64 protein-coding genes and 2 pseudogenes (2 of these 66 only partly in view) are annotated in these 57,671 nt (G+C 36.1%); 44 read left to right on the forward strand and 22 right to left on the reverse strand.

Translation table 11 applies throughout. From position 1 onward, the window contains the following. Positions 1-159, forward strand: the 3' portion of a protein-coding gene (locus OU989_RS09390; RefSeq protein WP_274796877.1) for a DnaD domain protein. It extends 666 nt beyond the left edge of the window; the window shows 159 of its 825 coding nt (coding positions 667-825); the start codon falls outside the window, past its left edge; it ends in the stop codon at positions 157-159. Here the strand turns inward: OU989_RS09390 and OU989_RS09395 are convergent. Further along, positions 126-1,064, reverse strand: a complete 939-nt coding sequence (locus OU989_RS09395; RefSeq protein WP_274796879.1) for an aminoglycoside phosphotransferase family protein — start codon at positions 1,062-1,064, stop codon at positions 126-128. The genes OU989_RS09390 and OU989_RS09395 overlap by 34 nt on opposite strands. Positions 1,065-1,373: 309 nt before the next feature. Here OU989_RS09395 and OU989_RS09400 point away from each other — a divergent pair, with 309 nt between their 5' ends. Both OU989_RS09400 and OU989_RS09405 read left to right on the forward strand, forming a co-directional pair. Continuing rightward, positions 1,374-2,153, forward strand: coding sequence for an N-acetylmuramoyl-L-alanine amidase (locus OU989_RS09400; RefSeq protein ID WP_274796880.1), 780 nt, complete (start codon positions 1,374-1,376; stop codon positions 2,151-2,153). Positions 2,154-2,267: 114 nt separating this feature from the next. After that, the gene (locus OU989_RS09405; protein ID WP_274796881.1) at positions 2,268-2,552 is read left to right on the forward strand and encodes a hypothetical protein; all 285 of its coding nucleotides are present in this window, start codon (positions 2,268-2,270) and stop codon (positions 2,550-2,552) included. Positions 2,553-2,595: 43 nt separating this feature from the next. On the opposite strand, the gene OU989_RS09410 is transcribed toward OU989_RS09405, so the two are convergent. The 3 genes from OU989_RS09410 to OU989_RS09420 form a co-directional block, all read right to left on the reverse strand. Further along, a complete protein-coding gene (locus OU989_RS09410) occupies positions 2,596-3,204 on the reverse strand; it encodes a copper amine oxidase N-terminal domain-containing protein (protein ID WP_274796882.1) in 609 nt (202 codons plus the stop codon). A 216-nt stretch (positions 3,205-3,420) separates the two neighbouring features. Beyond that, positions 3,421-4,128 carry a DNA alkylation repair protein gene (locus tag OU989_RS09415; RefSeq protein ID WP_274796883.1) on the reverse strand — a complete coding sequence of 236 codons (708 nt, stop codon included), beginning with the start codon at positions 4,126-4,128 and terminating at the stop codon, positions 3,421-3,423. Between the two features lie 94 nt (positions 4,129-4,222). Next, positions 4,223-4,843 carry a hypothetical protein gene (locus OU989_RS09420; RefSeq protein WP_274796884.1) on the reverse strand — a complete coding sequence of 207 codons (621 nt, stop codon included), beginning with the start codon at positions 4,841-4,843 and terminating at the stop codon, positions 4,223-4,225. Between the two features lie 212 nt (positions 4,844-5,055). Between OU989_RS09420 and OU989_RS09425 the strand changes: the two genes are divergently transcribed. From OU989_RS09425 to OU989_RS09435, 3 genes are all read left to right on the forward strand, one after another. Continuing rightward, on the forward strand, positions 5,056-5,439 hold the full coding sequence (locus tag OU989_RS09425) for a KGG domain-containing protein (protein WP_396631739.1): 384 nt from the start codon (positions 5,056-5,058) through the stop codon (positions 5,437-5,439). Between the two features lie 192 nt (positions 5,440-5,631). Continuing rightward, entirely contained in the window at positions 5,632-6,180 is a 549-nt protein-coding gene (locus OU989_RS09430; RefSeq protein ID WP_274796885.1) for an integrase, read from the forward strand. 80 nt (positions 6,181-6,260) lie between these two features. Continuing rightward, positions 6,261-6,428 (forward strand): hypothetical protein, encoded by a 168-nt coding sequence (locus tag OU989_RS09435; protein WP_274797402.1) that lies wholly within the window; start codon positions 6,261-6,263, stop codon positions 6,426-6,428. A gap of 1,987 nt (positions 6,429-8,415) precedes the next feature. On the opposite strand, the gene OU989_RS09440 is transcribed toward OU989_RS09435, so the two are convergent. Further along, the gene (locus OU989_RS09440; RefSeq protein ID WP_274796886.1) at positions 8,416-8,646 is read right to left on the reverse strand and encodes a hypothetical protein; all 231 of its coding nucleotides are present in this window, start codon (positions 8,644-8,646) and stop codon (positions 8,416-8,418) included. Between the two features lie 411 nt (positions 8,647-9,057). Between OU989_RS09440 and OU989_RS09445 the strand changes: the two genes are divergently transcribed. From OU989_RS09445 to OU989_RS09460, 4 genes are all read left to right on the forward strand, one after another. Further along, positions 9,058-9,507 (forward strand): NUDIX hydrolase, encoded by a 450-nt coding sequence (locus OU989_RS09445; RefSeq protein WP_274796887.1) that lies wholly within the window; start codon positions 9,058-9,060, stop codon positions 9,505-9,507. Positions 9,508-9,542: 35 nt separating this feature from the next. Further along, complete coding sequence (locus OU989_RS09450; protein WP_274796888.1) at positions 9,543-10,580, forward strand: threonine aldolase family protein; 1,038 nt, start codon at positions 9,543-9,545, stop codon at positions 10,578-10,580. A 90-nt stretch (positions 10,581-10,670) separates the two neighbouring features. After that, complete coding sequence (locus OU989_RS09455; RefSeq protein ID WP_274796889.1) at positions 10,671-11,222, forward strand: DUF1697 domain-containing protein; 552 nt, start codon at positions 10,671-10,673, stop codon at positions 11,220-11,222. Positions 11,223-11,250: 28 nt separating this feature from the next. After that, positions 11,251-11,460, forward strand: a complete 210-nt coding sequence (locus OU989_RS09460) for a hypothetical protein (protein WP_274796890.1) — start codon at positions 11,251-11,253, stop codon at positions 11,458-11,460. 189 nt (positions 11,461-11,649) lie between these two features. Here OU989_RS09460 and OU989_RS09465 read toward each other — a convergent pair whose 3' ends face one another. The 4 genes from OU989_RS09465 to OU989_RS09480 all read right to left on the reverse strand — a co-directional run bounded on the left by OU989_RS09465 (position 11,650) and on the right by OU989_RS09480 (position 14,528). Then, entirely contained in the window at positions 11,650-12,492 is an 843-nt protein-coding gene (locus OU989_RS09465; RefSeq protein ID WP_274796891.1) for a hypothetical protein, read from the reverse strand. Positions 12,493-12,650: 158 nt separating this feature from the next. Continuing rightward, positions 12,651-12,941 carry a hypothetical protein gene (locus OU989_RS09470; protein ID WP_274796892.1) on the reverse strand — a complete coding sequence of 97 codons (291 nt, stop codon included), beginning with the start codon at positions 12,939-12,941 and terminating at the stop codon, positions 12,651-12,653. A gap of 993 nt (positions 12,942-13,934) precedes the next feature. Further along, entirely contained in the window at positions 13,935-14,288 is a 354-nt protein-coding gene (locus OU989_RS09475; RefSeq protein ID WP_274796893.1) for a hypothetical protein, read from the reverse strand. Positions 14,289-14,336: 48 nt separating this feature from the next. Then, a complete protein-coding gene (locus OU989_RS09480; RefSeq protein ID WP_274796894.1) occupies positions 14,337-14,528 on the reverse strand; it encodes a hypothetical protein in 192 nt (63 codons plus the stop codon). A 137-nt stretch (positions 14,529-14,665) separates the two neighbouring features. Here OU989_RS09480 and OU989_RS09485 point away from each other — a divergent pair, with 137 nt between their 5' ends. Next, positions 14,666-15,466, forward strand: coding sequence for an SDR family NAD(P)-dependent oxidoreductase (locus OU989_RS09485; protein WP_274796895.1), 801 nt, complete (start codon positions 14,666-14,668; stop codon positions 15,464-15,466). A gap of 45 nt (positions 15,467-15,511) precedes the next feature. On the opposite strand, the gene OU989_RS09490 is transcribed toward OU989_RS09485, so the two are convergent. From OU989_RS09490 to OU989_RS09515, 6 genes are all read right to left on the reverse strand, one after another. Next, positions 15,512-16,015 carry a DinB family protein gene (locus tag OU989_RS09490; protein WP_274796896.1) on the reverse strand — a complete coding sequence of 168 codons (504 nt, stop codon included), beginning with the start codon at positions 16,013-16,015 and terminating at the stop codon, positions 15,512-15,514. A 41-nt stretch (positions 16,016-16,056) separates the two neighbouring features. Beyond that, positions 16,057-16,254, reverse strand: coding sequence for a hypothetical protein (locus tag OU989_RS09495; protein ID WP_274796897.1), 198 nt, complete (start codon positions 16,252-16,254; stop codon positions 16,057-16,059). A 121-nt stretch (positions 16,255-16,375) separates the two neighbouring features. Then, positions 16,376-17,248: a DMT family transporter gene (locus OU989_RS09500; RefSeq protein ID WP_274796898.1), complete on the reverse strand. Its 873-nt coding sequence runs from the start codon at positions 17,246-17,248 to the stop codon at positions 16,376-16,378. Between the two features lie 209 nt (positions 17,249-17,457). Beyond that, positions 17,458-17,907: a DinB family protein gene (locus OU989_RS09505; protein ID WP_274796899.1), complete on the reverse strand. Its 450-nt coding sequence runs from the start codon at positions 17,905-17,907 to the stop codon at positions 17,458-17,460. A 59-nt stretch (positions 17,908-17,966) separates the two neighbouring features. Further along, positions 17,967-18,512: a DUF7010 family protein gene (locus tag OU989_RS09510; RefSeq protein WP_274796900.1), complete on the reverse strand. Its 546-nt coding sequence runs from the start codon at positions 18,510-18,512 to the stop codon at positions 17,967-17,969. A 169-nt stretch (positions 18,513-18,681) separates the two neighbouring features. Beyond that, a complete protein-coding gene (locus OU989_RS09515; RefSeq protein WP_274796901.1) occupies positions 18,682-19,143 on the reverse strand; it encodes a DinB family protein in 462 nt (153 codons plus the stop codon). A 150-nt stretch (positions 19,144-19,293) separates the two neighbouring features. Here OU989_RS09515 and OU989_RS09520 point away from each other — a divergent pair, with 150 nt between their 5' ends. Continuing rightward, entirely contained in the window at positions 19,294-20,157 is an 864-nt protein-coding gene (locus tag OU989_RS09520; RefSeq protein WP_274796902.1) for a PhzF family phenazine biosynthesis protein, read from the forward strand. Between the two features lie 108 nt (positions 20,158-20,265). Here the strand turns inward: OU989_RS09520 and OU989_RS09525 are convergent, their stop codons facing one another. Further along, on the reverse strand, positions 20,266-21,705 hold the full coding sequence (locus OU989_RS09525; protein WP_274796903.1) for an aminotransferase-like domain-containing protein: 1,440 nt from the start codon (positions 21,703-21,705) through the stop codon (positions 20,266-20,268). A 112-nt stretch (positions 21,706-21,817) separates the two neighbouring features. Between OU989_RS09525 and OU989_RS09530 the strand changes: the two genes are divergently transcribed. The 8 genes and pseudogenes from OU989_RS09530 to OU989_RS09565 all read left to right on the forward strand — a co-directional run. Beyond that, positions 21,818-22,744 carry a DMT family transporter gene (locus OU989_RS09530; protein ID WP_274796904.1) on the forward strand — a complete coding sequence of 309 codons (927 nt, stop codon included), beginning with the start codon at positions 21,818-21,820 and terminating at the stop codon, positions 22,742-22,744. A 470-nt stretch (positions 22,745-23,214) separates the two neighbouring features. Beyond that, positions 23,215-24,072 carry a hypothetical protein gene (locus OU989_RS09535; RefSeq protein WP_274796905.1) on the forward strand — a complete coding sequence of 286 codons (858 nt, stop codon included), beginning with the start codon at positions 23,215-23,217 and terminating at the stop codon, positions 24,070-24,072. A gap of 1,554 nt (positions 24,073-25,626) precedes the next feature. Further along, entirely contained in the window at positions 25,627-26,136 is a 510-nt protein-coding gene (locus OU989_RS09540; RefSeq protein WP_274796906.1) for an RNA polymerase sigma factor, read from the forward strand. Then, positions 26,126-26,737: a zf-HC2 domain-containing protein gene (locus tag OU989_RS09545; RefSeq protein ID WP_274796907.1), complete on the forward strand. Its 612-nt coding sequence runs from the start codon at positions 26,126-26,128 to the stop codon at positions 26,735-26,737. The genes OU989_RS09540 and OU989_RS09545 overlap by 11 nt, the downstream gene beginning before the upstream one ends. 891 nt (positions 26,738-27,628) lie before the next feature. Continuing rightward, positions 27,629-27,814 (forward strand): hypothetical protein, encoded by a 186-nt coding sequence (locus tag OU989_RS09550; protein WP_274796908.1) that lies wholly within the window; start codon positions 27,629-27,631, stop codon positions 27,812-27,814. 635 nt (positions 27,815-28,449) lie between these two features. Further along, on the forward strand, positions 28,450-32,574 hold the full coding sequence (locus tag OU989_RS09555) for a chitobiase/beta-hexosaminidase C-terminal domain-containing protein (RefSeq protein WP_274796909.1): 4,125 nt from the start codon (positions 28,450-28,452) through the stop codon (positions 32,572-32,574). A 297-nt stretch (positions 32,575-32,871) separates the two neighbouring features. Then, on the forward strand, positions 32,872-33,831 hold the full coding sequence (locus OU989_RS09560; protein ID WP_274796910.1) for a phosphotransferase enzyme family protein: 960 nt from the start codon (positions 32,872-32,874) through the stop codon (positions 33,829-33,831). Positions 33,832-33,877: 46 nt separating this feature from the next. After that, positions 33,878-34,027: pseudogene (locus OU989_RS09565) on the forward strand (cupin); the annotation flags it as partial. Between the two features lie 349 nt (positions 34,028-34,376). Here OU989_RS09565 and OU989_RS09570 read toward each other — a convergent pair. The 4 genes from OU989_RS09570 to OU989_RS09585 all read right to left on the reverse strand — a co-directional run bounded on the left by OU989_RS09570 (position 34,377) and on the right by OU989_RS09585 (position 37,779). After that, positions 34,377-34,814, reverse strand: a complete 438-nt coding sequence (locus tag OU989_RS09570) for a general stress protein (RefSeq protein ID WP_274796911.1) — start codon at positions 34,812-34,814, stop codon at positions 34,377-34,379. Positions 34,815-35,076: 262 nt separating this feature from the next. Beyond that, positions 35,077-36,309 (reverse strand): MFS transporter, encoded by a 1,233-nt coding sequence (locus OU989_RS09575; RefSeq protein ID WP_274796912.1) that lies wholly within the window; start codon positions 36,307-36,309, stop codon positions 35,077-35,079. Positions 36,310-36,382: 73 nt separating this feature from the next. Further along, complete coding sequence (locus OU989_RS09580; RefSeq protein WP_274796913.1) at positions 36,383-37,012, reverse strand: LysE family translocator; 630 nt, start codon at positions 37,010-37,012, stop codon at positions 36,383-36,385. Positions 37,013-37,527: 515 nt separating this feature from the next. Continuing rightward, a complete protein-coding gene (locus tag OU989_RS09585) occupies positions 37,528-37,779 on the reverse strand; it encodes a GlsB/YeaQ/YmgE family stress response membrane protein (protein WP_274796914.1) in 252 nt (83 codons plus the stop codon). A 353-nt stretch (positions 37,780-38,132) separates the two neighbouring features. On the opposite strand from OU989_RS09585, the gene OU989_RS09590 reads away from it, so the two are divergent. The 8 genes and pseudogenes from OU989_RS09590 to OU989_RS09625 form a co-directional block, all read left to right on the forward strand. Then, positions 38,133-38,591: a GNAT family N-acetyltransferase gene (locus OU989_RS09590; RefSeq protein ID WP_274796915.1), complete on the forward strand. Its 459-nt coding sequence runs from the start codon at positions 38,133-38,135 to the stop codon at positions 38,589-38,591. Between the two features lie 333 nt (positions 38,592-38,924). Next, a complete protein-coding gene (locus tag OU989_RS09595) occupies positions 38,925-39,689 on the forward strand; it encodes a class I SAM-dependent methyltransferase (RefSeq protein WP_274796916.1) in 765 nt (254 codons plus the stop codon). Between the two features lie 100 nt (positions 39,690-39,789). Then, positions 39,790-40,332 carry a GNAT family N-acetyltransferase gene (locus tag OU989_RS09600; RefSeq protein WP_274796917.1) on the forward strand — a complete coding sequence of 181 codons (543 nt, stop codon included), beginning with the start codon at positions 39,790-39,792 and terminating at the stop codon, positions 40,330-40,332. A 510-nt stretch (positions 40,333-40,842) separates the two neighbouring features. Next, a complete protein-coding gene (gene trhO, locus OU989_RS09605) occupies positions 40,843-41,790 on the forward strand; it encodes an oxygen-dependent tRNA uridine(34) hydroxylase TrhO (protein WP_274796918.1) in 948 nt (315 codons plus the stop codon). A 337-nt stretch (positions 41,791-42,127) separates the two neighbouring features. After that, a complete protein-coding gene (locus OU989_RS09610) occupies positions 42,128-43,021 on the forward strand; it encodes an SDR family oxidoreductase (RefSeq protein WP_274796919.1) in 894 nt (297 codons plus the stop codon). A 235-nt stretch (positions 43,022-43,256) separates the two neighbouring features. Next, positions 43,257-43,595 (forward strand): cupin domain-containing protein, encoded by a 339-nt coding sequence (locus tag OU989_RS09615; RefSeq protein WP_274796920.1) that lies wholly within the window; start codon positions 43,257-43,259, stop codon positions 43,593-43,595. A gap of 169 nt (positions 43,596-43,764) precedes the next feature. Next, the gene (locus OU989_RS09620; RefSeq protein WP_274796921.1) at positions 43,765-44,262 is read left to right on the forward strand and encodes a P-loop nucleotide/nucleoside kinase family protein; all 498 of its coding nucleotides are present in this window, start codon (positions 43,765-43,767) and stop codon (positions 44,260-44,262) included. A 5-nt stretch (positions 44,263-44,267) separates the two neighbouring features. Beyond that, a pseudogene (locus OU989_RS09625) lies at positions 44,268-44,372 on the forward strand (GNAT family N-acetyltransferase); the annotation flags it as partial. 86 nt (positions 44,373-44,458) lie between these two features. On the opposite strand, the gene OU989_RS09630 reads toward OU989_RS09625, so the two are convergent. Next, entirely contained in the window at positions 44,459-44,854 is a 396-nt protein-coding gene (locus OU989_RS09630; protein ID WP_274796922.1) for a DUF3224 domain-containing protein, read from the reverse strand. A gap of 371 nt (positions 44,855-45,225) precedes the next feature. Between OU989_RS09630 and OU989_RS09635 the strand changes: the two genes are divergently transcribed. After that, positions 45,226-45,792, forward strand: a complete 567-nt coding sequence (locus OU989_RS09635; protein ID WP_274796923.1) for a GNAT family N-acetyltransferase — start codon at positions 45,226-45,228, stop codon at positions 45,790-45,792. 153 nt (positions 45,793-45,945) lie between these two features. Here the strand turns inward: OU989_RS09635 and OU989_RS09640 are convergent, their stop codons facing one another. Further along, positions 45,946-46,416, reverse strand: coding sequence for a DUF2975 domain-containing protein (locus OU989_RS09640; RefSeq protein WP_274796924.1), 471 nt, complete (start codon positions 46,414-46,416; stop codon positions 45,946-45,948). A 325-nt stretch (positions 46,417-46,741) separates the two neighbouring features. Here OU989_RS09640 and OU989_RS09645 point away from each other — a divergent pair, with 325 nt between their 5' ends. The 15 genes from OU989_RS09645 to OU989_RS09715 all read left to right on the forward strand — a co-directional run. Next, positions 46,742-47,044: an ArsR/SmtB family transcription factor gene (locus tag OU989_RS09645; protein ID WP_274796925.1), complete on the forward strand. Its 303-nt coding sequence runs from the start codon at positions 46,742-46,744 to the stop codon at positions 47,042-47,044. Positions 47,045-47,196: 152 nt separating this feature from the next. Further along, positions 47,197-48,372 carry an MFS transporter gene (locus OU989_RS09650; RefSeq protein WP_274796926.1) on the forward strand — a complete coding sequence of 392 codons (1,176 nt, stop codon included), beginning with the start codon at positions 47,197-47,199 and terminating at the stop codon, positions 48,370-48,372. A 256-nt stretch (positions 48,373-48,628) separates the two neighbouring features. After that, positions 48,629-49,228, forward strand: coding sequence for a nitroreductase family protein (locus OU989_RS09655; RefSeq protein WP_274796927.1), 600 nt, complete (start codon positions 48,629-48,631; stop codon positions 49,226-49,228). Between the two features lie 530 nt (positions 49,229-49,758). Next, entirely contained in the window at positions 49,759-50,616 is an 858-nt protein-coding gene (locus OU989_RS09660; protein WP_274796928.1) for a RhaT/GlcU family sugar-proton symporter, read from the forward strand. 15 nt (positions 50,617-50,631) lie between these two features. After that, positions 50,632-51,417 carry a glucose 1-dehydrogenase gene (gene gdh / locus OU989_RS09665; RefSeq protein ID WP_274796929.1) on the forward strand — a complete coding sequence of 262 codons (786 nt, stop codon included), beginning with the start codon at positions 50,632-50,634 and terminating at the stop codon, positions 51,415-51,417. 165 nt (positions 51,418-51,582) lie between these two features. Continuing rightward, complete coding sequence (locus OU989_RS09670) at positions 51,583-51,780, forward strand: hypothetical protein (RefSeq protein ID WP_274796930.1); 198 nt, start codon at positions 51,583-51,585, stop codon at positions 51,778-51,780. Positions 51,781-51,800: 20 nt separating this feature from the next. Further along, entirely contained in the window at positions 51,801-52,499 is a 699-nt protein-coding gene (locus OU989_RS09675; protein ID WP_274797309.1) for a serine hydrolase domain-containing protein, read from the forward strand. A 433-nt stretch (positions 52,500-52,932) separates the two neighbouring features. Next, the gene (locus tag OU989_RS09680) at positions 52,933-53,361 is read left to right on the forward strand and encodes a hypothetical protein (RefSeq protein ID WP_274796931.1); all 429 of its coding nucleotides are present in this window, start codon (positions 52,933-52,935) and stop codon (positions 53,359-53,361) included. A 192-nt stretch (positions 53,362-53,553) separates the two neighbouring features. Then, entirely contained in the window at positions 53,554-54,009 is a 456-nt protein-coding gene (locus OU989_RS09685) for a hypothetical protein (RefSeq protein WP_274796932.1), read from the forward strand. 339 nt (positions 54,010-54,348) lie between these two features. Then, positions 54,349-54,570 carry a phosphoglycerate mutase gene (locus tag OU989_RS09690; protein ID WP_274796933.1) on the forward strand — a complete coding sequence of 74 codons (222 nt, stop codon included), beginning with the start codon at positions 54,349-54,351 and terminating at the stop codon, positions 54,568-54,570. A gap of 153 nt (positions 54,571-54,723) precedes the next feature. Further along, positions 54,724-54,957, forward strand: a complete 234-nt coding sequence (locus OU989_RS09695) for a hypothetical protein (RefSeq protein ID WP_274796934.1) — start codon at positions 54,724-54,726, stop codon at positions 54,955-54,957. A 189-nt stretch (positions 54,958-55,146) separates the two neighbouring features. Further along, a complete protein-coding gene (locus tag OU989_RS09700) occupies positions 55,147-55,827 on the forward strand; it encodes a TraR/DksA C4-type zinc finger protein (protein ID WP_274796935.1) in 681 nt (226 codons plus the stop codon). Positions 55,828-56,108: 281 nt separating this feature from the next. Beyond that, a complete protein-coding gene (locus OU989_RS09705) occupies positions 56,109-57,014 on the forward strand; it encodes an NAD(P)/FAD-dependent oxidoreductase (RefSeq protein ID WP_274796936.1) in 906 nt (301 codons plus the stop codon). 362 nt (positions 57,015-57,376) lie between these two features. Further along, positions 57,377-57,580 (forward strand): helix-turn-helix transcriptional regulator, encoded by a 204-nt coding sequence (locus OU989_RS09710; protein WP_274796937.1) that lies wholly within the window; start codon positions 57,377-57,379, stop codon positions 57,578-57,580. Beyond that, positions 57,580-57,671 carry the start of a hypothetical protein gene (locus tag OU989_RS09715; protein ID WP_274796938.1) on the forward strand. The gene runs 403 nt beyond the window's last position, so only the first 92 of its 495 coding nucleotides appear in the window; the start codon lies at positions 57,580-57,582; its stop codon lies off the right edge, out of view. The genes OU989_RS09710 and OU989_RS09715 overlap by 1 nt, the downstream gene beginning before the upstream one ends.

Genomic DNA, 57,671 nt, shown 5'->3' on the forward strand with positions numbered 1-57,671 from the left:
AAGCAACAGGTGCAGCCGAAGAAAGCTAAAAGACGTCGAGAAATCATTCCAAAGTGGTTTCATCAGCGTCATGAAGAAGACCCTCCAAGTAATCAGCAGCCAGCTATTGATTTTGAAGCAGAACGTCAAAAAATATTAGCATTATTAGGGAGCGGATAATCATCCGTATACCATATTGGCTTCGTCCATGAAAAGTGATCATGATCCTGTAAAATTAGCTGAATTCTCTCTAAGGCGTCGTCAAAGGATGGTGGGTCATATTGACGTGTCCACACAATGGTTGAAAAAACAGTCATTGCAGCATATAAGGCATAGAGTTGCCAAAAAGTCTCGTCTGGAGCAGAGGGGAAGTAGCCATTGATTTGCCCTATACAAAAGGGGATGCTATGTCGTCTACTAAATAAGGCGAGGTTATAAAAATCATGATAGGGATCGCCCACATCAAAGCCATTAAAATCGATAATCCCATTGAACGTCTGGTCTTTACAAATGATGTGACCAAGATGGAAATCATCATGAAGTAGAGTAATGGGACGGTGCTTTAAAAGTGGCAAATGGGCATCAATAAAGCTCACAAGTTTAGTTTCCTGTGGAAGATGATAGGAGTCCTGTTGGTATGCCTTAAAATAAGTAAAGAATTTCTTTCGCTGTGATGCCTCCCAATTCATGTTTTGAGGGGGATTCACTCGATGAATAGCGCTTAATTGTTTCCCAGCAGCTAGCCCAAGCTGATATTGCTCGGAGTCAGAGAGTTGATGGATAGTCTCATCTGCAGGGGAGCCTTCCAAAAAACTGACGACCATTGCGGATAAATTGGCCTCACGAAGCACCGTATAGTCAATCGCTTTATGCGTATGAACACCTTGTTTTGCTAGGTCTTGTAGCAATGTAAATTCCTTTTGGCGTTTTTCGTGATGCACAAGGTCTGATAATCGTACGAAATAACGCGTTTCCCCAACGGTTATGAGATATTTGTCATCAGGTGAATAGCCTTTGTTGACTTTTGTCATGTGCGTAAAACCGTGTAAGCTTGGTAATTGATTCATAATATCTACTAAACGCATATTTTTCTCCCTCTCTTTCAATATTTTAGAAGATACAAAATACTACAGGAGACATTGCTTTGTCAATATCTTGGAGAGAAGGAAGGGGTAAAAAATTCATATTGAAAACATAGTAAAAGAGCACAACTAACTAGAAATCACATAAGTGCGAGCATTTACTAATAATAAGGGAATGTCTTTGCTTTCAAGGGTCCTTCCCTCTCTAGCAGTAAGCCCCATGAGCACGATCCTCTTAGCAACAAACATTTCCCTAGAACTGTAAATAAAAAGTATGATTTGTAAAAAATTGATAGGAAAGGACGGTGCACTATGAGTTATGTTATTGAGAAACAAATGATGTCAGGGTTACCTAATCAGGCGCTTGTGGCAGTAAAATACGTTGTGGCACATGAATCAGGGAATAGCAGTAATACAGGGCCATACGCATTGGAAAATGAGATTGCCTATATGAATAAAAATAAAGCCAATGCCTTCGTATCTCACTGGGTAGGCGGTGGTGGACGAATCGTACAAGTAGCCCCAGTGAATCGGGTACAATATGGCTGCGGTCCGAAAGGCAATCCGTATAGCTATGCCCAGGTCGAGCTGGCGCGGACGTCTGACAAGGAACAATTTAAAAAGGATTATGCGGCATATATATGGCTGTTACGTAAACTAGCCATCGAGGCAGGTATTCCTACTGTATTAGATGGAAGTGGTAATGGCATTAAGTCCCATCGTTGGATTGCCGACAATTTGGGTGGAACCACACATTCAGATCCTTTTGACTATTTAAAAAGCATGGGGATTACAGAAGCACAGTTCCAGCAAGACATTAAAAATGGACTTGAGGAGGGATTAACCGTGTCACAATATAATGAGCTGAAACAGGAAATCGAAGCGCTAAAAAGCTTGTTGGCTGAAAAAGCAAGTTTACAATCAAGCAGGGATGTAGGCGCAGCCCATAAAGAGGCGTGGGAATGGGCTGTTAATGAGGGCATCATCCGTGGGGATGGCAGTAAGAATATGAACCCAGCCGGCGTCCTCACGCGTGAGCAAATGGCGACCATGCTCAAGCGGTATTACGATAAATTTATAGCAACCAATTAACTTGGGGATACTGAAGGATAAAGCTCATTAGCAATCAAGAGCTTTATCCTTTTTCTTAGAATAGAGGTATTCTCAAACTTTTGTCGAATGTAGTAGAAGAGAGGAGGGGTTTGGATGATAACAAAAATAAGAAAAGTGAAATTTGAACAAGAAAGGAAAAATCCATTATATCAAGTAATTATGGAGTGTCCGGATGGAAAACAATTATATGTAAAGTTTGATTATACCTATAAAACGAAAAATTTTTGGCCACTAGAAGTAAATTATAATAAAAAGAACTACGGAGCGAAATTAGCATGGTATACCAATAAAGTCGAGAAAATGACAGTCGCTTTATTTTTAGAGACGATTGCTAAAAAAATCAACAAGAAATACGACTTTGACTTAAAGCAACAATAAAAAAGCAGCACCCTAACAAGAGTACTGCTGAAAAGCCTGTTCTTTATTTTGTTGAGATATAAACAATCAATGCTGCCTCATCAAATGTTACGTTTGCGCCAAGAGCCTGACTAACAAATCGTAAAGGCACCATTGTTGTTCCTTGATAAATTTCAGCAGGATGGCTAAGCGTGATTGTTGATGAAGTACCATTTGCATCAACATAAGCTTTTTTATTCCCCACACCAATCACAATTTTTTTACTGTCCTTTACTGCCGTCACTTTTTTTGTGGCACTATCATAGGAAACCGTTGCCCCAAGCGATTCAAAAATAGCCTTCATTGGCACGAGGGTTGTACCATTTTTCATATAAGCACCTGGCGTATAATTTTGTTTTTCATTATTCAAATAAACCGCCACTTTTGTCAATGCAGGAGCAACAGTTACTACAGGTGTCTGCGTATAGTTGCTTTGTCCGCCTGAAGAAGATCCACCTTGATTGCTGCCATTGCCATTATGATAATGGTAGCCTGAACAAAGACCCTTTGCCTTTGATTTTTCTGAACAGTTGTGACCGCCATTACTATCTAGACGTCCAGGATGAGCGTCCGCTATAGAGGTTGTAGCGAAAAACAATGTCAGCATCGCTAAAAATAATACTAATTTTTTCATATAAATCCTCCTAAAATTGAAATACATGGTTATTATACTATTAAAAAGTAAATTTTGACATGTTTTTATAGGATTTTAGATTGAGAACAATGTTAAATGAATACAAAAGTGGCACTAACAGACAATGGAATGCGTGTCTTGTTAGTGCCTTTTTTATACCTAAGTTTATCCAAAAAAGAGCATCAACCCTTTTTTAGATCAATGCCCTGCAACGAATTAACATCTTACATATTTACGTTTAAATCCCACTCGTCCTCGTTCTACTTCCTTTTGGATATTTTCATATGCGTGGAGTGTCGTGCTTTTTTTGTTATCTCGCTTCATTTCTACTGGACCAATAGCCTGTGCCGTTTCAACAGCCAGGTCGTGAAGTGGCACATAGGAAATGGCCACAGTGTAGAGAAAATTATTCATCGCAGATTTAGTCCGTTCTGGCGCATTATGAATGGTCGTTTTCACCACTTCGAGCATGTTGGCCAACTTGCTCTCTGAAAATTCGTTATCCTTGCGATTTCCTAATAACCAGCAATAGCAGCTCCAACCCGCTGACATTTTCAGCTCCTCACCGCTCGCAATCCATGCATCCGCCACTTCTTGGGCAATCGGCGCTTCCGCTAAAGTGACCGCTACGACATAATCAGACAGCATATAAAAATAAGCGGAATCCATCCAGCGATCAAAATCTTCTGCAGTCATTGCCTTTGGATCGGCAATAACCCCAGCAAAATACATCGCATCATAATTGCCTGTAGCATAGAGCTCCTCCGCTAAAGCCTGATCAATTTTTATTTTCTTCGCGATAGGCTTCATAGCACCTGTTGCTACGCCAAACAGTGGCTCATGCGCACCATTCGACATATACATTTTTTTCGTACGTTCCTTGCCTAGAGCCTCTAGCTCCTGCATCACCATTTCTGCATCCATACTAGCACTTCCTTCTTCGCTTTTTTCTACGTCATTCTTATTATCCTATAGTGGATGTCCTTTTGTCATGGTCGATGCTGTTTCACGAAGCGTGTTAAAGTCTATTCCAAATAAACATAAATTGTGCGGCATCAGACTCGAGGGCAATTTGGTGATAGTCAGTAGAATCATCATCTATAATCAAGCGACCTTTTTGCACATTTAAAATGGCATGTTTCACTGATTCTGGATGTTCCGTTGAGTAGTGGGAATCCTTTAGGAGGGTCAGGGCAGATCGACATTTATGTTTATCAATTCGCTCATTTTTTCCTTTGAAATATAGCTTTATTAGATAGGGGGTATCATCGATAATTAAACCGAGTTCAGGATTTGATCTTACTGTTAATTCCTCACAATACCAATTAGCCTTACCAGGTTCAAACCATTTTACATCTTTATTTTTAAAGAATTTCACATAGGCTTTTACAGCTTCTTGATAATTTTTCTGTCGGGCTGGGAGGGCATTGTCCACAATGTCGAGTAAATAGGAGTCATTCAAGCGCTGTTCATGGTATTTTTTTAAACCGTCGCGTAAGGCCTTCCAATAATCTTTAATCGGATGATAATCTCCCTGATATTTTATATCTTTCACAAACTTCGTCTTAGCTGCACTTCCTTTCATCGTAAAGTCTGTAAATTGAGTTAAACCAATTGATGGCTTTGTTATAATCGTCACGCTCACATCACCCTTCTTTCATCTTCCATAGATTAGTATTATATTGGCAAGCGTAAAATTATATGATTTTATCGAGATTTTGAACGGGGTAGAAAGAGTTCTATTAAGATAGAAAAATAAGTTTTTTAAGAAAATATGTTTAGATGTGTTTGAGCTGGGAATATAAATAGCGAGCTAGTCAAAGCTCAAAAAAATATTTAGGAGGAATAGAAATGGCTAACAAGCAAAACAATCGCAACAGAAACAACAATGAAAACATGACTGTCGAAGAAGCGGGACGTAAAGGCGGAGAAGCTACCTCCAGAAATCATGATCGTGATTTTTATGAAGAGATTGGACGTAAAGGCGGAGAAGCTACGTCTAAAAATCACGGTCAAGAATTTTATCAGGAAATTGGACGCAAGGGTGGGGAAGCTACGGCTGAAAACCACGGCGAAGAATTTTATGAAGAAATTGGACGCAAAGGCGGAGAAGCTACCTCAAAAAATCACGACGACGATTTTTATGAGGAAATAGGCCGTAAAGGTGGAGAAGCTCGCAGTAAGCAGCGTAGTGATAACTCCAACGGTAACCGTCGTAATAACGATAACAACTAAATTATTCACGTATAATATAACCCTTCACACCAAAGGCGTTTGTAGTTGATTAACTACAAACGCTTTTTTATTGTGCATTTCCTCTAAAGCGCAGGATAAATTTGTTGAATTTCTCCTAATTGTAGTATATATTTAATCCGCTTCTATTATAGTATCAATAGCTTGTGTTTTAGAGGAAATGAGGATAGAAACATGACAAAAGAAAAAGAACTATATGATGTAATCTACGCCGTCATACAGGCTGTTGGCATGACGGTGACGATAAAACAAGACCATTCGGGTATTAATATGAGTTACAATTTCATTGGGGATTATGTAGGATTTGATGCAAAACGATTAATAGAAGCGAGAAATGAGCTAAAGCTGCCAATTTCACTTGAGGTGTATGTAAAAACAATGACCTTACATGAACTAGGGCATGCGATGGATCGTGAGGCATTACAAGCATCACTACCACGCACAATTGAAATTTTTACGATGAAAAAACAATATTCCTTAAAGGAGATTTATCGTCAGGAGCATCTATTAACGATGATGCTTGAAGAACACGAAATGAATATTCAATTTGAGCAAACAGCATGGGATAACGCAAGAGCTCTTAACCATATACACCAGTTCGTATCGGAAACAGAGTTTGACAATATAATGCAGCATAGCCTTGCAACATATAAGACATTATATGAGCAAGATGTGCAAGCCTATCACCATCTTTTGAACCAGCAGGTTGTTCAATTAGCATAGCTAGAAATCATTATTTCATACCTTGCTGGGAATAGATCATACCAAATAGGGCAATGTAATACTACTTGGAGGTGATTATTTTGACAAAAGGTAAGCAATATAAACGCCAGTCAGAATTGGCGGAATTAGCGACAGATTTAAGTCCAGATGATTTAGATGTGCGTGAAGATAATCCTTTAACACAGGAACAAAAGAAAAATTCGAACGAAAGTAATCGTTCAAACAAAGCACGCAAATCTCAATCATAACCTCTACACCACAATCACTTTGATTGTGGTGTTATTTTAATTTGGTAATTTTTGGACCAATGTCGAGGATACTTCGCTTTGAGGGGCGTATCCTGTAGCTTACAGTGTTCTATCTGTCACTTAGCGCGTGCTATCCGCTACTTTTCTGATTCTATCCGTCTAATTGAGCAATCTATCCACCAGAATAAAACGTATCCTCCACTTTGATTGCTCTATCCGTCACTAAGCGCGAGCTATCCGCTACTTTTCTGATTTTATCCGTCAAATTGAGCAATCTATCCACCAGAATAAAACGTATCCTCCACTTTGATTGCTTTATCCGTTACAATGAGCGAGCTATCCACTACTTTTCTGATTTTATCCGTTACATTGAGCAATCTATCCACCAACATAAAGCGTATCCTCCATTATTGGTCAACAGGTAGAGAGAGGCAACAGATATATTTACAAATATCATCAATGCCTACTTTAAACAGAGGAATATATGTTAGAATTTATATAACTAATGAGAGGAGTTGGAAAAATTGTCTTTATTTATTGTATTTTTAGGGATCATCGTTATTGTTGGTATCGTCAGTAATGTAAGTAAACAACACAATAAATCGAACGATCAATCACATCATATTCACTCAACAAACGATTTTCTAACCCATAATACACAGATTTCCTCACAAGACAGCCATCATTGTGCTGATTCAAGTTCACCGACCAGTGATTCGTCCTGTGGCTCATCCGCTGACTGAGTAGAAAATGGAAGATAATTCTTTAAAAGTGTTGGATACTAGCTCGAAATAGTGACTGGAGTGATCAAGTTGGAGTGGAATGCGCTCCAAAGTGAGTTCAAGGTGATCCAAAGTAGTTAGGCCCCGCTCCAAAGCGAGGTCAAAGTGATCCAAAAGAGAGTGAACCCGCTCCAAAGTGAGTTCAAGGTGATCCAAAAGGGGTCTGACCCGCTCCAAAGCGAAGTCAAGGTGATCCAAAGTAGTTAGGCCCCGCTCCAAAGCGAAGTCAAGGTGAACCAAAAGAGTTAGAACCCACTCCAAAGTGGGGTCAAGGTGAACCAAAAGAGTTAGGCCCCGCTCCAAAGCGAAGTCAAGGTGATCCAAAGTAGTTAGGCCCCGCTCCAAAGCGAAGTCAAGGTGATCCAAAGTAGTTAGGCCCCGCTCCAAAGCGAAGTCAAGGTGAACCAAAAGAGTTAGGACCCGCTCCAAAGCGAAGTCAAGGTGATCCAAAGTAGTTAGGACCCCCTCCAAAGTTGGGTCAAGTGATCCAAAAGAGAGTGAACCCGCTCCAAAGTGAGAGCAAGGTGATCCAAAAAAGTGTGGACCCGCTCCATAGTTGGGTCAAAGTGATCCAAAAGAGAGTGAACCCGCTCAAAAGAGTGACCAAAGTGATCCAAAAGAGTATGAAGCCGCTCCAAAGCGAAGTCAAGGTGATCCAAAAGAATGGGAACTCGCTCAAAGGAGTGACCAAAGTGATCAAATAAAGTGTCAAACCGCTCCAAAGCGTCATCTAAAGTGATCCCAAAAAGTTACCCACCGCTCCAAAGCGAGGTCAACTGTTAAAAGCATATATTTCAGAATGCCCAAGACCTCCGTAGAACCTCCATTATCAATAAAGCTGGAACCTAATATACAGGTCTCCAGCTTTGGTTATATGTACGACTTATTTTAATTGTCTTGTTTTTGCATCTAGCATGTACTTAGCCAGATTGACATTAGGGGGAATTATACTTGCAGTCACTTGCCATTCAACGAGGGTTTTCTTAACTGTGTTAATCCTTTGTTTTCAGGAGCAGGTAATAAATATCTGGGACTGGTTTCTCTACAATTTCTATTTATTGCGCTGATTCATCGGTGATATGTTTGGCAATAAAGTAATGAATGGCTACGCATGGCTTGTAAAATGACAATTTACTTGGCTGAAACAAAAGAAAACCGCTATGAGCAACATACTTCCTATGATATAGCGGCGCTTTTTCATAGAACTAAAAGAGTTGCAAGAGAATATAATTGATGATCCACCCTCCAATAAAACCAATTACCCCGGCGAACATTAACACACGTCCATGTGTTGTTGCTTCATAGTCTCTTTTCAGAACAACACCCATACAACATGCGACAATTCCTAAAAATAGGGGGAAAAAGCCAAGAGCTAGCACAGCCGATAGCCAGCCAATGGTTATTAGTATTTTTTTGCCGTTCTTGTCGTTATTCATATCGCACCTCCATTTCCTATCATATCCATTATATATAATTTGTGGTCTTCGTATGTATGAAAAATATGTGTCCAGACATAGCGAAGTGGGTAATGGATTGTGCCAAAAATACCCCGGATAAAGATGGATAATTACAATCACCAATCATAAGCTGGCATTCTATCTACCATTTGAAAAACGGCATCCCTTTTTCCTACAAATGGTTAACTAATTATTCTCACTAATAGGACAATAACGTCAAGTCCTACGATAATCGATGGAATCCGTTTGATGGAAAAATTTGTGGTTTGTGATACAAGACTACATTATGTGGGGGCTATAAGTTGTTTTAAAGATAAACAAATAGCGCAAAGGGAACAAAATACCGTAATATAATAATAGGAACTGAAAAAATAGATTTAGAGGGGAACTATGGGCTACATCATGGATTTACGTCGGGAGGTCGGCACGAAGCCACTGATCATGGTAGGCGCAAGTGTCCTCATTTTCAATGAAAACATCGAGCTACTTCTACAGCATCGTAAGGATAATGCGTGCTGGGGACTAATTGGTGGTTCGATGGAATTGGGAGAAACACTTGAAGAGGTGGCCATCCGGGAAATGTATGAAGAGAGTGGACTCATTCCTACTGACTTAGAGCTCTTAAACGTATTTTCTGGTCAGGAATTTTATTATCAATATCCACATGGGGATGAAGTTTTTAATGTCATTGCGGCATATGAATGTCGTAGCTTTTCAGGTGAATTAAAGTATGATGAAGAAGAAGCAATAGCGATAGCATTTTTTCCACTGGATCAGCTGCCTAAGAAGATGAGCCCGCCAGATCAACAAGTCATAAATGATTATCTTCATAAAAAATAAGCAATAGATAGAGAGAATTTGGAGGGACTAAAAATATGATACGATTTGAAAACGATTATGCGGAAGGCGCACATCCAAAAATTTTAGAGCAATTAGTAGCAACGAATGAAGAGCAATCACCAGGCTATGGGATGGATGAGCATTCGGAAAAAGCACGTGCCTATATTAAAAAAGCCATTGCAGACGAGCAGGCAGACATCCACTTTTTAGTTGGAGGAACGCAAACGAATACTACTGTGATCGCCTCTATCCTGCGTCCACATCAAGGGGTAATTGCAGCAACAACGGGTCATATTGCGGTACATGAAACAGGGGCAATCGAAGCGACTGGTCATAAAGTTTTGACATTGCCAAGTGATGATGGCAAGTTAACGGCTACACAGGTGAAAGCATGCATCGAAGGACATTGGCAAGACAGCACACATGAGCATATGGTGCAGCCAGGCATCGTGTACATATCACATCCTACGGAAAATGGCACGACATATAGTAAAGCAGAATTAACGGCTTTAAGCGACGTTTGTCGAGAGTATGGTCTGCCGTTGTTCTTAGATGGAGCCCGTTTAGGCTATGGACTTGTGGCGCAAGATAGCGATTTATCTTTAGCAGAGATCGCCAAGCTTTGTGATGTATTTTATATTGGTGGCACGAAAATGGGGGCATTGTTTGGCGAAGCCGTGGTGATTGTCAATCCCGCATACCAAAAGGATTTCCGCTACATGATCAAACAAAGGGGAGGGCTGCTTGCCAAAGGTCGCTTATTAGGCATTCAGTTTGAAACTTTATTTGAAGATCAACTTTATATGGATATTTCCCATCATGCTGTTGACATGGCGATGCTAATTCGCCAGGCATTTATCGACAAAGGTTTTGACCTGCGCTATGATTCAAAAACTAATCAGCAATTTCCGATTTTACCGAACAGCTTGCTCGCAACACTAGGCGAAAGTTACTCCTTCTCCATTTGGGAAGCATTCGATGATCAACACACCGTTGTTCGCTTTTGCACAAGCTGGGCTACTAAAAAGGAGAATGTGGATCGTTTGATCGAGGACATTCAACAATTAGCCTAATCATCCACTGCACCTATTTGTTGGGTGCAGTTTTTTCCTAATATTCCCTCATGATTGCTATAATAGTAATGAAAGGAAAGGTGGTCATCCATGACGCAGTATGTAGCACTTTTAAGAGGCATTAATGTAGGTGGGCACAATAAATTGAAAATGGCTGAATTAAGAGAAGCTCTTATACCACTAGGCCTGCAAAATATACGGACTTATATTCAAAGTGGCAATATATTATTTGAATCAAGTGAATCGGAGGTACGCTTACAGCAGCAAATTCAAGAAACCATCCAAACAGCTTTCAATATCTCAAGTATCGTGATGATTAGAACTGCCGAAGAACTGCTAGCCATCGTAAAAAACTGTCCGTTTTCACCGCAAGACATAGCGGATGCAAGTGCTACAGCAACAGGGGAAAGTCTCCATGTCGCCTTACTGCCAATGGCACCTATGGAAGAGAATGGTGCTAAATTAGTAGCATATGAAAGTGAAAAAGAGCGTTGTATCATCAATGGCAGAGATGTCTATCTGTTATTTTACGATAGCATCCGTAATGCCAAGCTTAGTCAACAGCTGCCTAAACTGGAAGTACCAGCAACTGTTCGCAATTGGAAAACGATGATGAAGCTCGCTGCTATGGTGGATCAGTAAGAATAATAAACAGTATTGGAGGGATAGAATGAGACGAGATCAATTAAGTTATTTCATTTATCCAATTATCTATTTCATTGTAAGAACGTTTAATCAATGGAGAAAAGATCAATCTATCACGTGGGCAGAAAATACGGTGACACTGATTGGAACAATGGTCATCATGTATGCTTTTATTTGGTTGTGGAATTGGTCAAAAAAGCCGTATCAATGGGGAAAGAACAAAAAGGAAACATAATACAGGAGAGCAAATTTCTACGCCCCTTGAAATGTTGCTCTTTGTAGCTGCTCAAAAAGTTACTTATCATTAATACATAAAAAAACTGCAGTGAAATGAATCACTGCAGCATAGAATTGGTTGATACCCTTTGAGGTTTTCATTAGTATTATAGCAAACTTCTTTTTTTCTGTATAGAAAACATTCCCTTTACATCATTTTTTGTAATGTTTGCATCATTATCTTATGGAAGTTTTCTTTATCCCACAATAGGAAGGTTCGCTGTTCACCCAATTCGTCTACTAATTGTTTTACAAGACAATAACCTAAATAATAGGCTAGCCGAGTTGCTTGAAAATGCTGACCGCCATTGATGGAGAACCACTCTTTCCACACATAGGCTGCGTCATGTGTAGTTAAATCTATGAAAAATTGTTGAGCAATGGTCGATTGGTTCGTTTCAGCAAACTCCAGCCATTTTGGATCTTCTTCAAATGCAAAGTATTCATCTAATCTTGCCTGTACAACTTTTGTCGATAGATAAGTAGCGACCCCCTCCTGTAAAAGCCACGTAATAGGATGTACCCAATCAATTTTATCCCATTCAATCCCGTGCTTGTCGCTATACAAACAGTGTGCTACATGACCAAATTCATGACCGATAATAATGTTTAGATGTCGCTCATGCTTAGGCATTTTCTCTAAGCAAAAAGCAACATCAGGGTTATATTGACGGTAAGTAAAAGCATTACTTCCATATAAGCCAACAAGTAAATGTACATCACTAGTAAAATGAATTGTATACATTTTTTCATATTGGGCTGCGATGGTCGGAATGAACTTGTAAAGCATATGTCTTAATCGCAATAAATCAAGCAAAATGACCGCATGTTTTTCTATTGCAGCCTGCTTTTTTTTCTCAACATGATGGCAATGATAGTGAAAATACTCCTCATAATGCTTTTTATTAGAAGCATAGTAATCTGTCAAATATTTCGCAGTAGGTTGATAGTGTTGCACAAATTCAGTTACCGTATCGAAAATAATCATCATATGCTCCTGACCTAATTAAATTTTTCTGGCTTGGTCACTTTGATGGATGTGACTTCTCCACATTTTTTACAAAACATTAAAATGAGCTGAAAAAGATGCTCTATATGTTGTCGCTGCTTTGCTCAATTAGAAAATTTAAAACAGTCGTTAAGTGTACATTATGGTTTTTGACACGCGAAATTATATCCTCCAATTTTTCTAGCTTCTGTTGCATTAGTTTGTCCATTTAAACCTGCGTCATCTCTTGAATCAATTATTGGGTTTCCACCCTGATCAAAACATCGATTCATGTAGTTCATTTTTTCTTTATGTGTAAGATATCGATCCCAGAAAAAATATCCAATGAAAGAAACCAAACCAATTCCTGCAAGCCATGCTACAACGGCGTATGGTGTTATTTCTCCATCTTCATTTTCTTTATAGATGATGTCGCCATCGTAATTTTCCATGTCTATCCCTAATGTTAAAAGTGTATTATTAACCTCTTTAGAAGTTAGTGACTCTAGAGATTCATAATAATTTAATTCTTCATCTGTGAAATGATATTTTTCTTTAGCTGTCTCTTCATCAAACTCTAGTTTCTTTGTATTAAAATTATATAATACTGATTCGGCTAAAGCACTTTTTACTTGCTAGTTCATTGGCATGCCCAAAATTCGGTAAAACTGTAGATACAATCAAAGTAAGTATCAAACTGCAAATAAAAACATTTAACTTTTTCATTACAACGATTCTCTTATTATGTATTTTGTTAAAATAATACATTTATGTGATATAATATGTATTATTTACATCATTATACATAATAACCATAGAAATGTATAATATAATAAAGAATGTGAGGTGTGCCTAATTGTATTTCTCAAATATCCAATTTTTAATGTTGATATTTGCTTTTATTATTGTAGTTTTCAGTGCTATTAAGGTTTATCAAATAAGAAAGGAATATTTGATTAAGCAGAGGGAACTAGAGGCTGAATTCGAAAGAATCGAATTGGAGAGACAAAAAATAAAGGCAAATAAAAGCGAACCTGAGAAAGCCAATAAATAAAATAACTTGCTTGTTTATACGCTATTTTATACATGCTTAAGCTAGTAATTTAACTAAGTGCTGTTAAATCAACAATGTATAAAAATAACCTGTAATCTAACTGAAAAGGCAGTAACACGAAGGGTTGGCCCTTTGTCGTTACTGCCTTTTTAAAATGTTATGTAAAGTTAAAATGTATGAACGTGAATAAAACTTTTTTTGCAATGTTCTTAAAAAGTCCGAATAAAAACCAGTTACAATCCGTTTTAAACGATTGTGCGAAGCGTAAGGGTACTCACATTTTAACACCTACAGTCTTAGTGGAGTACGTAGGTGCGAGTGGTAACAATATTACTTACTCAACACAAACAAAATATTCGTACCATTCATTTTGAAAAACAAGCAAAAGGTATTAATCCTTTTGCTTGTTTTTTTTATTGTGTTTGATTGTTAAATGTAATGAGAAACTTATCCCAACGATCATCATTACAGAAAAAACAACCGTGAACGTTTCTTTATAATAGATGGATGTAACAGCCATGACAATCGAACTAATGATAAGGGCTACACGTAATAATAGATCTGTTTTTTTACTTGGATTAAAAAAATCTTGAAGAATTGCAAATAAATAAGCTAATCCGAAAAATATAATGTACTCATAAACCAACACAGGCTTCACAGAATCGGGAATTCCTAAATACAGTAATTGAAATACGACAAGAAGCAATGCTACATATTTTAAATATTTATAGGAGTTTTTTGACAAATTATCACCCTTTTTTATAATAGATTAACATTATGAAACAAGTGTTAGTTATTTGTATAGGAGTTGATTTTTTGGTTTAAAATCGTCTATTAAAATCTTTTTTAGAAGATGAAATGTAAGTAAGCCTGTAGCCATTATAGAGCCGATTGGGCGAACATTTCCTTCACTCGTTATACTGCCAACTTGTCCCGTTGCAAATATGTCATTGCCGTATACTTGGCAAATTTGTTTATTTTCCATCTTATCACCTCGTTATGTAAATTTTAACATAAAAGTCATCTGGTTCGCTTAAAACTTCAAGGATATTAGTTTAAAAATAAATAGTTTAATGTTAAACTATTTTACGTTACTAATGAGAGTAAATGGAGGAATGAAAGATGGATCGAGTAAAAAATAAAGTCGCCTTAGTGACAGGGGGTGCGTCTGGAATTGGTTTATCAGCAGCTACACTATTAGCTAAGGAGGGCGCAAAAGTGGTCATTGCTGATTTCAATCTAGAGGGTGCTAAAGAAGCAGCTGATGCTCTAGTAAAAGAAGGGTTTGAGGCGTCAGCGATTTTCCTTGATGCTGGGGATGCTTCATCGATAGAAGGAGCGGTGAATTTTACTGTTGAACAATATGAAACTTTAACAGTCCTATTTAACAATGTCGGTCTAACCAATTTAAAGAAAGATTTAGATGTGGTGAATATTGATTTAGATGAATGGGACCGCTTAGTCAATGTGAACTTAAAATCAATCTTACTTGGCAGTCGTTTTGCGATTCCGTATATGCAAAAAGCGGGTGGGGGCTCAATTATTAATACCGCTTCCATGGCAGCATTCGCAAGTGATCAAATACGTACAGCCTATGGCGCTACAAAAGCAGGTGTAGTGAATATGACGAAAAACATTGCCACACAATATGGCAAAGATCATATTCGTTGTAATGCGGTTGCACCAGGTCTTATTTTAACACCAGCTGCCAAAAATAATATGCCAGAAGAAATGCTAGCGATCTATTCCAAATTTAATGCGCTCCCATATCATGGGGAGGCCGATGATATCGGTCATGCAGTTGTATTTTTAGCTTCGGATGAATCAAAGTTCATGACGGGCCAAACATTACAAATCGAAGGTGGGCATTATCTCGCTAATCCAACAATAGCCGATACAAATAACTGGTTAGCCACGTTATAAGCTAGCTAAAAGAGGTTGTCTCCTAATGGACAACCTCTTTTTCAACTACATTTGCGGAGCTTCCAATCCATACTGTGCCCATTCCTCTTTTGCTGGACCGTAAATGCCTGGAACCGTTAAACCAGCCTGGCGCATTAAAACGGTCATTTGTCCACGGTGATGGCTTTGGTGCTGTAACAAAAATAACAGCAGGGAGCCGTTGGGCATTTGCTGGCCGATAAATTCAATCTTTTCCTTCATTGTCTCATCAGTCCATTGTGTTTGGATCGCGTCTACGAAGGCTTGACTGGCTTGAAGATAGCGATCTGCAATTAATTGTGCAGAAGTTGGAACAGGAAAATCTTGCGCAGGTGCTTCAAATGATAAATTCGTATTCGAAGTAATTATCCGAATAGCAGCGACGGTATGCCATGCTATACGTCCTAACGTCCAATTATCAGCAGTAATGACTTGATTAAGTGATTCATCCGTAAGTTGATTGAGTAGTTTGTGTGTAGCAGCCGCTTCAAAAGACCATGATTGTAAAAAATCCTCTACTGTTTGAAACATTAAAATACCTCCCAAAATATAGTAGTCTCATTTCTATTTTGCTATGTGTCCAAAAGAAAAACAAGATAATATATTGCATAAAAAGGTAGTGCAATTGAAAGCATGATATACATCGTCCATTCACCGACGGTTAGTTTTCTTTGCCATCTCGTTAATTTAAGCTGTCGACGATAGATCATACTAGCCAATAAAATTGTTATTAAAGAAAGATCCTTTACATTACCTAAAAAGGTTATCACAGTATCAGCTCCTTTAGGCTGTTGCAATATATGTGATGAGTTAAGTGAACATACCAATCTGTGACAGTTTTCATTGAACAAAAAAGTGCGTCTCTATCTAACATAGAAACGCACTAACCATTTATTCATCTCGAATAACAATAAATACTCCATTAAATATAAAGAGGGAGCCTAACCAGAAGGACAGCCCAATAGTTTCTCCTAATAACAACCAGCCTAAAAAAGTGCCGACTATGGGTTGAAAGAAGAAAAATAAGCCGCCGCTAGAAGCATTCATTAACTGAAGCCCTTTATTCCACAATAAAAATCCACCAGCTGTTGACACAATGCCCAGATAAAGCAAGCCCCCTGTAATCGTTGGCTGCAATACAGTTGTTAAATCTAACTCTTGTAACCTAGGAAGGACAAAAGGTGTTAATAGAATAACAGCAATCATCGATGAATAGGTTGTCACAACCATTTGAGAATACTCGCTCGGTACTTTTTTCACTAACACAGACATCAATGCCCAGGTTAAGGCAGCAATTAGTAAGTAGAGTCCACCTAATTGCTGCGTGACGTCGATTTGCCCATTGCCCACGATAATCCCGACACCAATCGTTGCGAGGACAATGGATATACATTTTTTGAGCGTTATACGTTCCTTCAACATCAAACGTGCAAAGACAACCATAAAAGCAGGAGTTGTCGCTGTAATAATCGCGCCCATCTGAGCAGTAGATAGCAAGGTACCCATTTCTTGCGTAACAATTGAAACGGTATTGCCAATGAGGCCCACCAGAAAAATGACTAGCCAATCTTTTTTAGCAATTTTCCACGATTGCTTCATCATGATGCCAATCATGCCTAGTGCCACCACCGCAATTAAATAACGAATCCAAACAAGCTCCAATGGTGGCACAACATCCACCACTACTTTAACTACTACATACATGGCGCCCCATATACTCGCTGCTAGCGATAAAAAGCTAGCGCCGATCACTTTATTTCTCATGTTTTTTCCTCCGTTTTCATAGATCCCTATGCCCTTAACGGAGAAAAAGTTCTTCTACCGTTAAGGAAGAAGAAGTCCTGGTACGTCCTGTTCAAATAATGGAGCAAACATCATATCAATTACACCATCCTATTTTTCATTTTTTACTTAGTATAATGGAATACGTCTTGTTTTCATAGTGTTCGGGAAAATGCACCTTTATAACTTTATTAAAATAATGGCTTTGGAAATCCATTCAGGTGAGCAATAATTGAGATTTGTCCAACATGGTATGCCTCATGTGTGTAAACATGATGAAACAACCACTGAAATGTTGGGACTGAAGGTGGCGTCCAGCCATCAGAAAACCTTGGTACTTCTACTAATGCATTAAGTTCTGATTGGTCCAATGTATGGAGAATGTCATCCGTATAATTTCTAATTTGAATATAGCTATCTAGTAGTTCTTTAGGCGAGCAATCCTCATGAAGATGTAATATACAACTCTTCTTAAGGCCAATTTCATTTACCCAATAGTCCTCGCTACTTGCTATATGAGAAATAATCCAAGCTAGATTATTGGGATAGCCATCTGATGTCTTAAACCAAAATGCCTCATCAAGTTTAGTTAGGTAAGGTATTAACGTTTTTCTAAGATCATTCCGATATGGAAACGGCAAAAAAATCAATCCTTTCAAATATTGATAGTAGAATAAAAAAATCACCTACTAACAGGTGATTAATTACGACTGCCTTTAAGTTCTCTTCCAATGAATAGAACACCCATTCCATACACAATAGAAATAGCTAAAGGTACAAGAGTGAAAGCATGTTCTACAAAGAACCCACCAAAGATGAGAGCAGAAAAACAAGCTCCTAACGTAATGAATAAATAAGCTTTACTTTTATAAATCCATAAGTAAGGAAGAAAATGAGAGCCTGCAAGTAAACCAATGGTGAAGGGAAGGTAGTCAGGTATTTTCATATACACAAGAATAAAGACAGGTAAATAAAATGCTTGAGGAGCGGCAACGATCCCTCCTAAAGTCCCTAAAGGGTTACCAGGAACGTTTAAATTAACACCAAGGATTTTACTAATGAAAAACCCAATAGGAAAAATCGCACCTAAGCCAAATATCCAAATTAAACGAACAACTTCTATTGGAAAAACAAAGGGCATGAAGGTGAAAAGTAAAAAGACAAAGGCGCCAGCAAGCAAAATCGGAAATCCTTTTTTCGCTTCAACAATCATTTCATGTTGTAAATGTACAAGTGTTTTATTCATAAACGACCACCTTTCGTATCAATAAAATACCACTATAATATACCAGTATTACACTATTATTACCATAGATGATTTATGAATGGGAATTTTGTGATTACTTTATTTTTGAGCCTGGGCATTTTTCTGTCGTTTAATGAACTTAGTAGGCCATTGTGTCACAGTAAGATGGCTATTTTTTCATTTTACGTATATATACAAGTTGTCCGATATGGTATGCATTATGAGTCGCAGCATTCGAAATAATTGCCCACCATTCTGCCTTTACAGGATAGCCATTTACAATAGATAAAAGCTGCTCTTCCTCAATGAGCTCTTGCCATTGGAGTAGTATTTGTAACAGCTTTTCTTTTAATTCAGAGAAGGTCTTCTCATCTCTAATGGTAAAAGTGTCATCGTTATTCGTCTTTGCACTGGCATTAACTTGATTTTCCTTATACCGTAATTGCCATGTTTCATTCCAATAAATTAGATGTTGGACTATTTCTGCAATACTATGGCTGGACTCATCAGGTTTCCAAAATGCTTCTTGTTCAGTTAGTCCGTCAACAGCTTCATCGAATGAGATATACCAACTACGATCATTCGCATTAGCTAGCAGCTGATCTAACAATATCGTCTTCGCATTCATCATTCACTTTTCATCTCCTTTATTTTTAATATATCATTCTTCTAAAGCAGAGGAAATAAGTACTAAATTCATAGGGCTCTTATTATTTGATTGTAAAGTAATCATTCCTTCTATAAAGTTAAGGAATAAGCAATAGTACTAGTAAAGGAGAAAATGGATTTGTTATATTATGTTATTGATGCTTTTACAGATATACAGTTTGGTGGGAATCCTGCAGGTGTAGTAATTTATGAAGATTTAAACGAAGTGTTTATGCAGAAATTTGCTGCAGAAGTTCGTTTTTCAGAAACAGCATTTATTAAGAAAATAGATAATAAAAATTTTGATATCAAATTTTTTACACCGACCGCACAGGTTGACCTTTGTGGACATGCCACGATTGCATCCTTCAAAGCCCTATTGGACAGCCAACTAATTGAAGATAATAATACCTATCTTATGAAAACACGCGCAGGTACACTTTCGGTTGAAGTAAATCAATCCTTTATCAGGATGGAGCAAGCGGAACCTAAGCTAGGAAAAATATTTAATGATTATAATTGTTTATCGAACCTTTTTAATATTGATACAAATGAAATAGGAGATAAAACTTTTAATTTAGTACCTCAAGCTGCGAGCACAGGTCTTTGGGATATAATGCTGCCAATAAAAACAAAGGAAGCCCTGTATGCTTTAAATCCTGATTTTAAAGGACTTGCTGACTATGCAAAAATAAATAATATAGGTGGATTTCATGCCTTTACGCTAGACACAGAAGAAGGAATTGGAGAGAGTCGAAACTTTTGTCCACTCTATGGAATTGATGAGGAAGCTGCCACAGGTACTTCAAATGGGGCATTAACCTATTATCTTTTCAAGAACCATGTTTTAAATGATTTTAACAAAGAGTACACATTCCTGCAGGGATATAGTATGGGAAGACCTTCTACTATTATGACAAAATTAGTTAATGAAAATAATCCTAGAGTTATAGTCGGTGGGAATGCCGTTATTTTGACAAAAGGGAATCTTTACTAATCACCAAAAAAAGATGAATCAACAAAGCTACTTTATCTAGGAAACGTAGAAAGGGTCACTGGTTAAAGTGACCCAAAGTTAAATTAGAAAAGTATAAAAAGGTAGCCCCTACGATTGCTTTTCATCCAACCCCTCGTTTAGAGATTGTGCCACAGCCACAAACCTTTTTATCCCTTCACTTAATTGTTGTTCATTTACATAAGAATAGCTTAAACGTATCCAGGATGATTGTTGTTTTAATGGATCGCAAACTTGACCTGGCACAAAGGATATCGATTGTTCGATACTTTTTGTTAATAATAATTCAATTGGAAGATGATCTGGGAGCTGCACCCATAAATTAAGACCACCTTTTGGACTGACCCATTGCCAATCTGTTGTTGCTAGCTCTTTTTCCATGATTTCCTTTCGAATCTGTAGGGCAATTCGAATTTTCTGCAAGTGCTGCTGCATTCTTAGTGATGTAAAGTAATGAAGAAAAACTTTTTGATTGAGAAGTGGTGAGCCATTATCAGCTAGTGATTTGACTGTTAGTAGTGCATTCAGTAAGGATGATGGACAAATAACAGCTGCAATTCTCAAGCCAGGTGAAATATATTTACAAAAGCTACGGATATAAATGACGGTCCCACCAGTATCATATGTGTAAATCGGTGGTGGCGGGGCATGATCAAAATAGATGTCGTGATAGGCATCGTCCTCAATGATTAGAAATCGGTATTGTTCAGCTAATTCAACGAGTTTTTTACGCTGTTCAATGGGAACAGTATAACCAGTTGGATTATGGAATGTCGGGTTGAGATAAAAAAGGAGCGGTTTATATTGTTTAATATAGGTTTCAACCTGCTCTAAATCATACCCGTCTGGATGGATATCAACCGTCACAATGTGTGCGCCTTGTGCTCTAAAACTATCAATCGCTGCACTATAGCTTGGACGTTCAAATAAAACGACGTCGCCTGGTTGAATAAACGCTTGAGCGATTAAGTGAATGGCTTGCTGTGAGCCAGAGGTGATTAACAGATTTTCTGCATGGATGTGAGTTTTATATTGATTGATAAAATATTGTGCGAGTGTTTCACGTAACTCCAAATCACCTTGCACCGTAGAGTAGGTTGCAAGTACTTTTGGATAAAGGTCAAACACGTTTTTTACATATTCTGAAAAATAATGATTCGGCAAAAGATTGGGATCAATTAATGCCTGAGAAAACTGATAGGAAACGGGTGTTTGATGGATTTCAGATAAATGATTTTTTTGTATATAGGCAGAAACAATTGGATCGTCCAGGTTTAGGTACTCAAGATTTTTCTTCCCATTTGATTGGACAAAATAGCCTGCCTTATCTTTGACATACACTTTGTCATGCTGTTTCAGTAATTGATATGCCTTTAAGACGGTTAATCGATGCACATTCATTTCATAGGCTAATTGCCGTACGGAGGGAATCTTTTCATGTTCTTTCCATTCTTTACGTTCTATTCTGTGAAGGACATAATCGTATACTTTCTTAAAAAGATAGTCTTCATTTCGAATTGCTTTCCTCACATCGATTCCTCCTTTTCAAAACATTGTACCACGCCCCACTCGAATCTGTTCTATCTTATTTAATCTGTTCTATCCTCTGTCTTTTATGATAGAAAAAGAGGAGGAGTTTTCTATGGTTATGATTAATTATTTTTTCATGTGTTTGATTTTTGGAACAACATTTTTAGCGATTAAAATTGGTGTTGATGCAGGCGTGCCTCCATTTTTATCAGCTGGACTTCGTTTTTTCATTGCTGGTTTGCTACTATTTAGTTTTATGAAGTGGAGGAAAAAAACGGCAATAGGGTTATTATTTCGGAAAGAAGTGTTTTTTACAGGACTAGGTTTAACTTTTGGGACGTTCGCCACATTGTACTGGGCAGAACAGTATGTGACATCAGGGATTGCAGCGGTCTTATCTGCTACTGGACCAATGATGATTATCATTATTCAGACATTCCTATTAAAGCAAAAAGGAAATCGGCTATCCTTCATTGGTTGTATCGTCGGAGTCCTTGGTGTCATACTCTTAATCTTACCTAGTTTTTCAATTGAGATTAGTCCCTTCTGGATGATAGGTTGTTTTGCCATTATATTGGGTGAAATTTTTTACGCATCTGGCACGATTTATACGAAGCATGTCATCCAAACGTTTGAAACGACATCACCGATTGCTTTAAATGCAGCGCAAATGATGCATGGTGGGATCTTATTAATCATTTTGTCATTATTTACAGAGAACATACAGCTTCATTATCTTATAAGCCCAGCTTCTATCGGCTCACTTCTTTACTTAACGATTGTCGGTTCTATGATCGGTCATAGCATCTATTATTGGCTTGTCTCAAGAACAAATCCTGTGTTTCCTTCTACATGGCTGTACATTTCACCATTAATTGCCGTAATGCTTGGTGTTATCTTCTATCAAGAATATATTTCTTGGCTAACAGGCATCGGAACGTTAACGATTATTGTAGGAACGATTTTAGTTAATTTTGAAACATTACGGAAGCTGCATTGGAAGAAGAGAGCTGTTATTCAGGATATAAGTCGAAGTTAATCGTATGTGCAAGAGTTTTTTTAAATTTTCTTTGCCAAATGGAAGACAGAAGTTGCTGTATATTTTTGATTGAAGTTGGCATAGATGTTGCCTTTTACCTTGTCCCGTTACAGTGAGCAAAGGGCGTTCCAAGAAATCAATAGCCGAGACAAAATATTTTAGCTAAAGGAAACCGAACAAATTGCTATTAATTATGTCCCAGCCTTGTGATCCAGTTATGGCAGATACCTAAGTCTATTTTGATGAAAATAAATATGTCTTTTTGGGATTGAAATGACCAATACCTTTTAGTGGATAGTCAAAAAATTCTAATAACTCTTTTGGTTTTTGTTACCTAAATACACAAATATTTTATATTTTAGTAAAAATATTTACAATTAGGAAATTAATGCAATAATGAATATGTAATATTTGGGATTATTACCGTAATATTCAATCTAATACTCACACTATACAAAAAGGAGAATTTTATGTTGAAAAGAAAAGATTTATTCTCATTTATAATGCTATTATTTTTTGCATTTGGATTTAATAGTATAGCCAATGCAGAAGAAAATAATGAGTTATCATCAACTCAAAAAGAACATATGAGACAATTAGGTTTCTCAGAACAAATTATTGAGTCAATGACACTAGATGAATACTCTCACTATGAGAACTCTATTCCAGTAGAGCCTTTCGTTCAAACGGAAACAATATATAAAATTACATCTGATCAAGATGGCGAAGTAAAAAAAGTTGAACAATTTAATGAAGTTGATGGTTTACAAAAAATGAATTTGGAAAACTATTCGTTTCCAGCAGCTACAGCAGCAAGTTGTTCAGGTACGATTTGTACAGAAACAACAAGTTGGATGTCCATGACTACTACTGCTACAAAACTTGGCAACGGAAGAACAATGCTTCATAATAATTTTACTTGGTTAAAAAATCCTAATGTTACTCTTACTGATATGGTTGGACTAACTTATAATGATAGTGCAGTAATTGAGCCATCTACTATAAAATTTTCATATAAATGGAAAGATGGTGTAGGAGACCATTCAAGAAGTTATAAAGATATGAAGAAAAGTCCTCAAGGTTTAGCAGCTACATTTGATATTCAAGGAATAGGTACAAATGCTGGGGCAAGTAATCACCATGGCTATATTTCTGTTGAGGTATCTAAAGGAAATAAAAATGACGTAAGTGCAAATGCTTTTGGGCATTACACACATACAACATTTTCATTTAATATCACAGTAACTATAAAAACAGGTGATATTGGATTAGGTGCGACGACTGCAGAAACTAAAATGACTTCTACCGCTATCAAGTTTAATTTCTAAAAAAAAAATTACAGGTGTGATTAAATGATTGATTTTATTGTTGCTACATCGGTTTTGATGAATCCAATACTTACCCTAGTTTTATCTTTAAATGTATGTCTTTTTATAATCAAAATTTCCAAAAATGATTATCAAAGAATTAAAACAAACATAGTATGGATATGTATTTCTAGTACGTATATCATCTTTACTTTAACAATGTTGTTCGCCAACATAGGTAATATATCCTGAATATTCACCTATATTTTATAACAACTATATAGGTAGAAAATTTTACCATTATGAATAGGTTGGTCTATTTATAGTAAGTATTGGAATTTTAGGAGAGTTAATCAAGAATTGACGCTAAGTCAATTTACTCAAATAACAAGTGAAAGTATTACTTTAGAGATCACCCCTAATATATGGATATATCCTTTATTAGGAGGTGATCTCTTTTAATGATGTAATTCCGAAAAAAGGAAGTGAATAACTATAACTGTTGTATAAACGCACTCTTAACTTTCTCAAATTCATGTTGAGAAGTCTTCTTTAACTTGGGGAATTCTGAGGCTGAAATACATTATAGCACCTTCTATTGCTTGAGGATTAATTTTAATTAACTTTATAAGTTATTTCATTAACATACCCCAAAGCCAAATTAGTACTAGTATCTTTTATTTTACAAAGATTTGTGAAATAGTCTTCAAGTACCTCATTACTACACCCTAATTTTTCATGAACTATTGTGTCAGCTCTTAGAGGTGAATAAATGGATAGCAATTTTGATACGCATTTTCTTTTCACTTATTTCATTGGGAGAATATAAAATAAATCCCATTAGTGCACTTAAAAATGAAAACGCAATAATGATATAAATTGACTTTAAATCAAAAGCCATATTGGGATAATATCTTTGTCTTAAAATAGCTATAATAAAGAGTATAGATGCAAAGATAATCAAAAAATTCCAAATGATGCTTTGTACAAATTCGGAAAATTTTATATATGTATACCCCTTTACAATCCAAGCATTTTTTAAGGACAGGCACATACTGCCCTGATGTAACTGCACGTTCCCCATTAATCTAACTCATAAAGCTTATGTTTTACCTAAAAAACGTTATCCTCGCAATAAAGAAAAACCTTTCCGTCAACTGTCTCAAAATAATAGACATCTTTAAGATTAATCCGTTGAACCCTTCTATTGAAATTTTCAAATTATCACCTTCGAAATTCAAACTATTTCAGGTTAGATGTCCGTGATTTTACTAGTACCATAATGATTTGGAAATAACAACCTTCAGACCATTAGAGCATAATCAACTTTAATTCTTATTTTTTAATAAAACTTTATGTGGATATGTTATGGTGAAGCGTATTAAAAATTTTATATGAGATTATAGAAATACCCTTTTCTTCAACAATCAGGTGTATTTCTTTTATAAAAGGTTACTAAAGGGTGCTTCGGGTAGGATAAAGATATATTATAAACAATACAATTTCTTGTAACGAAAAGCATTTTAATTCTATTTATAAGTATCACAGTTAATAGTTAAGAAAAGGAGGGGGCAGGTGGAGGATTTAAGTGGAATCTATCAATCTTATGCAGATGAAGTAAAACGGTTTCTTATTTGTTTAACGTCGGATGTAGATTTAGCGGAAGAGTTAACACAAGAAACATTTTATCAAGCGGTTAAGTCAATCCATCGTTATAACGGTGATTGCAAAATATCTGTCTGGCTATGCCAGATTGCTAAACACACTTATTATAACTACTTAAAAAAGGAGAAGAACCATCATAATGCCAGTGTAGAAAATATGATGCAATTGGGTTTAGAAATCCCTTCAAACAAGGATTTACCAGAGGTTACGGTCATAAAGCGCAGTACACTGATTTCTATACATAAAGAAATTCATCGTTTACAGGAGCCATATCGGGAAATCTTTTTACTCAGAACATCGATTCAACTTAGTTTTAAAGAAATTGGTGAGATATTTGATAAAAGTGAAAACTGGGCAAGAGTGACCTATTATCGTGCGAAATTAAAACTATCAGAAAGGATTGATCCGCATGAATTGTAATATTATTAAAGATTTAATGCCATCTTATATGGATGAAATTTGTAGTGAAGAGACTGCAAAAGCTGTTGAAGAACATATAGAACACTGTGAAAAGTGTCAGCGAAACTTACAGATGATGAAGCAACCAACCAATAACATTCAAGTGATGTCAAAAGAAGTAACCGTAGCAAAAGAGCCTTTTAAACGAATTAATAAAAAACGACGTATTCAAGTGCTTATAGCAGTTATGATTACCTTTATGATGACAATAATAGGAGCATGGATCGTACAAGATGTTGGGGTTGTCAATGACATCTTTTTCCCAGATGAGTGGGGAATTGCAACTGTACCGGATGATAAGGAAGAATGGGAGGGTGTAAAGTTTAATGATCAAAACTATATCATATTTGATAGTATTTTTTGGAGAAAAGCAATCGTGAATCATGCGAATAATGAAAAGAACGTGTTAGTAAGAGTAAAAGATGATAACGACAATATAGTCATTGATGCAGTGCAAGTGCCGGCAGGAACAAGTGTGAAATTAGAGGGCTTGAAAAGACATGAAAAATATTATATTGAAATCAAAGCGCCACAAGGTAAATTTACTATTAATGCGATATGAGAAAAAACGATACTAGTCATATATATTGAATTATTTCTCAAGAAAAGGGCAGTTTGTTTGAGAAAAGTAAACGTATAATTTTATATTGAAATGGTGAAGGATTGAATTTTAAGTTTGTTTTGGCATTTATTCTATTTCAGTATAAAAAACGCTAACCGAATGATTAACGTTTTATACATGATTGAGGGAACACGCAAGTGTATTTGGTGTATACTATATTAGATTCAAAAAACGATTTCGAATAATGAAAGCCCTCAAGTTTCTAAAGTAAGAATGAACAATTGGATTATAAGGAGCCGTTTTCTAATATAGAGTTGGAGTCGGAGGAGAACAACGGAAGGAGTCGATGTCTCTTAAAGCAATTGAATATTGATTCCATCTTCCACCGAAAAACCTGTAGCCATAAGCTCTTTCGTGACCCACAGTAGTCAAGAAGAACCAGAAATTGTCACCGTTTCTAAGCCACATATACGTGAAACGAAATAAACAATTTTCAAGCCCCCTTGGATTCTGGCCATAGAAAGGCATTTCTTCCATATATCGCATATGTCAGATTCACTCCTTTTTAAAATTAGACTTATAACCAGTTTATGCCTAAGGTCAGAGCTTAGGTTGGATGTATGCCCTGCATAGTTTTTGTAGAAGGAAGCAGCCACTGCTAAATCGACAAGCTAAAATTCCTTGTTAAGTGTAACGGGCACATTTCTTTAGTATGGAAGGGTCTTTCTTCATGAAATGGGCTATATTGGAGAGGAATGGATTATTTTTAAATATACAAGTTTAAATTAATCACGGTGAACCGTATCATAAGTAAGAGAGATTGTCGTATATTCTATTATCAGATACCAGAGGATTTTGCATTTCCACAGATCAACAAAAAGGACGGATATAATGAAATATAATAAAACAACTATGCTAAAGCTTATCAATGAACATCGAACGTTGCATGATGAATTAAAAAAGCTAAAATCTGAAATGGGTTTAGAGAAAAATTTTGCAGTAAAGGCATTGTACCATTCCTATGTTGCAGAGGATGGTCCTTATATGAAAGAATACCAAGATTTAGAGCGATTATAATAAATAGATGTTGCCACTAACAAATAGATGGAAGTAACACGAACCATTTTGAGCTGATGAGTAGATGATACTCATCAGCTTTTTTACGTCTCGCATTGTGATAACAGTAAGGAGAAAATGTTATCGCTGTCTAGTCAAATGGGCCGCCACTTCGACCATGTCAGTCCCTGTGGAAAGGGTAATCCTATGCTGCCGTTTTTCCTTCTGAGAAAATATAGTTACTAGAAATGAAATTCAACAGGATAAAAGGCCTGTTAATACGATTCTCATTAACTATGTAAAAGATTTATAATGTACTATTTTACATAAAATTTAGAATATTAATAGTAAATTACAATGTATTTATTATTTATCTGTTAAAATTAATATGTTAATCAAGATTTTGGTGACCAAAATTTTGTTAATTGAATTCTTATCAAATAGGAATGAGGGAGGTAGTACTCTAAGTATGGGAATTTGGTGGAATTAAAAAATTGCGTTAACTATTTCACCGATAGTAGGAACCTAATACCCAAATTACAATCGGTAACAGGTTTATCAGTTTCGTTAGGTTTACAGGTGAGGGGAACACAATAATTGAATAACTTCACAGAAACTCTTTGATCATTAATAAAAAAATATAAGGAGCTAAACGAATGAAGAGATATAAAATTAATTTCGTTTCCAAAATTGCGTTATCATTTTTACTAGTCATTTCAATGATTTTGCCTTACTTTACAGTTGTAAAGGCTGATACGACAGAGGCTATTGGAGTGGGGGAAGCGGTCAATCAATTTGATCCAACCACAGTGAAGAGTAATGTTACTGTAGAAGGATATATCGTAGGGTTTGCCAAAAGTGAAACTTCATATTCAGTGATAGCAGATAGTGACACAAATATTGCGATTGCCGATACACCGGGTGAAACAGAAGTCACGAAAATGCTGTATATTCAATTACCAAGCTCCTATAGAGCCAATTTCGGTTTATATACTAACCCAAGTAATCTTGGGAAAAAAGTTAAAATAACAGGTTCACTAGAAAAATATTTTGGCAACCATGCAGGGCTAAAATCACCAACTTCAATTGAGTTTGTTGGGGATGATACAACTGAACCAAATCCTCCCGAGACGGCAACAATTGCCGAAGCTCGTGCAGCTGTTGGAACTGACCGCACAGTTCAAATTCAAGGGACGGTTACGACAACACCTGGTAGCTGGGGAGGCAAGGCCTTCTATGTACAGGATGAGACAGCAGGGGTATATGTCTTCTCTAGTTCTGCAGAAGCAGGGAGCTTAGCTGTCGGAGATATTGTCAAAATCACAGGGAAAACTAGTTTATATAGTGGAGAAGTTCAATTTAATTCACCGACAATTGAACGACTTTCTACAGGGACAGCACCTGCACCACAAACAGTGACTCTTCCGATTGATGACAGTTTACAAGGTGAATTAATTACAATTGAAAATGTGAAGATTAAAGATTTAGCGCCATCTGGTACGTATGGTACATTTGAATTTAAAGCGGTCGATGCTGCAAATAACGAGCTGTTAATTCGCCATGATAACCGTACAGGCTATCAGTTCTCTCAGTTTGAAGCAGATGGATTCAATAACAATGATGTCATCACCGTGACAGGGATTGCGTCAATTTTTAACGGGACATATCAATTAAAAACGTTAAGCGCGGAAAGCTTCCAATTAGTATCAAACTATGAGCCAACTCAAGTAGGGAATATTAAAGCTTTACCAGCAACAGGCGAAGTTTACGCAGGAACAAAAGTAACATTATCTACAGATACACCAAATGCAACAATCTATTACACGATAGATGGTACTGAACCAACAACAGCTAGTGAGATTTATGATGCAGCAGCGGGCATTGTTGTAAATAAAGCCATGACAATTAAAGCATTTGCTACTGCAACTGGTTTAGACGATAGTGAAGTTGCGTCCTTTAATTTTACAGTGAAAGAAGAGCCGACCGTTATTTCCATTACGGAAGCACGAAATAAAGAAATCGGACAAACTGTCATCGTATCAGGTATTGTAACAGCAAAATTAGAAACAGCTACAGCACATATTCAAGATGAAGATGGAGCGGCGATAGCCATTTATCCTGCAGATAGTCTTACTGCAAATGTCGGTGATCGGGTGACGGTGCAAGGTCAAGTAGCTGAATATAGCGGACTCAAGCAATTAATGAATATTTCGCTTGTTGGCTTGCCTGTTCCTTCGACATTACCAGAGCCACACATTATCAAGAGTAATGAGGTTGCAGAAGACAATGAATCGAGATTAGTAACAATTAAAAATGTGGCCATTACTGGTTCGGGTCAAAACTTTACAGGAACTGACGAAGTTGGTACATTTGCTATTTACGATAAAACACGAGACTCAGGTTTAGTGAGTGGAAAAACGTATGGGGAAATTACAGGGATTATTGGTCAATATACAAACCATCAACTGCTCCCGATTCGCATTATTGAAGATGTAACAAAGGTGCAGGATATCAAAGCTTCTCACGTTGGAGGCGTAACAGCTGGCACGAAAGTCTCGCTTTCTACAATGACAGAAGGTGCAACGATTTATTACACAATGGATGGCTCTACACCAACAACAGCAAGTACAAAGTATACAGAGGAAATCCTTGTTAATAAACCAATGACGATTAAAGCGATTGCGGTAAAAGAAGGTTTAACAAACAGTGCAATAGCTACATTTGTTTATGAAATTATTGATACTAAAAATGCCAAGATTAGTGATATTCAAGGAGCAAGTCATACATCACCATATGTTGATTTAACGGTAAATGATGTGGAGGGAATAGTAACATTCGTTATTAATTCATCGAGCTTCATTATGCAAGAAGTCGATTCGGCATTCGATGGCGTAAAATCAACTGCGATCAAGGTAAATAAGTCTGCACATAATGTAGCGGTAGGGGACATTATTAAAGTATCAGGAAAAGTAATGGAAGAGGGTGGCAACTCTCGATTGAAAGATACGCAAATTTCAGCAGCCAATATTACAAAAACAGGTACAGCAGTAATTCCAGAAGCGCTTGTGATAGGAGAGGACCTATTCCCACCAAATAAAATAATCGATAATGATGCCTTTAGCATTTTTGATCCACAAGAAGATGGTATTGATTTTTGGGAATCAATCGAGTATATGCGTGTATCATTCCCAGAAGCAAGAGTGATTGGACCAATATATAATAATGATTCTCCAATTGTTGTACCGAGCACAACCAATAATACATTTAATGTCAATGGCGGTTTAAATATTGCGGCCGATGATTATAACCCCGAAAAAATTATGCTTGAAGGGGTAGCAGGGAAAAACTATGATTCAGGTGATCGTTTTAATGAAGCCCTTATCGGTTTTGTAGAGAATTTTACAGATGGCTATCGACTGAACACGAATAAAGTATTCCCGGAAGTGACAAAGGCGAATATTCAACAAGAAGTGACGCATCTCGAACCAGTAGCGGACAAGTTAAATGTCGCTTCTTATAATATCGAAAACTTCTCGAATAATCCTGCCAACACATCAAATGAAAAAGTAGCCAGAATTGCATCGACATTTGTGAAAAATATGAAGTCACCAGATATTATTACATTAGTCGAGGTACAAGATAATGATGGGCAAATTGATTCAGGAAATGCTGATGCATCAGAAAGCTACATGCGATTAATTAATGCGATTAAAGCTGCTGGTGGCCCTGCTTATGATTGGATTGACGTCATGCCACTTAACAATACAGTAGGTGGTGCACCTGGTGGTAATATTCGTGTAGGTTACTTATATAACCCGACGCGTGTTTCGTTAGTGACAGGTACAAAGGGATTGGGTGACCAAGCGAATACGTGGACAGCAGATGGAAGCCTTGCTTTAAATCCTGGCTTTGTAGATCCATCAAAATTTGTAGATACACGTAAACCAATTGCAGCAGAATTTGAATTCCAGGAAGAACGAGTAGTTATTATCGGAGCTCACTTAAATTCTAAAGGTGGGGATGGCTCACTGTGGGGACCAACGCAGCCGCCGGTGTTAGAATCCGTAACGAAACGTATTCAGCTTGCTCAAGCAATCAATGATTTTATCGATGAAGGACTTGCCATAAATCCGGAATTAAATATCATTGTAGCAGGGGACATGAATGACTTTGAATTCACACCAGCTCTTGAAACATTAAAAGGTGATGTATTAACGAATATGGTAGATAAAGCTCCAGAGCAAGACCGATTTACGTACTTCTTCCAAGGGAACAATCAAGTGTTGGATCATATTTTAGTTTCGAATAATCTTGCTGATGATGCGAAAATTGACTTAATTCATATGAATGCGAACTTTACAGAAGCACAAGGGCGTGCATCGGATCATGACCCAGTCTTAGTTCAAATTGATTTGAAGGCAGGGAATGAGGAAGTCCCAACACCAATCATACCTGAAAATGTATACAACTTTGATAACTACAAAACAGGTAAGTTAATAATGAATCGCGAAAGTATTTCGCTAACGTTAGGGAAAAATACGAACATTAAAAATGGAATCGCGGTATTTAGTGAATATGCAGAATTCCACGGGGAAGGATTCGCAGACAAAACAGTAACAATTAGTCCGAAAAAAGGAAATGCTATTATTGATTTTAAAGGTACACAAATTGGAAAAATAATTATCGAAGGAAAAAATGTAAAAGAGATACGAAATTTACCTACTGAAGCGAACATCACCTATACGAAAGGGGCTTCGGAAGAGGAAATTGAGTTTAAGTAATAGCTCATTGCGGTAAGTTGGTTTATAAACATAGAGTTTAGTAGACAAAAAACCGAAAATGGAATGTTGTTTAACGTCATTAGGGAAAAATTCCTTAATGACGTTTTTATGTATTTTTGAGCATCATGTATTTAAATGAATTACCTTGAAAAACTAAGGTTTCAACTTTTAATTGACTATTACTTTAAATCATAAATTGGATAATCTATGTTATTATTTAAATGTAAGTTTTGATAAATTTTGTTATTAATTAGTTGATTTAAACTCTTACTTATTTAGACAGGAGGTAGCGATGACATGGAACAAAAATTACTAGAATTACTCAACGAAATATATCCAGTGGATTTTATAAAAGTTGAAGCAGTAACAAATGAAATGTTTCGCTGTACCGCAACACAAGGTGAATACTTTGCAAGAATAACAAACTACAAAGGTTATGATGAACAATTAGAAGAGGTTACATATACAAACTACCTACATAATGAAGGACTAGGTGTATCACCTGCAATTGTCTCAATAAAGGGTAGAGTGGTAGAAAAGATAACCTTAAACAAAAAGGAATTATTAACTGTTCTTTATGAATCCGCAGCTGGTAACCATTTACCAAGGAATGAATGGAATGCAAATGTTTTAAAAGAGTTAGGTAGACAAATAGGTAAATTACATCGCCTCTCTAGAAAATTTGAGGAGATACATCCGACTAGATATATCAATGATTGGTATGAAAATGAGGAGTATGCATTCTTGAAATACATTCCTGAGGAAGAGACTACGATTAGAGATGTGGCACAAGAAATATTAAGTACAATAAAAAACATGCCAAAAGACAGTTCGAATTATGGATTGTTACACGGTGACTTATGGTTAGAGAATATATTAGTAGATCAAGATTTAAAGCTGTCAATGGTTGATTTTCAAGATTGTGAGAAAAATTATTATATCTTTGATTTAGCTGTTCCCATATATAGTGCGATCGAGTATTCATTTGTCGGTGGTGAGAACATCATTGAATATGGAAGAGGTATTACAAAAGCAATCATCGAAGGATACCAAGAGGAAAACAATCTCCCAAAGGAAATGTTAGATAAACTTCCTCTATTTATCAAACTAAAAGAAATCTTTGAGTATAGCTTGATGCATATGTATTGGAATAAAGAAAACTTAACGGAAGAACAGATAAGAATAATGAACCATTTTAGAATGAGAATTGAAAAAGATCATTCTTTCCTTGACACAAACGGTTTGTTGATAAACTAATCTTAATCTTGCGCAATTCGGATATGGATTTTTAGGAACTGGTCGAATAATTGGGTATCACCAGGCTGTTGTACCCCAACTGCTTTTAATTGTAAAAGGTGAAGGAAAGGTTATAGGTGAAAACGAGGAGTATATTAAAGTACAATGTGGAAATGCAGTGTTTTGGGTGAAGTATGAATGGCATGAGACCAAATCCGGGTGCCAAAACAAGGAATTATAATTAAATAAAATCATGCTTTAAACGAAGGATTATGGCAAGCAGGGGACTTCCTAAATGGAAGTCCTTTTAGGGGAACTTCTTATTTTGCGTGTTATCAACAATTGAAAAGCACTCAAATACAAAAGGTCCTATACAAAACTTTACAAGCTCACTAATTTTCTTACGCCCTCGGCAGGAATCAAACCTATATTTTAAGAAACGCAATCTCATGTGCTTTCCATAATAGAGTTAATTCCCGAGGGAAGCTAATACATCTAGCGATTTACAATTATTAGCTAAAATCACTGCGTGTTATTTATGCGAACATTGAGCATTCATTTCGCCCTTACTCTTTAGGATGAAGAAATATCAGAATTTTACCATCCTCAACGTCGTTAGAATAACGTTCAGCTGCATCATCTGGGACTCCAATTTCCATAAGAGCATGTTTTAACCCGCCAGCACCAGAGTTAGCCCCTACGACTGCTCCCCCAATTGTTGTAATAATAGGACCTGCAGCCAACACAGCGCCAAATCCGGGAATCAAAACAGTGGATAATCCTGCTATCACGCCTGCTATGCCAATTGCAGCCCCAGTTGCAGCTCCAGCAAGGGCTCCATCTATATTGGAGGGTTTTACTTCCTGTGTGTTTTCAGATAATTCTTTTGCTTTTTTAGTAATAACTGAAATTTCCTCAGTTGTATAGCCTTTCTCTTTTAAATTTTCAACAACTTCAGCCGCTCTATGTTCATTATCGTATACACCAATAACTTGATTCTTCATTAAAAATTACCTCCTGTTTGCTTCAGCTGTGTTTTCTTTACCCGTTTTTTAGTATTTCTAGACACATTTCACCTTCAAGCAAATGTATACCAAAGATACTGTACAAATTTTCCATTGTTTGAACCAAGTTGTGGGCCTACTACAGCTCCTAAAGTAGTCGATTTTAATGGAAGATGCGAGCAACTAGATAATGACAATAATAATATGTCTTTGTGCTTTCAAAAAAGGACCTTCAGTCTCAATAGCTGAAGGTCCTTCTTTTTTATGCCATTTCATTTTTATTTTCAATATCTTCTACTTTGATAAATTTTAGGACAACGAACAGGAGAATGAATCCCAATACACCTGCCGTAATATAGCTGGCATTGAGATAATTTTTCATGACAAGTGACATAATAGGAGGGCCGGCTGCAACGCCTATAAATCGCGCTGAGCTGTAAAAAGAGGATACGGTTCCTCTTAACTCTTTTCTAATATTGTCAGTAATAATTGTGTCAAGTGCAGGCAAAAGTGCACCAATAGCAATCCCCACTATACTCGTTACGACTAATAAAAGTATCAGTTTTTTGCTTGTAAACCCAACGAAGACAATACTGACAGACATTGCTATCAAGGAGACAATGATTATTTTTTTAATCCTTCCCAGGTTTCCTTTAATTTTTCTACCGGATATATATGAAGCGATACAAAGTAATAAAAGGGGAATGGCCAGGACAAACCCTTTTTTAATCCCTTTTATATCATGAACTTTCTCGAGGTTTTCTGACAAAAAAAATAGCATACTAAATAATATGAGCATTACAAGGACTCCGTTAAGGAATACGGTATACAACCATTTTCCTTCCTCCTTGAAAACTTTTTTTGTATTACGTAAAAACTCTTTGAACTTCAATGGTTCATCATCATCTTTAGGAGCTTTAACGAAGAAGAAAATAAGTATAATTGAAATCAGACTAAGCGCTGAAATGGAAAAGAAGGGCAGGAACCATAAAAAAGCGGCAAATATTGAACCTAAAATGGGACTTAACACTTTCCCAAACGTGTTAGATGTTTCAATTATTCCTAATGTAGAACTTATTTTTTCGTCATCATCCTGATAAAGATCACCTACAAGAGGCAAAACGATCGGCATGGCACCAGCCGCCCCTATTCCCTGAATTATTCTGCCAACAATAATTATTGTGTACGGGTCATCCATTTTCCATGAAGCAAATCCGGCAATCAGACCACCAATTAAAGCTAAAATTAAGCTCGGTAATATGACGATTTTTCTACCGAAGCGGTCCGATAAATAGCCAGCTACTGGGATAAGAAAAATAGCTGCGACTGAATAGCTAGTTATGATCATGCTCGATTGAAATGAAGTGATCCCGACCTTATCTTCCAGTATCGGGAGCACGGGAATAAGCATCGAATTTCCCAGTGTCATGATGAGCGGAATAGAAGTCAAACTTACAATACACCAGACACTTACATTAACCTTCTCTTGGTCCATTACCACACCTCGACTAATATTCTTTTAAAGGTATGGTTTCCTTTCGTGTTCATTTTATGCGCTGTTGGTGAGATTATTGGAATAACACTTGGTAAGCCTGCTTGCCAAAGTAGATCCCGAAACCAATCATTAATAAGGCTGAGATAAAAGAGACCGTTTTCAAAAGTTTTGTAGACAATAATTTCCGAGCGACACTGGATAAAAAGGCATAAATAAAATCCACAAAAATAATGCCAATCAAGATGGCGATGCTTACCAAAATGATTTCATACCCTGTAGAGATACCAGCGTTTTTTGCAAGTATGGAGCCGTATATTCCCAGCCAGAAAAGGATGGTTAGCGGATTCAAAAAAGACATGAAAAATCCGGTCATGATGGATTGTCTCAGTCGAGTTCTTTTACCAGTTTTCGAATCCATCTCAATTTTATGTAGCGACAGTAAACTTTCGATACCGGTGTACAAAAGAACAAAACAGCCGAAAGACCATAGTATTGTTTTCAACCAAATGGAATTGACAAATTGGCCAATTCCAAAATATACGATAAACATATATATAATGTCCGTCGCTATGGCACCCAGACTAAAAAACCATGCATGAAAAAAGCCATTTTTTAAACCTGTATTTAAAAGTACAGTCTTAACAGGTCCAATTGTTGCAGCCATTGATATGCCTAAAAAGATATAGGTAAACATAGAATCCATAAATTATCCTCCAATTATCAAATGTACTTGCATTTTATTCGAAGGCAATAACTTTTAGGACAATTTAAAAGGGCGATTCTAATAGGATTTTTGTAATTGTATTCGATATTTTTTTACATAATCATTTCAGTGTCAGCTTTTTTTATGTGATAAAATAGATATGTGAAAACGAGTGTGCATTTCTTTGTAATTTTATGACAACGGAAATACCTCAATATAGTTAATTGAAACCAAAAGTAGCTTTTTGTACAAATTGCTGATAACTATAAAACTTCCTTAAAAGTAAGGTTAATACAACGAAATATAATGTAAAAGGAGCTAACGTTATTCAGTAATTTGGCGCTATTGTTGAATCAGTGAATTTACGGAGCTGAGGATTATTAAGTAAATAAGAGCAAAATAAAAGCGGCCTCCACGATTAGATTGTGGAAGGCCGCTTTTTTTATAAACACAGTCTACATTATTGTTGTTACAACGGACTCACTTGAAATAAACTAAAAGATCTTTTGAGTTTACTAAGCTTTTCGCAATGATTTCATAATTAAGCTCACTATGAAAACTAGAATAATTGCTCCAATGAGAGCAGGGAAGATATAGAAATCTGAAATTTTAGGACCCCAACTTCCAAGAAGCATACCGCCAATCCATGCACCGATTATACCTGCGATAATATTACCAATAATTCCTCCTGGGATATCTTTACCCAAAATTATACCTGCAAGCCAACCGATAATCCCGCCAATTATTAAAAACCAAATAAAACTCATACTGTCCAACTCCTATTTTTTATTTTAAATATTTCGCCATAGTGTTTTATAACCTTTATTAAACCTCTTCAAACATAAGGAGGAAAAAAATTTGTTTGAAGTTTCAAAGAAGATGGTGGACATTGTTATCTCTAATATGTTTTGTCATCAATGAAGTAAATAAAATAGTGCGTCTGTTATTATCTCCTTTTCTAATCGGGCATGTTAGCTGAAATTGAAGCAGCAGGTTAACTTAAGGAGGGATTTTTAAAAAATAAGAGAATAACTATTGAAAGACCAAATTCTGGGATATAAGAATATAGCTAGTTTCATAAAGGAATAATGAAACTAAAAACGAGAGGAGAGAGATATTGATGGAGATAATTCAATTATCAAAGAAGGATGAATTATTTAATAAGGCTATAGATGTTTTTTGGAAAGAATGGGGTGTGGAAGGTGGTCGTGCTTTTTATGAAGATTGTATGATTCATGCCTTAACTAATCCAAATGACATACCGAGTTTTTACATTGCAAAAGTAGATGATAACATTATCGGAACTTATGCATTAATTCGTAATGATCTAAATAGCCGTCAGGATTTGAGCCCATGGCTAGCATGTTTGTTTATAGATGAAAAATTCAGAGGTAATTCTCTAGGAGCTAAATTGTTGAATCATGGACTGCAGGAAGCAGCAAAAAGAGGGTACGAATATCTCTATCTTACTTCAGATCTTAAAGACTACTATGAGAAATATGGTTGGGAAAAGATTGGGGTTGCTTACGGACTTAGTGGAGGGAGAATACCTTTGTTTAAAAAGAATACTGCTCTATAACTAATACAGCGATAGCTAATGGCAATGATTGTAAGTCTTAAAGTTGCTAAATCTCCTCTCTTTTAGGTGAAAACTTTAGCTAGTCTATTTATGTCAGCAGAAGGTATCTTGATTATGGTTGAAAAACAAGGTCATATCGTGGGGCTAATGGCGAGATAGCAAGGCTTTTACAAAGAGAACTATTTTGCAGCTTTCGCGTTTTTAATTATTTAGCAATCGGGGGCTTTCCTGGAACAAGGGTAAGCCATTTTCTTTGTAGGTGCACGATAAACTAATACCATTACGATTATTAAAAGCTTATCTAAGTTCTATTGAGAAGGAGTCTTACTAAAGATGAATGAACAAAGTATCAAAAATAAAAAGGCTTGGGAATATCGAGCATATGAATTTTGGAGCAAAAGTAACGGTACTCCACAGGATTTAGCTACTCATATGGTAGAAAATCCCGGAGCATTTCTTAAAAAGCATAAACAATACTTTGAACGTATTGAAGGCAAGAAGATTGCAAATGTTTGTGGTTCAAATGGCAGAAAAGCAGTACCATTAGCATTATTGGGTGCTGGAGTAACAGTATTTGATATTTCAGCAGAAAACCAAAAATACGCCTTAGAATTAGTGGGATTTGCAAATACCTCTATTAATTATATTGTCACTGATATTTATGATATAGACTTAGAAATGTATAGCAATCATTTTGACATGATTTATTTAGAAGGTGGCATATTGCATTATTTTAATGATATTGATAAATTCATGTTTATTTTGTTTTCATTATTAAAAGATGGTGGAGAAATGATTCTAAGTGATTTTCATCCCTTAAGAAAATGTATAGTTAAAGGTCCTAACGCTGAAATCCAAAATCAAATCCAACAAGGTTATTTTGACAAGGAAATAAAAAATGGAGACTTAGCGTATAAGCATTTCTTTGATGAGCATGAACAAGAGGACTTTCCTGATGTGTCTATAAGATTATATACACTTAGCGAGATAATAAATTCTGTCATCACATCTGGTTTTAAATTAAAAAAATTTGATGAGCATCGTGGTTGGAACAATGAAAATATACCGTGGGAATTTACTATTTTGGCTTTTAAATAGCTAAATTAGTTTAATTAAGGATGCAGAAGAAAAATTGTTATTTTATTTAAATGTTATAAGACGTGTGTGGAAGTGATTGACCTTAGGAGAGGAGAAAAAGATGATTGAATTACGAAAAATAAACGGTGATAACATAGATGAAGTAATAGCACTTGAAGTTAATGAAAACCAGAAAGACTATATAGAAACGACTAACCTCAGAAGCTTTGCAGACGCTCATATGATGAACGCAGACGGAATACCAGCGACTCCATTTGCCATTTATGCCGATGAAATTGTGGTTGGATTCTTGATGTACATTTATGATACGTTAGATCATGAATCATTTGAAACTGAAGTTTTTTACGGGAAGAAGAGCTATTTTATTTGGCATATGATGATTGATAAGCATTACCAGGGGCAAGGATATGGCAAACTTGCTTTTGAAAAAATGCTGAAGGATATTGAAACTACGCCAGATGGAGAAGCAGAATATGTAACCCTCTTTTATCATACAAGTAATGTCAAAGCTAAAACATTATACGCTTCATTTGGTTTCATGGAGACTGGAATCATTCAGGATAGTTCGATGTTAGCCATTAAAAAACTAGATAGGAACATAACAGAATCCTTAGTGAATAGGATCTCTTTGAAAGAAATGTAGGCTACAACGTCTCGACTCATTATAAACCCAAATATCTATAATGAAAAACCGATTTTGTTAGAACTGACTTAATAAGAAATAAATATTGTATACCGCGATCGGGCGCTTTCAGTAAAAGAAAGTGTCTTCTTTTGAAGCTCGCTAATAGTTCAGCAATATATTATTTTCAAAGATGTTTTATCATCTGGAAGGTCTACTATACAGCAATAGCAATTTTAAAAAAGCAAAAGATCATATTTGATAAATACGGAGTGCTGAATAGAACAGAATTAATAATTAAATCCAAATAAAGAAGCTTAATTTTTTTCAACACATAAGAAATGCGTCTACAATCAAGAACAGATTCACCTTCTATTTAAAAAGGTCTGTTGGCCATTTTATGAATTTTTTGAATACCGATTTCAGTCTAATTACCGATAGCATATTAAATGATTATCCTGTATTGTTAATAGGTCGTTAAAGACACTATCAGGTATATCCTGCAAATATATGAAATGATAGGTGGAAACAATGAATTATCAAGTATTATTATATTATCATTACACGAAGATTGAAGATCCAGCAGCGTTTTCAGCAATGCACTTAGCCATGTGTAAAGAAATCGGTTTAAAAGGTCGTATTTTAGTTGCTACTGAGGGCATTAACGGTACTGTTTCAGGTACGATTGAGCAAACAGAGCAATACATGGCAAACATGCAAGCAGACCCATTATTTGAAGGCATTGTCTTTAAAATTGATGCGGCAGAAGGGCATGCATTCAAAAAAATGCACGTACGCCCACGTCCTGAGTTAGTAAACTTAGGCTTAGAAGAAGATGTAAACCCACATGAATTAACAGGTCGCTACCTGTCACCAGAACAATTCCTTGCCGAAATGCAAGATGAAAATACAGTAGTATTAGATGTGCGCAACACGTATGAATACGATGTCGGCCATTTTCGTGGCGCGATTCGACCAGATGTAAAAAACTTCCGTGATACACCGGAATGGGTCCGTGCAAACCGCGAGCTATTCGAAGGGAAAAATGTTTTAACTTATTGCACGGGTGGGATTCGTTGTGAGAAGTTTTCGGGCTGGATGAAACGGGAAGGCTTTGGCAATGTCGGTCAATTACATGGCGGTGTTACCACATACGGAAAAGACCCTGTTACAAAAGGTCAATTATGGGACGGTCAAATGTACGTATTTGATGAACGTTTAACGGTGCCAATCAATCAAGTAGAGCACGTAATTATCGGTCGTGATCACTATGACGGTGAACCTTGTGAACGTTACATTAACTGTGCAAACCCTGAATGTAACAAACAAATCATCGCATCTGAAGAAAATGAAGCTAAACATTTAGGTGGCTGTACAATCGAATGTACAAAGCATGCACGCAACCGCTACATCGTGCGTCACAATTTAACAGAAGAGCAAGTAGCGCAAGCGATTGAGGCGTTACAAGCAAAAGCGTAAAAAGCCGTATATCAATCATAAAAAAACGGCATAAAATATCTATCATAACCTCAACCAACGATATTGAAGTACTGAAAACACTCTATGTAAGTGTTCAAACTATCCATTCCAATAATGGACTAGTCTGTTCGCTTACACAGGGTGTTTTTTCTTTTGTAAGGAAAAAGTAAATGACTAATTAATAGGTGATGATGCTAATAACTTAAAGCTGTTTAAAGTAAATGATCACAGGGTATTCAAAAAAATGTAACAGGATGTAGCTAGTGCAAGCTCACAAAATGTTGAAGAAGCCTTGCGGAACTTTTTAATTATTAAACAAGATCGGAGATGATTGCTGATGGGAAACCCACATCTAACTGACCCACGTACGAAATTTTATACGGAGAAATTCCCGGATCAAGAACAGAATACGCCAGCGCTACAAAATGAAATGAGTCCTAAACCTGATTGTGGAGAAGAATCATATAAAGGATACAATCGCCTGGAAGGGCGCAATGCCTTGATTACCGGAGGCGATTCTGGAATTGGCCGTGCCGCCGCCATTGCATATGCACGCGAGGGAGCAAATGTGGCCATTCAATTCTTCCCTGGCGAAGAGGAAGATGCCAATGAAGTCAAAGAATTAATTGAAAAAGCAGGCAGAAAAGCATTACTGCTACCGTATGACTTGCGAGAAGATGGCACAGCGACAGAAATTGTGTCAAAAACAGTGGAAGCTTTTGGCGGATTAGACATACTAGTATTGAATGCTGCGCAACAAATCGCACAGCCATCCCTAAGTGACTTAACAATCAAACAAGTGCATGACACGTTCAAAGTAAACATCATCAGCATGTTTGAGACCGTCAAAGCTGCCGAAAAACATCTGGAACCAGGAAGTGCGATTGTCATGACCACATCGGTTCAATCGTTCGATCCGTCCTCATCCTTAATGGATTATGCCGCGACAAAAGGTGCCATAAGCAACTTTATGGTATCCCTGTCCTCGTATTTTGCTTCTAAGGGTGTGCGTGTTAATGGTGTTGCACCAGGACCAATTTGGACGCCGTTACAGCTGGATAATGGAAAATTGGAAGGAGAAATTCCGAAGTTTGGCCAAATTACTCCTCTCGGCCGTGCGGGACAACCAGTAGAGCTTGCGCCGGTGTATGTTCTTTTGGCCTCCGATGAAGGAAGTTATATTACCGGTCAGATTTATGGAGTGACTGGTGGCAAGCCGATAGACTTGTAATCTTACGTAAATGTCAAATAGAAAAATCTGATGCGAAAATAACCACTTTCATCACATTTAAGACACTCATGTAGAAATGGGTGTCTTTTTGTATAGGGCCATTTTATTGATTAAAAATGGGTTGAGAGATTTTGAAGAAAAGTACAATAAAGTAACAGGGCACGTTCGTTAAATATAAAAAATTTGAAAGTTGGCTATATAATAGAAATTGATATTAAGATAAGGAGTGGTTGTAATGAAGATAAGTAAGCACAATGCTGAGCATTATTTATGGGGTGATAACTGTGATGGTTGGCATCTAGTAAAAAATACAGAATTAAGCATCATCCACGAACGAATGCCAGCAAATACAACGGAAGTTGTACATTATCATAATCAAGCACGTCAATTTTTCTTTATTTTGACAGGGATAGCAACTATTCAAATTCACGATGAAATTATTACATTAAATCCTCAAGAAGGGATAGAAATACCTCCTCTTATCAAACATCAAATGCGTAATGAATCTAATCAGGATGTTGAATTTTTAGTAATATCCCAACCAAATAGTAAAGGTGACAGAGTTAATTTGTAAAATGTTCATACATAATCTTGAATAAAGGTTTCAAATAATGTGTTTATATCCTACAACAATGAAAAGACCCCATTTAGATAGTGAATATGTAAAACTGAATATGCATACTAAAAAAAGACAGTTAGTATTTGGCACAATACCAATAAAATAAGCTCGGAGGAATAAAAATATGAAACGATTGGGGACTCTCTACTTTTTCTGTGGGAAAATGGGAGCAGGAAAATCAACGAAATCAAAACAAATGGCTATAGAAAAACATGCGGTACTGTTATCTGAGGATGAATGGCTAGCATCTCTTTATCCCGATCAGATTACATCATTTGAGGACTATCTTAAATTTTCAGCGCAGCTTAAGCCGATGATGAAAAAGCATGTCCAAAATATTTTAAGTGTTGGTACTGATGTAGTGATGGATTTTCCAGGTAACACTCAAAAACAGCGAAAGTGGTTTTTGGATATAGCGTCCGAGGTCAATGCAAACCATCAACTAATTTTCCTTAATTTAAATAACGAGCAATGCTTACATCAAATAGCACAAAGGCGTATCGAACAGCCCGAAAGAGCAGCTTTTGACACGGAAGCTACGTTTATTCACGTTACTAAATTTTTTGAAGCCCCTGAAGCATCCGAGGGTTTAAATATTTTAGAGGTTAGTGGAAAAGAATAACAAAGGTTGGTTATCATCCAGAAAATCAGGAAGCACATCACTTATATGCCAGTTTAGGATTTATTGATAATGGTGATCAATTTAGAATGGAAATGGCTGTTATCAAATAAATAAACGAGATAAGGGAGAGCCTGTATTGTGTTCTCCCTTTTAAATTTATAAATACACTATTCAAGAAGCGGAAACTACTAATTTGTTAGAATGTAAAATCTAGAATCATTTTACTCGTGTCACCTGTAAACTTATAATTATAAGATCCTTTCAGGCTCTCTAAGTCACCGGTAGCTTTGATGATTGTTGCTGGAGAATCTAGATTTCCTTTATCAAATATCCCTTGCTCTAGAGCAGTAAACGTGCCCTGTTTTCCTTTATAAGTTCCTTCAAAATGCAAAAATCCGGAAATTTTAGAAGTGGCTAAATGACCATCATCTATAGAAGAGTCTATATAAAATAATAAATATTCAACAAAAGCTTTTCCTGTTAATTCACCCTCAATATCATACTCGACATGGGCAATATTTATAGGGAATTCATTTCTAGTGTTGTCCACTGGCTTTTCATCCCATTTGCTTACTGTAAATGTTACCTCCATAGTTAATCTCCCTTCATTACTAAATGGTATTTCACCTCAAGTATAAATCCAAAAAGTACCATTATCAATAATAGAATAGGATTGCTTTTATTATTTTTTCATTACTAACTTTGGGTAATATTATACGGGCTAGATTGTCGAACAATAGTTGTTGACTAAACCAATTGATTTGAATACAATTCTTTAGAAATACAGATGTGAAGAGTAGTTAAAGACTTGGAGCATCGATGGATCTAATGTTGTTATTCTTAGTGATGATGCAACGGGATTTGCCATTACAGAAATAGGATATTATCATTTTCATTACCATAATTAGAGAGAGTAATAAAATGACAGATTAATCTACAATAATTAGGAGAGGGGAAAATCGAATGAACCCTTTGTTATTAGATATTCCTTTACAATTAGAAACAGAAAGACTAATTCTTCGTGCACCACTTTTAACTGGAGACGGAGAAATTGTGAACCAAGCAATTAGATATTCCTTTTCTGAATTAAAAGAGTGGTTGTCACTTTTCCAACAAGTTCCGACCGTTGAAGAAACAGAAATCTTGTTAAAAAATGCTCATATTAATTTTTTAAAAAGAGATAGTTTTCGTTTCCTTATTTTTGATAAAGATGGAGGCAAGGACTTAATTGGAACTACGAGTCTTCATGCAATTGACTGGAACATTCCTAAAGGTGAGATTGGATACTGGATTAATACAAAATATAGTGGTAATGGATATATGACGGAAGCAGTAAAGGAGTTAGTAGACTTCGGATTAAATTATCTTAAATTTAAGAGAATTGGAATAAGATGTGAATCAACAAACGTTAAAAGTCGTTTTATACCGGAAAAACTTGGTTTTATATTAGAAGGTACTTTAAGGAATGAGGATCTAACCGCAGATGGCAGCAGGCTGACTGACATTTGTATTTATTCTAAAATAAATTAAAGGTAGCTAAAAAAAGAATTATCTAAATTGAAGTCTTAGAAAAAGGCGCTTTCCTGGAGCAAGGAAGTGCCTTTTTAAAATTAATTGAAAAGGTGCCCATTTTACATTTAAAGGTCATAATTCAGTGTTTAGTTATATACTAGCAAAATAAACCTACATTTTTTCTAGGCTATTTTTTATGGGCTTTTGAAGTACGTCTATAATGGCAGCGATGATAGCAGTTACTAACATCCCTATAAGACCAAGTGCTATCGGACCCGCTGCGTCATCACCCGTGAACATAGCCAAAACCCTTAGGTAAACTATTAAAAACAAAATGAATAAAATAGTAGTGAAAGCACATTTTTTTATAACCTTCAAGCATTGAAGGGAAACCTCAGAAAAAGCATTGTTTATATTGATAAAACTCAATAGTTTATATGCTTGATACAACGCAACAGAGAACGTGATGCATACCCCATATGCACCTATTAATAATGGATATATCGAATAATCTCCTGGACGCTCTTTTGCATCCCGTATAGCTGCTTGAGGTAACCAATATATACACACAGCAAGCACCGCAATTCCAATAAGAAAAGCAACGATCTTTAAGAAAAAAATTGAATTTAGTTTACCATTCATTTGAAGCACCTCATTGACTTAATGATAATATGATGTAATACGATATTAGTCTATTTTTTATCGTTTATCAATACATTTATTTCGATTTATAATATATTATTGCTGTTTTTCAATTGGTTATTTAATAATCATTTGGGAATCGTACTTCAGTTATTGTAAGTTTTTCATGAAGTAACTGAACAAAAGAGCGCAATTCACACTTGACGTATCGATAATTCTCGATATAATGAAATGTGCAAGTTAGTTTTATTGAGGATGAAGCCTATATGGCTTCGAAAAAGAGTGCGCACTTGACATTTCGATAATTCTCGATACAATGATTTGTATGAAACAAGTTGATATTTTTAAAGCATTATCCAATGAAGCAAGGTTGCAAATTTTAGAATGGCTCAAGGAACCGGATCTCCATTTTAAGCCCCATGAAGGGATTGATATGAACGAAACAGGGGTTTGCGTTAGTCAAATAACAGAAAAATTGAACATGACGCAATCGACAGCATCTCATTATCTTTCCATGCTCTTACAGGTTGGTCTTATAAAGGCTGACCGTATAGGAAAGTTTACTTATTATAAAAGAAATGAAGATGCCATCAATGGAATCGCTGAATTCTTGAAGCAAAAGAAATAACGAGTGAAACTGAATTCTTTGTGCGTTCTTTAAAGAGTTCAGTTTCATTTAGGCTAGCTAGAAAATTTTATATTTTTTTGAACTAACATATCGATAATTTGAGATATGTCTATATATCTATATATATAAATGATTTAAAGGAGTGACATCACTTGTCTAACACAATAAAGATCTATATTTTGGCTATCGTCAGTTTTTTAGTAGGAACTTCTGAATATATAATTTCAGGAATTTTAGATACGATAGCCGATTCACTTGGCATAACTTTAGCTGCTGCAGGTCAATTAATTACAATATTTTCGCTTGTATATGCAATATTTACACCTATTTCTATGGGAATAACGTCTAGTATGGATAGACGTAAGTTAATGATTTTTTCGCTAGGTTTGTTCGTAATAGGTAATATCTTAGCGTTCATCCTACCTGGTTACGGATTATTTGTGATGGCTCGTGTCATTATGGCACTTGGAGCAGGGATGGTCGTAGTTACTGCATTAACGATCGCTGCAAAAATTGCACCAGAAGGGAAGCAAGGCAGCTCAATTGCTACAGTGGTTATGGGCTTTACAGCTTCATTAATTATAGGGGTGCCCGTTGGCAGAATTATTTCTAGCGCATTTGGCTGGAAAGCGGTATTTGGCGGGATAGCACTACTAGGAATTATTGCAATCATTATAATAAGAGCGACGATCCCACTTATTGAGGGTGATAAATCTGTACCATTAGTTAAGCAGTTGGCACTTTTAAAGAAAAGAAAGGTGGCAATTGGATTAGCCATTACTTTTTTCTGGGTTGGTGGGTACTCAATTGCTTACACGTACCTTTCACCATACTTGTTACATGTATCAGGAATAGGGAAAAACTATCTAAGTGGCGTATTACTAATTTTCGGTATCGCAAGCTTGTTTGGTTCTAAATTTGGTGGATTTAGTACAGATCGTTGGGGAGTCCAAAAAACATTGATAGGTGGCATGCTGTTACATATTATCATGTTAGTATTATTATCTGTCGTAACAAACTCCTATATTAGTGTATTAATAGTATTAATACTATGGTCATTTGCAGCATGGACATCGGGACCAACACAACAATATAACTTGGCTACCATCGAGCCAGAATCATCTGGTATCTTATTAGGCTTAAATCAATCCGTAATGCAACTGGCAATGGCTGCTGGAGCAGGAATTGGAGGTGTTTTTGTGGAGAAAATATCACTATCTTCAGTTACTTGGATAGGTGCATTAGGAGTTACGATAGCTATTGGCGCAACGATGGCGCTTTCTCGAGCCCAGTCAAGCACGACCTCCGTAGAGTATAAAAAAGCCTAACAGTTTAGCAGAAAAATCGGTTTTTAAAATTTATCTGCTGAGTTAGGAATGCCCATTATAAAAATTAATAACATTTTTCGATGCCATGGAAAATCTAAATAAGATATTTCCATGGTTTTCTTTTCTTACATCAACTAGTTAAATACGCTAATTTTTGTTTGGGCAATATATTTTTATGAATATAAAACAAATTAGTTAGTCATAATATCTAGCGACAGATACCATGTTAAAAAATATTTTCTGGAGGAACAAAATTATGGCTAAAGATTTCTATACGACACTTAAAGAAAGACGATCTTACTACGGAATTGGTAAAGAGGTAAAAATATCGGATGAAAGAATTAAAGAAATTGTAGAATTTGCTGTGAAATATACGCCATCAGCATTCAATTCTCAATCTGCACGTTTGATTGTATTATCAGGTGAAGCACATAATAAATTATGGGACATCACAACTGAAACATTAAGAAAAGTAGTTGGAGACCAAGACTTTTCAGCAACTCAACAAAAAATGGATTCCTTTAAGGCAGGGTATGGCACCGTATTATTCTTTGAAGATGAGGCTGTAATTAAATCGCTTCAAGAGCAATTTGCTCCCTATGCTGAGAACTTTCCAATTTGGTCAAATCAAGCATCAGGTATGCACCAATTAGTAGTGTGGGCAGGATTGGAAGCAGAAGGATTAGGAGCTTCTTTACAACATTATAATCCACTAATTGATGATGAAGTAAAAAAAGAATGGTCTATACCTGAAAATTGGAAGCTTATTGCGCAAATGCCATTTGGTAATCCAACAGTCACACCTGGTGAAAAAGAATTCCGCCCACTTGAAGAACGAATTAAATTTTTTAAGTAATGAATATATATTTCTAACCAGTACCATTGCGGAACTGGTTTTTTTGTACGAAAGATACTTTAGTTTCTTAACATATAGTAGCATTCATTCAACGAACCAATAAATTTTTTATTGGTTTTCCAAATTTTGTTTTATTGACAAATCTGTGACGTGGGAATATGATTTTACTCGTAAATAATATCTCGAATTTGAGATATTGATTAATAACTATCTTGAATTCGAGATATGTTGAAAGGAGGTTTTTCTATATGAGTATCAATTGCTTAATATCAACAGGTTTGTAATGCAGATAGGTTGTTTTGGCAATGAACTCTTTGATTTGGTTCTCATTTAGTTTTAAGTCCGTTTTTATATCAATGGTATAAAAGTTTTTGTTACGTTTCATATTACTATTGTGCTTCTCTCCTTAAAATGAGAAGAACTACTAATCGTAATAAACAGCAAAGAGCTGTCATATTGCAAGCGAAACTTACAGTACTGGGCAAAATGGCCAATCAATAAAAAATATATTATAGATAGGGGAGCAAAAGATGGATATCTTCCTAGCGATTTTACCAGCTCTGTTTTGGGGAAGTATTGTGCTCTTTAATGTCAAGCTTGGTGGTGGTCCCTATAGTCAAGTACTTGGAACAACAATTGGTGCACTGCTCTTCTCCATAGGGGTTTATTTTGTAGTTAAACCAGAACTGACACCTGTAGTTTTGGGGGTCGGCATTGTTTCAGGTCTTTTTTGGGCATTAGGACAAGCAAATCAATTAAAAAGTATTGATTTAATGGGTGTATCTAAAACCATGCCGATTTCAACAGGTTTACAGTTAGTAGCCACAACTTTATTTGGCGTTATTGTGTTTCATGAATGGTCAACAACAATGTCGGTTATATTAGGTGTTCTGGCGCTTATTAGTATTATTGTTGGGATTGTTCTTACATCTCTTCCGAATCCAGAAGAGAAAAAAGAGGACAATGGTGGCAATTTGAAAAAAGGGATATTAATTCTCCTTGTTTCAACATTCGGATATTTAGTCTATGTGGTTGTAGTTCGCTTGTTTGATGTCAATGGTTGGTCTGCTTTATTGCCACAAGCAATCGGGATGGTTATAGGTGGGATTTTATTAACCTTTAAGCATAAACCATTTAACAAATATGCAATCCGTAATATTATCCCCGGCTTAATTTGGGCTGCGGGGAATATGTTTTTATTTATTTCTCAGCCACGTGTCGGAGTAGCCACGAGTTTTTCACTTTCCCAAATGGGAATCGTGATTTCAACTTTAGGTGGAATATTTATCATTGGTGAGAAAAAAACAAAACGTCAAATGATAGCTATAGTAATTGGGATTATTTTTATTGTCGCCGCTGGAATTATGTTAGGGATGGCGAAAGGATAAGAAGGAGGATTTTACATGTATTCAGATTTAGAAGGAAAAGTTATTGTTATTACAGGTGCTTCAACAGGATTAGGAAAAGCAATGGCATTACGCTTTGGTGAGGAGAAAGCAAAAGTTATCGTTAATTTCCGCTCAGATGAAAATGAGGCCAATGCTGTTGTTGAGGGAGTAAAAAAAGCAGGTGGGGATGCCATAGCTGTAAAAGGTGATGTGACAGTTGAAGAGGATGTCATCAACCTAGTACAGACTGCTGTGAATAAATTTGGAACCCTCGATGTGATGATTAATAATGCAGGTATTGAAAATCCAGTAGCTTCACATGAAATGCCGTTAAGTGACTGGAATAGAGTCATCAATACCAATTTAACGGGTGCGTTTTTAGGAAGTCGAGAAGCAATTAAATACTTCGTGGAGAACGATATTAAAGGGTCTGTTATCAATATGTCTAGTGTTCACGAAATGATCCCATGGCCTTTGTTTGTGCACTACGCAGCAAGTAAAGGTGGAATTAAGCTGATGACACAAACATTAGCCTTAGAATATGCTCCTAAAGGAATCCGTATCAACAACATCGGGCCTGGAGCGATTAATACACCAATAAATGCGGAAAAATTTGCAGATCCAGCAAAACGTGCAGATGTAGAAAGCATGGTACCGATGGGGTATATCGGAAAACCTGAAGAAATTGCAGCCGTAGCGGCATGGCTTGCTTCTTCCCAAGCTAGCTATGTAACAGGAATCACTTTATTTGCAGATGGTGGAATGACTTTATATCCTGATTTCCAAGCTGGTCGTGGGTAAGTAACAGCACCGACAATTAATCATGCATTTGTCTTTAGGCATTGGAGGCTGGCGTTTGCCACTTCCAATGCCTTTTAATTTAATTAATGTATTATTTGGAGGAAAATCCCAAGATAAATAGAATACATATGAGTAGGATGTTTGTGAAAGGGGTGGATTTGAAGTTTGAGTAAATTATCGTTAAATGAGTTAGAAAAGAAACTTAAAGGCATTAGAATTGAAGCTTTTGTTATTTATAAAGGGGATACTCGAATCTACGAGTACTTGAAGAATAAAAAGGTAGTCGAGAAGCCTTTAAAGGTAAATTCCATTACAAAGAGCATTGTTTCTATTTTAATTGGAATTATGGTAGATAAGGGTTAATTAAAAATATTCACGAATCCATTCAAAACTATTTTCCAGAGATATTAGAGTCTAATGATCCGCAAAAGAAAGAAATTACAATATTTCATTTGTTGACTATGACTTCGGGGTTACAAATAGGAAATTTCCAGGGGTCAAAAAACTGGGTTAAATACATACTAGAACAGCCAATTATACATAGACCTGGTTCAACCTTTCAGTATAATTCAGGAGACTCCCATTTACTAAGTGCAATCATACAAAAAATTTCTGGAATTTCCACTGCTTCATTTGCCGAAAAATATCTTTTTCATTCGCTGGGGATAAATAAATACACTTGGCTAAAGGATCCACAAGGAGTTAACGGGGGTGGTTTCAGTATTTCATTATATCTTGAGGATATGGTGAAGCTTGGATTGTTATTTTTAAACGAAGGGCAATTTAATTCAAGTCAGATCCTTTCATCCAACTGGCTCCATCAAGCAACAAGACCATATAATCAAGTGAAAAAAACAAATGAAGGAACTTATGGATATGGTTATCAGCTATGGACTTATGAAAATAATCATTCTAACACCCCGAATGATTATTATTATGCGAATGGTATATTTGGGCAATATATATTTATTGTTCCGAAATTAAATATTATGGCAGTGGTAAAAAGCCATCTCCAAAAAGAACAGCAATCAGCACCAAGAATCTTTTTTGAAGAGCGAGCTATTAAAAAGTTGGCAGGATGAGAGAGATAGTGGAGCAAGTCAAACTGCGATTCCTCCTTATGAGGATTGAGTAAAAAACTATGTGATATAGTGAGAAGCTTGAATAACCATAGTGGAGGTGAATGTTTTATAGATGATAGTATTTACGTTCATTAGTATTTATGTAATGCCAATTTTAGCTATTACATTTTGTCTAAACCTTGTTGCAATAATAAAGAAAATAAAAAAAGAAGTTAACTATATCTTTTGTATTCATTGTCTGGAGCATTGCTGTTACAGCGGTAGGTGAGTAATAGAGTTGCATTAACCAAAGCAATTAGCAGTTGAAAAGAAAATGCCGCAATCTTGATTGTTGACCAGTTAGTAGAAGATACATTGTAACTTTATTCCTCTAGTTTCGTTAAATTTGTTAAGAAGTGCATTCTAGTAAAATATCATAAGAGGAAGAATTAGAATGAAAACTATTTATCATTGTTTAATTATGTGGGTACCTTTTATCGTGCTGTTTGCCTTAGCTGGTGTGGGATTAGAAATTTTAGAAGGAAATAAAATCAGGACATCAGAATACATGACAGGACTTCGTGATTTTGGAATTGGTTATGTATTCCTAATGGGTTCCTATGCTTTCATTCTATATCCTCTTACATTTTGGCCATTAACATTTATTCTCAGTAAATTTATGGAAAATAAGATGTTTAAAATGGCTACCTTTACTTTATTTGGTGGGGGAATAGGGGCTTTTTCTTTAATAGTCATATATGGTTCTCGTTTTATTGTAGAATATCATTTAAATATTGTCAGCTCGATTATTTTATTTGGGATTGCAGGTTTATTCTATTCTATGGTAGAAATTTCTGTGAAGAAAAATATAAAATTTGTTTAACTAATGGGGACTTTTATTTTAATGATGATTTATCAGGCGCAGTTTCGAAGCAAAAATTGTGCCTTTTTTTATTTAGAGGAAGAGAAGAGGTGTGTGAATGGACGTGATTACTTTCAATTAATAGGAAAGGAGATATGATATACTTAGGAATATATTTACATATAGTTTATTAAATAGCAAGGAGCAGTCGAGATGCTATCGGAAAAAGTAATCAACTATTGCAAAAGTAAAAACTGGTGGTTTGAAGACATTGAAGAGGAGTATAAAGAAGCTTTAGTAAAGTTAGACATCGATTTGGGTTCTGATTTTGCTACTTTTTATTTGCATGCTGAGGATGGGCCGACTTTCTTTAGTAGACGACGTGAAATCTATCAGATTTGTTGGTTTATGATCAATACTTCTGATTATCTGTTAGGCATGAAGAGAACTCATGTCGTGTTAAACCTGCCTGAAGACTATATTCCATTGGATAATTTTGATGGGGAGTTCGGCTTTTTTTATAACAAGAATACTGACGAAGTGTTAGGCCTAGGTTTGGGCCAGCAGATGGAAGATTTTTTTGCGGGTAACTTGACTTCACAATGGAAAAGCTTTAACTCTTTCCTAGAGTGGTATTTTGAGCTGACAGATTTGTCTGTGACTCTATAGAAAAAGTCGTGAACATTTTTTTATCTATTGATTGATGCTGAGGAGAAGAATATAGTAAGAACGCCCTTTACTAATTAAGAGGGAATTTATAGGGCATCCCACCATATTAAGTCTTTTCAATCTTCAATAGCCGGGCGCTTTTCTAATAAGGAAAGCGTCTTTCTTCATGAAAAGGGCCATGGTATTCTTTAACGAATGGTCGAAATGACAGTTTGTGAAGCCTTTTTAATATCCTCTAAGGATTATTGTACTCTACCACTATTGCGTTTTTTACACACCCACTATTTGGTAGAAAAGTAAATACAACTGACATATAATTCATAGTAAGGAGTGGTACAAATGTATGGATTAGACACAAGTAAAGAAGCAATAAATATTGATTTAGCATTGATTAAATCTTGTTTGAGGCTGATTAATCAAACTGTGATTTTAAACAAACAAAGAGGAGAAACCTTTTCCGCTTCAGAAAATGAAGAGTTACATAAGTTAATTTCCAAAATTGATAAAGTGTTGAACAAAATTATGATGAATATACACTATGATATAAATATAGATTGCTGAACCAATATATTAAATTCAAATTCAGGAACACTTTAAATCAACATTTAGAAACAATTATTCCAAACTACGCTTTGGGAACATTAAGTTTCAGCATTTAATGGAATAATTATTATTTTCACAGGGTACTTTATTTTGTATAAAGGGAGTGTAAAAGTGGACCTATTACTTTGGATAACAATTGGTTTCATTTTAATTGGATTTGTTGTTCTCATTTCTATGAAAAAAGGTATGGAAAATAAGGTCGCCTTGATAAAAGTAAATATGGAAGATGAGGAAAATCCATCATCAAAAGCTAAATCGGTAATTTGGTGGATATGGAGTACTACTGCTTGGGGAATAGTAAGTATTTTTCTTGTTGTTTGTTGTTTTCATAATTACTTTGGATAATTGTTGCTTTTCATAATTGGGTGTATTGCTCTAAGAAATGTTTATTTCATATTAGAGATACAATGTGTAATTTGTAGTAGGTTTAGTACTATTTTTATTTTTTGTCTTTTCGTTTTTGTATTTAAACTTATCCTTTAGCAAATAATTAAAATCATATTCGTTCATAATAATGAAAAGGACGTGATGACGATGCTAAGTGAGAAAAAAATATCAAAGTTAAAAAATATGTTAATTGAACAAAAACACTCGCTTCAACGAAGAATGGATACAGATGATGAATATTTAGAACGAGGAAGTTTACGGGATTCTGTTGATGAATTGTCAACGATCGATAATCATCCAGCAGATTTAGGTACTGAATTATATGAACGTGAAAAAGATATGGCGTTAAAAGTCCATGACGATGATGAGTTAGCAAAAGTAAATGCCGCCTTACAAAAGATTGAGGACGGAACCTACGGCGTGTGTGAAGTTTGTCAACAAGATATCCCATATGATCGATTGGTAGCATTGCCTTATACCGCTTTTTGTATTGAACATACAGCAAAAGACGTTCCAACCGATCGACCGGTTGAAGAGCAAGTGATGCTTCCTCCAGTTGACAATTCTTTTTCTGGCCGAGATGACAAGGATGATATTCATGATTATGAAGATGTGTTTCAGGTTGTAGCAAAATATGGAACTTCCGAATCTCCGTCCGATTTTGAAGGGGATTTTGAAAATTATGATGAATTATATGAAGACCCTGAAGAAATTGCCGTTAATGATGAATGGGATTCCTACCATATCTCCGAAACAGATGAATTAACACGCCAAGTTTCCATTCAAGAAGTAGAACACGCGAGAAAATTTGATTATTTAGAGGATTAAATCAAAAAAAAGTCTAACAAAATGCGTTATTGAAGTAACAGTTACTTTAGCTTAATAAACGATATTCCACAATAGTGGCGCAATTCTCGAAGATGAATTGTGCCTTTTTCAGTCATATTAACGCATGAACTATGGATTATTTCAGTTGAGCTAAATACACCGTATCTCATATTCAATAGTAGTGTGTGTAAAGAATGGAAACCCATGATGTATGAAATAATCTAGTCCTCTAATGCAAATAACACTTCTATAGAAAACCAAATCAATACGGAGGTAAAAAAATGAATGTCCTTGATTGTATCATTATAGGTGGAGGTGCTTCTGGGTTAAGTGCTAGCTTAACTTTAGGAAGGGCAAGGAGAAACATTGCATTATTGGACGATGGAACGAATAGGAATAGAGTGACACAAGCATCACATGGATTTATTACTCGTGATGGGATAGACCCACAAGCGTTTAAAGAAAAAGCGTTGAAAGAGCTGGAGATTTACCCGTCCGTATCATATTTTACTGCAACTGTTACGGAAATCATTAAGGATATAGGTAATGAGCGATTTACTGTTAAAACAGCTACTAGTCAGGAATTTGTTTCAGAAAAAATAATACTCGCCACAGGTATTCAGGAAATATTTACCATACCCAGTATGAGAGAGTTTTATGGCAAAAGCCTATTTAGTTGTCCGTATTGTGATGGCTGGGAGCAAAAAGATAAGCCATTAGTGGTTATTGCAGAAAAAGAAGAGCATGTACTGCATTTGACTAAGTTAATTTATAATTGGTCGCAGGATTTGGTTGTCTTAACGAACGGAGTTCAATTATCTGAAGAAGGCAAAACAGAGTTACAAAAACACCATATCAAAATTATATCGGAAAAGATAAAAGACTTATTAGGTAATGACGGTTATTTACAAAAAATAGAGTTTGAAACAGGAGCAACAATAAGTAGAACGGGTGGATTTGTTGCCCCATCTTATTATCGCCCAAATCAATTTGCTGAGAAGCTAGGCTGTGACATACAAGAAGATGGGAAAGTTATAACAGATGGTGTTGGTAGAACAACCCAAAAAAACGTATATATTGCAGGGGAGACCGAAAGATCAAAACCATCCTCTTTAATGATATCAGCTGCTAAAGGTAATAAAGCTGCGGTTTCAGTAAATACGGATCTAACGATGGAACGCTTTTAATTGTCAAAAACCTCTCCTTCATTTATATAAAAGCTTAGCTAGTATAACCCATCAGCGCCAATGGGTTGCCACATCTTGCATTAGAATTCATATAAGATCGAAAGAACGGATTTTGATTTTAGAATTCGTTTTTTTCTTGTTGTTTAAAAAGGATTGAAGGGCATAGCATCGTATAATCCAGCGCATTTCTTTAGTAAGGAATGCGTTTTTTATTTCATTAATTCTTTACTCTACACGTTTTGCTTTTTGTTTTTTTAACTAAAAATTAAATTGTAAAGCTTGCTTGACATATATAAATATGTAAAGTAAACTTTACTTATCGATAAATGTACAGTTTGCTTTACATTTATAAAGGAGGCTATATGAAAAACAGAATTCGAGAATTACGAAAATTGAAGAAGATTACTCAGGAAGAATTGTCGAGACAAGTAGGTGTCTCTCGGCAATCAATCATTGCTATTGAATCAGGAAAATTCAATCCATCCTTAGAGCTTGCTTACAACATTTCTAAAGCTTTCAATAGCACAATTGAAGAAGTGTTTATATTTGAAGAGGGGGGAATGTAATGATGGAGCTTAATATCTGGGGTATGATTGGATTGTATGGGGGAGTGATAGGTGGACTCCTTGGATGGTGGTTCGGACGAAAGAAAGCTAG

Origin of the sequence: Lysinibacillus irui (assembly GCF_028877475.1) — a bacterium.
Classification (GTDB): domain Bacteria; phylum Bacillota; class Bacilli; order Bacillales_A; family Planococcaceae; genus Lysinibacillus; species Lysinibacillus irui.

What these genes read in the sequence shown, in the direction of transcription:
- OU989_RS09395 (WP_274796879.1), bottom strand. Translation starts at nt 1,064, where the DNA reads ATGCGTTTAGTAGATATTATGAATCAATTACCAAGCTTACACGGTTTT.
- OU989_RS09400 (WP_274796880.1), top strand. Translation starts at nt 1,374, where the DNA reads ATGAGTTATGTTATTGAGAAACAAATGATGTCAGGGTTACCTAATCAG.
- OU989_RS09405 (WP_274796881.1), top strand. Translation starts at nt 2,268, where the DNA reads ATGATAACAAAAATAAGAAAAGTGAAATTTGAACAAGAAAGGAAAAAT.
- OU989_RS09410 (WP_274796882.1), bottom strand. Translation starts at nt 3,204, where the DNA reads ATGAAAAAATTAGTATTATTTTTAGCGATGCTGACATTGTTTTTCGCT.
- OU989_RS09415 (WP_274796883.1), bottom strand. Translation starts at nt 4,128, where the DNA reads ATGGATGCAGAAATGGTGATGCAGGAGCTAGAGGCTCTAGGCAAGGAA.
- OU989_RS09425 (WP_396631739.1), top strand. Translation starts at nt 5,056, where the DNA reads ATGGCTAACAAGCAAAACAATCGCAACAGAAACAACAATGAAAACATG.
- OU989_RS09430 (WP_274796885.1), top strand. Translation starts at nt 5,632, where the DNA reads ATGACAAAAGAAAAAGAACTATATGATGTAATCTACGCCGTCATACAG.
- OU989_RS09440 (WP_274796886.1), bottom strand. Translation starts at nt 8,646, where the DNA reads ATGAATAACGACAAGAACGGCAAAAAAATACTAATAACCATTGGCTGG.
- OU989_RS09445 (WP_274796887.1), top strand. Translation starts at nt 9,058, where the DNA reads ATGGGCTACATCATGGATTTACGTCGGGAGGTCGGCACGAAGCCACTG.
- OU989_RS09450 (WP_274796888.1), top strand. Translation starts at nt 9,543, where the DNA reads ATGATACGATTTGAAAACGATTATGCGGAAGGCGCACATCCAAAAATT.
- OU989_RS09455 (WP_274796889.1), top strand. Translation starts at nt 10,671, where the DNA reads ATGACGCAGTATGTAGCACTTTTAAGAGGCATTAATGTAGGTGGGCAC.
- OU989_RS09460 (WP_274796890.1), top strand. Translation starts at nt 11,251, where the DNA reads ATGAGACGAGATCAATTAAGTTATTTCATTTATCCAATTATCTATTTC.
- OU989_RS09465 (WP_274796891.1), bottom strand. Translation starts at nt 12,492, where the DNA reads ATGATGATTATTTTCGATACGGTAACTGAATTTGTGCAACACTATCAA.
- OU989_RS09470 (WP_274796892.1), bottom strand. Translation starts at nt 12,941, where the DNA reads ATGGAAAATTACGATGGCGACATCATCTATAAAGAAAATGAAGATGGA.
- OU989_RS09480 (WP_274796894.1), bottom strand. Translation starts at nt 14,528, where the DNA reads ATGGAAAATAAACAAATTTGCCAAGTATACGGCAATGACATATTTGCA.
- OU989_RS09485 (WP_274796895.1), top strand. Translation starts at nt 14,666, where the DNA reads ATGGATCGAGTAAAAAATAAAGTCGCCTTAGTGACAGGGGGTGCGTCT.
- OU989_RS09490 (WP_274796896.1), bottom strand. Translation starts at nt 16,015, where the DNA reads ATGTTTCAAACAGTAGAGGATTTTTTACAATCATGGTCTTTTGAAGCG.
- OU989_RS09500 (WP_274796898.1), bottom strand. Translation starts at nt 17,248, where the DNA reads ATGAGAAATAAAGTGATCGGCGCTAGCTTTTTATCGCTAGCAGCGAGT.
- OU989_RS09510 (WP_274796900.1), bottom strand. Translation starts at nt 18,512, where the DNA reads ATGAATAAAACACTTGTACATTTACAACATGAAATGATTGTTGAAGCG.
- OU989_RS09515 (WP_274796901.1), bottom strand. Translation starts at nt 19,143, where the DNA reads ATGATGAATGCGAAGACGATATTGTTAGATCAGCTGCTAGCTAATGCG.
- OU989_RS09520 (WP_274796902.1), top strand. Translation starts at nt 19,294, where the DNA reads ATGGATTTGTTATATTATGTTATTGATGCTTTTACAGATATACAGTTT.
- OU989_RS09530 (WP_274796904.1), top strand. Translation starts at nt 21,818, where the DNA reads ATGGTTATGATTAATTATTTTTTCATGTGTTTGATTTTTGGAACAACA.
- OU989_RS09535 (WP_274796905.1), top strand. Translation starts at nt 23,215, where the DNA reads ATGTTGAAAAGAAAAGATTTATTCTCATTTATAATGCTATTATTTTTT.
- OU989_RS09545 (WP_274796907.1), top strand. Translation starts at nt 26,126, where the DNA reads ATGAATTGTAATATTATTAAAGATTTAATGCCATCTTATATGGATGAA.
- OU989_RS09550 (WP_274796908.1), top strand. Translation starts at nt 27,629, where the DNA reads ATGAAATATAATAAAACAACTATGCTAAAGCTTATCAATGAACATCGA.
- OU989_RS09555 (WP_274796909.1), top strand. Translation starts at nt 28,450, where the DNA reads ATGAAGAGATATAAAATTAATTTCGTTTCCAAAATTGCGTTATCATTT.
- OU989_RS09560 (WP_274796910.1), top strand. Translation starts at nt 32,872, where the DNA reads ATGGAACAAAAATTACTAGAATTACTCAACGAAATATATCCAGTGGAT.
- OU989_RS09570 (WP_274796911.1), bottom strand. Translation starts at nt 34,814, where the DNA reads ATGAAGAATCAAGTTATTGGTGTATACGATAATGAACATAGAGCGGCT.
- OU989_RS09575 (WP_274796912.1), bottom strand. Translation starts at nt 36,309, where the DNA reads ATGGACCAAGAGAAGGTTAATGTAAGTGTCTGGTGTATTGTAAGTTTG.
- OU989_RS09580 (WP_274796913.1), bottom strand. Translation starts at nt 37,012, where the DNA reads ATGGATTCTATGTTTACCTATATCTTTTTAGGCATATCAATGGCTGCA.
- OU989_RS09585 (WP_274796914.1), bottom strand. Translation starts at nt 37,779, where the DNA reads ATGAGTTTTATTTGGTTTTTAATAATTGGCGGGATTATCGGTTGGCTT.
- OU989_RS09590 (WP_274796915.1), top strand. Translation starts at nt 38,133, where the DNA reads ATGGAGATAATTCAATTATCAAAGAAGGATGAATTATTTAATAAGGCT.
- OU989_RS09595 (WP_274796916.1), top strand. Translation starts at nt 38,925, where the DNA reads ATGAATGAACAAAGTATCAAAAATAAAAAGGCTTGGGAATATCGAGCA.
- OU989_RS09600 (WP_274796917.1), top strand. Translation starts at nt 39,790, where the DNA reads ATGATTGAATTACGAAAAATAAACGGTGATAACATAGATGAAGTAATA.
- trhO (WP_274796918.1), top strand. Translation starts at nt 40,843, where the DNA reads ATGAATTATCAAGTATTATTATATTATCATTACACGAAGATTGAAGAT.
- OU989_RS09610 (WP_274796919.1), top strand. Translation starts at nt 42,128, where the DNA reads ATGGGAAACCCACATCTAACTGACCCACGTACGAAATTTTATACGGAG.
- OU989_RS09615 (WP_274796920.1), top strand. Translation starts at nt 43,257, where the DNA reads ATGAAGATAAGTAAGCACAATGCTGAGCATTATTTATGGGGTGATAAC.
- OU989_RS09620 (WP_274796921.1), top strand. Translation starts at nt 43,765, where the DNA reads ATGAAACGATTGGGGACTCTCTACTTTTTCTGTGGGAAAATGGGAGCA.
- OU989_RS09630 (WP_274796922.1), bottom strand. Translation starts at nt 44,854, where the DNA reads ATGGAGGTAACATTTACAGTAAGCAAATGGGATGAAAAGCCAGTGGAC.
- OU989_RS09635 (WP_274796923.1), top strand. Translation starts at nt 45,226, where the DNA reads ATGAACCCTTTGTTATTAGATATTCCTTTACAATTAGAAACAGAAAGA.
- OU989_RS09640 (WP_274796924.1), bottom strand. Translation starts at nt 46,416, where the DNA reads ATGAATGGTAAACTAAATTCAATTTTTTTCTTAAAGATCGTTGCTTTT.
- OU989_RS09645 (WP_274796925.1), top strand. Translation starts at nt 46,742, where the DNA reads ATGAAACAAGTTGATATTTTTAAAGCATTATCCAATGAAGCAAGGTTG.
- OU989_RS09655 (WP_274796927.1), top strand. Translation starts at nt 48,629, where the DNA reads ATGGCTAAAGATTTCTATACGACACTTAAAGAAAGACGATCTTACTAC.
- OU989_RS09660 (WP_274796928.1), top strand. Translation starts at nt 49,759, where the DNA reads ATGGATATCTTCCTAGCGATTTTACCAGCTCTGTTTTGGGGAAGTATT.
- gdh (WP_274796929.1), top strand. Translation starts at nt 50,632, where the DNA reads ATGTATTCAGATTTAGAAGGAAAAGTTATTGTTATTACAGGTGCTTCA.
- OU989_RS09680 (WP_274796931.1), top strand. Translation starts at nt 52,933, where the DNA reads ATGAAAACTATTTATCATTGTTTAATTATGTGGGTACCTTTTATCGTG.
- OU989_RS09685 (WP_274796932.1), top strand. Translation starts at nt 53,554, where the DNA reads ATGCTATCGGAAAAAGTAATCAACTATTGCAAAAGTAAAAACTGGTGG.
- OU989_RS09690 (WP_274796933.1), top strand. Translation starts at nt 54,349, where the DNA reads ATGTATGGATTAGACACAAGTAAAGAAGCAATAAATATTGATTTAGCA.
- OU989_RS09700 (WP_274796935.1), top strand. Translation starts at nt 55,147, where the DNA reads ATGCTAAGTGAGAAAAAAATATCAAAGTTAAAAAATATGTTAATTGAA.
- OU989_RS09705 (WP_274796936.1), top strand. Translation starts at nt 56,109, where the DNA reads ATGAATGTCCTTGATTGTATCATTATAGGTGGAGGTGCTTCTGGGTTA.
- OU989_RS09710 (WP_274796937.1), top strand. Translation starts at nt 57,377, where the DNA reads ATGAAAAACAGAATTCGAGAATTACGAAAATTGAAGAAGATTACTCAG.